General features: G+C 69.9%; 61 protein-coding genes (1 of these 61 running past the window's edge). 20 read left to right on the forward strand and 41 right to left on the reverse strand.

Annotated features, from left to right (window positions below):
- From R5H19_RS14765 to R5H19_RS14815, 11 genes are all read right to left on the reverse strand, one after another.
- Positions 1–11, reverse strand: partial view of a DUF4157 domain-containing protein gene (locus R5H19_RS14765; RefSeq protein WP_318159797.1) — the 5' portion only. 1,804 nt of this gene lie to the left of the window's left edge; the window shows 11 of its 1,815 coding nt (coding positions 1–11); its start codon is at positions 9–11; its stop codon lies off the left edge, out of view.
- Positions 4–828: a hypothetical protein gene (locus R5H19_RS14770; RefSeq protein WP_318159798.1), complete on the reverse strand. Its 825-nt coding sequence runs from the start codon at positions 826–828 to the stop codon at positions 4–6. The genes R5H19_RS14765 and R5H19_RS14770 overlap by 8 nt, the downstream gene beginning before the upstream one ends.
- Position 829: 1 nt before the next feature.
- On the reverse strand, positions 830–1,117 hold the full coding sequence (locus R5H19_RS14775) for a hypothetical protein (RefSeq protein WP_318159799.1): 288 nt from the start codon (positions 1,115–1,117) through the stop codon (positions 830–832).
- Positions 1,114–3,294 (reverse strand): AAA family ATPase, encoded by a 2,181-nt coding sequence (locus R5H19_RS14780; protein WP_318159800.1) that lies wholly within the window; start codon positions 3,292–3,294, stop codon positions 1,114–1,116. The genes R5H19_RS14775 and R5H19_RS14780 overlap by 4 nt, the downstream gene beginning before the upstream one ends.
- Positions 3,291–4,535, reverse strand: coding sequence for a DUF4255 domain-containing protein (locus R5H19_RS14785; protein WP_318159801.1), 1,245 nt, complete (start codon positions 4,533–4,535; stop codon positions 3,291–3,293). The genes R5H19_RS14780 and R5H19_RS14785 overlap by 4 nt, the downstream gene beginning before the upstream one ends.
- Complete coding sequence (locus R5H19_RS14790; RefSeq protein ID WP_318159802.1) at positions 4,532–5,287, reverse strand: hypothetical protein; 756 nt, start codon at positions 5,285–5,287, stop codon at positions 4,532–4,534. The genes R5H19_RS14785 and R5H19_RS14790 overlap by 4 nt, the downstream gene beginning before the upstream one ends.
- Positions 5,284–6,021 (reverse strand): hypothetical protein, encoded by a 738-nt coding sequence (locus tag R5H19_RS14795; RefSeq protein ID WP_318159803.1) that lies wholly within the window; start codon positions 6,019–6,021, stop codon positions 5,284–5,286. The genes R5H19_RS14790 and R5H19_RS14795 overlap by 4 nt, the downstream gene beginning before the upstream one ends.
- 5 nt (positions 6,022–6,026) lie before the next feature.
- On the reverse strand, positions 6,027–6,551 hold the full coding sequence (locus R5H19_RS14800; RefSeq protein ID WP_318159804.1) for a phage tail protein: 525 nt from the start codon (positions 6,549–6,551) through the stop codon (positions 6,027–6,029).
- A 10-nt stretch (positions 6,552–6,561) separates the two neighbouring features.
- A complete protein-coding gene (locus tag R5H19_RS14805) occupies positions 6,562–8,163 on the reverse strand; it encodes a phage tail sheath subtilisin-like domain-containing protein (RefSeq protein WP_318159805.1) in 1,602 nt (533 codons plus the stop codon).
- A 36-nt stretch (positions 8,164–8,199) separates the two neighbouring features.
- Complete coding sequence (locus R5H19_RS14810; RefSeq protein WP_318159806.1) at positions 8,200–8,478, reverse strand: hypothetical protein; 279 nt, start codon at positions 8,476–8,478, stop codon at positions 8,200–8,202.
- Positions 8,479–8,689: 211 nt separating this feature from the next.
- Positions 8,690–9,667: a sigma-54 dependent transcriptional regulator gene (locus tag R5H19_RS14815; protein ID WP_318159807.1), complete on the reverse strand. Its 978-nt coding sequence runs from the start codon at positions 9,665–9,667 to the stop codon at positions 8,690–8,692.
- Positions 9,668–10,175: 508 nt separating this feature from the next.
- Here R5H19_RS14815 and R5H19_RS14820 point away from each other — a divergent pair.
- Together R5H19_RS14820 and R5H19_RS14825 are read left to right on the forward strand one after the other, a co-directional pair.
- Positions 10,176–10,952 carry a ferredoxin--NADP reductase gene (locus R5H19_RS14820; protein ID WP_318160203.1) on the forward strand — a complete coding sequence of 259 codons (777 nt, stop codon included), beginning with the start codon at positions 10,176–10,178 and terminating at the stop codon, positions 10,950–10,952.
- A gap of 99 nt (positions 10,953–11,051) precedes the next feature.
- Entirely contained in the window at positions 11,052–11,537 is a 486-nt protein-coding gene (locus R5H19_RS14825) for a DUF456 domain-containing protein (RefSeq protein WP_318159808.1), read from the forward strand.
- Here the strand turns inward: R5H19_RS14825 and R5H19_RS14830 are convergent.
- On the reverse strand, positions 11,534–11,896 hold the full coding sequence (locus tag R5H19_RS14830; protein ID WP_318159809.1) for a TfoX/Sxy family protein: 363 nt from the start codon (positions 11,894–11,896) through the stop codon (positions 11,534–11,536). The genes R5H19_RS14825 and R5H19_RS14830 overlap by 4 nt on opposite strands.
- Entirely contained in the window at positions 11,893–12,558 is a 666-nt protein-coding gene (locus tag R5H19_RS14835; protein ID WP_318159810.1) for a hemolysin III family protein, read from the reverse strand. Before R5H19_RS14835 ends, R5H19_RS14830 begins: the two co-directional genes overlap by 4 nt.
- A gap of 226 nt (positions 12,559–12,784) precedes the next feature.
- On the opposite strand from R5H19_RS14835, the gene R5H19_RS14840 reads away from it, so the two are divergent.
- The 5 genes from R5H19_RS14840 (at position 12,785) to R5H19_RS14860 (ending at position 17,800) form a co-directional block, all read left to right on the forward strand.
- Entirely contained in the window at positions 12,785–13,450 is a 666-nt protein-coding gene (locus R5H19_RS14840; protein ID WP_318159811.1) for a TonB family protein, read from the forward strand.
- Between the two features lie 163 nt (positions 13,451–13,613).
- On the forward strand, positions 13,614–14,192 hold the full coding sequence (locus R5H19_RS14845; RefSeq protein ID WP_318159812.1) for a cysteine dioxygenase family protein: 579 nt from the start codon (positions 13,614–13,616) through the stop codon (positions 14,190–14,192).
- A 31-nt stretch (positions 14,193–14,223) separates the two neighbouring features.
- Entirely contained in the window at positions 14,224–15,591 is a 1,368-nt protein-coding gene (locus R5H19_RS14850; RefSeq protein WP_318159813.1) for an FAD/NAD(P)-binding protein, read from the forward strand.
- Between the two features lie 19 nt (positions 15,592–15,610).
- Positions 15,611–17,005, forward strand: a complete 1,395-nt coding sequence (gene cls, locus R5H19_RS14855) for a cardiolipin synthase (protein WP_318159814.1) — start codon at positions 15,611–15,613, stop codon at positions 17,003–17,005.
- 12 nt (positions 17,006–17,017) lie between these two features.
- Positions 17,018–17,800 carry a prolyl oligopeptidase family serine peptidase gene (locus tag R5H19_RS14860; RefSeq protein WP_318159816.1) on the forward strand — a complete coding sequence of 261 codons (783 nt, stop codon included), beginning with the start codon at positions 17,018–17,020 and terminating at the stop codon, positions 17,798–17,800.
- A gap of 4 nt (positions 17,801–17,804) precedes the next feature.
- Here R5H19_RS14860 and R5H19_RS14865 read toward each other — a convergent pair whose 3' ends face one another.
- Positions 17,805–18,239 carry a hypothetical protein gene (locus tag R5H19_RS14865; protein WP_318159817.1) on the reverse strand — a complete coding sequence of 145 codons (435 nt, stop codon included), beginning with the start codon at positions 18,237–18,239 and terminating at the stop codon, positions 17,805–17,807.
- Between the two features lie 57 nt (positions 18,240–18,296).
- Between R5H19_RS14865 and pncA the strand changes: the two genes are divergently transcribed.
- On the forward strand, positions 18,297–18,947 hold the full coding sequence (pncA, locus tag R5H19_RS14870) for a bifunctional nicotinamidase/pyrazinamidase (RefSeq protein WP_318159818.1): 651 nt from the start codon (positions 18,297–18,299) through the stop codon (positions 18,945–18,947).
- A 509-nt stretch (positions 18,948–19,456) separates the two neighbouring features.
- On the opposite strand, the gene R5H19_RS14875 is transcribed toward pncA, so the two are convergent.
- Together R5H19_RS14875 and R5H19_RS14880 are read right to left on the reverse strand one after the other, a co-directional pair.
- A complete protein-coding gene (locus R5H19_RS14875) occupies positions 19,457–19,645 on the reverse strand; it encodes a CPXCG motif-containing cysteine-rich protein (RefSeq protein ID WP_318159819.1) in 189 nt (62 codons plus the stop codon).
- A 64-nt stretch (positions 19,646–19,709) separates the two neighbouring features.
- Complete coding sequence (locus R5H19_RS14880) at positions 19,710–20,168, reverse strand: putative toxin-antitoxin system toxin component, PIN family (protein WP_318159820.1); 459 nt, start codon at positions 20,166–20,168, stop codon at positions 19,710–19,712.
- Positions 20,169–20,231: 63 nt separating this feature from the next.
- On the opposite strand from R5H19_RS14880, the gene R5H19_RS14885 reads away from it, so the two are divergent.
- Positions 20,232–20,507 carry a hypothetical protein gene (locus R5H19_RS14885; RefSeq protein ID WP_318159821.1) on the forward strand — a complete coding sequence of 92 codons (276 nt, stop codon included), beginning with the start codon at positions 20,232–20,234 and terminating at the stop codon, positions 20,505–20,507.
- Between the two features lie 350 nt (positions 20,508–20,857).
- Positions 20,858–22,144: an aminotransferase class I/II-fold pyridoxal phosphate-dependent enzyme gene (locus R5H19_RS14890; protein WP_318159822.1), complete on the forward strand. Its 1,287-nt coding sequence runs from the start codon at positions 20,858–20,860 to the stop codon at positions 22,142–22,144.
- Positions 22,145–22,233: 89 nt separating this feature from the next.
- Here the strand turns inward: R5H19_RS14890 and R5H19_RS14895 are convergent, their stop codons facing one another.
- From R5H19_RS14895 to R5H19_RS14905, 3 genes are read right to left on the reverse strand one after another with little or no spacing between them, the layout of a single operon-like run.
- Positions 22,234–22,950, reverse strand: coding sequence for an HAD family hydrolase (locus R5H19_RS14895; protein ID WP_318159823.1), 717 nt, complete (start codon positions 22,948–22,950; stop codon positions 22,234–22,236).
- A 28-nt stretch (positions 22,951–22,978) separates the two neighbouring features.
- Complete coding sequence (locus R5H19_RS14900) at positions 22,979–23,500, reverse strand: hypothetical protein (protein WP_318159824.1); 522 nt, start codon at positions 23,498–23,500, stop codon at positions 22,979–22,981.
- Positions 23,501–23,502: 2 nt separating this feature from the next.
- Positions 23,503–23,877, reverse strand: a complete 375-nt coding sequence (locus R5H19_RS14905; RefSeq protein WP_318159825.1) for a YciI family protein — start codon at positions 23,875–23,877, stop codon at positions 23,503–23,505.
- A 45-nt stretch (positions 23,878–23,922) separates the two neighbouring features.
- On the opposite strand from R5H19_RS14905, the gene tsaA reads away from it, so the two are divergent.
- Complete coding sequence (tsaA, locus tag R5H19_RS14910; RefSeq protein ID WP_318159826.1) at positions 23,923–24,486, forward strand: tRNA (N6-threonylcarbamoyladenosine(37)-N6)-methyltransferase TrmO; 564 nt, start codon at positions 23,923–23,925, stop codon at positions 24,484–24,486.
- On the opposite strand, the gene R5H19_RS14915 is transcribed toward tsaA, so the two are convergent.
- Both R5H19_RS14915 and R5H19_RS14920 read right to left on the reverse strand, forming a co-directional pair.
- Positions 24,481–24,726 (reverse strand): hypothetical protein, encoded by a 246-nt coding sequence (locus R5H19_RS14915; protein WP_318159827.1) that lies wholly within the window; start codon positions 24,724–24,726, stop codon positions 24,481–24,483. The two genes, tsaA and R5H19_RS14915, sit on opposite strands and share 6 nt — an antisense overlap.
- Positions 24,727–24,959: 233 nt before the next feature.
- On the reverse strand, positions 24,960–26,558 hold the full coding sequence (locus R5H19_RS14920) for a L,D-transpeptidase family protein (protein ID WP_318159828.1): 1,599 nt from the start codon (positions 26,556–26,558) through the stop codon (positions 24,960–24,962).
- A gap of 210 nt (positions 26,559–26,768) precedes the next feature.
- On the opposite strand from R5H19_RS14920, the gene R5H19_RS14925 reads away from it, so the two are divergent.
- Positions 26,769–27,470 (forward strand): murein L,D-transpeptidase catalytic domain family protein, encoded by a 702-nt coding sequence (locus tag R5H19_RS14925; RefSeq protein ID WP_318159829.1) that lies wholly within the window; start codon positions 26,769–26,771, stop codon positions 27,468–27,470.
- A gap of 67 nt (positions 27,471–27,537) precedes the next feature.
- Positions 27,538–28,356, forward strand: a complete 819-nt coding sequence (locus tag R5H19_RS14930; RefSeq protein WP_318159830.1) for an META and DUF4377 domain-containing protein — start codon at positions 27,538–27,540, stop codon at positions 28,354–28,356.
- Positions 28,357–28,362: 6 nt separating this feature from the next.
- On the opposite strand, the gene R5H19_RS14935 is transcribed toward R5H19_RS14930, so the two are convergent.
- Positions 28,363–28,665: a hypothetical protein gene (locus R5H19_RS14935; protein WP_318159831.1), complete on the reverse strand. Its 303-nt coding sequence runs from the start codon at positions 28,663–28,665 to the stop codon at positions 28,363–28,365.
- 224 nt (positions 28,666–28,889) lie between these two features.
- A complete protein-coding gene (locus R5H19_RS14940; protein ID WP_318159832.1) occupies positions 28,890–29,270 on the reverse strand; it encodes a hypothetical protein in 381 nt (126 codons plus the stop codon).
- Between the two features lie 266 nt (positions 29,271–29,536).
- On the opposite strand from R5H19_RS14940, the gene R5H19_RS17865 reads away from it, so the two are divergent.
- The 3 genes from R5H19_RS17865 (at position 29,537) to R5H19_RS14955 (ending at position 32,053) form a co-directional block, all read left to right on the forward strand.
- Complete coding sequence (locus tag R5H19_RS17865; RefSeq protein WP_343230729.1) at positions 29,537–30,130, forward strand: hypothetical protein; 594 nt, start codon at positions 29,537–29,539, stop codon at positions 30,128–30,130.
- Entirely contained in the window at positions 30,127–31,113 is a 987-nt protein-coding gene (locus R5H19_RS14950) for a transporter (protein ID WP_318159833.1), read from the forward strand. The genes R5H19_RS17865 and R5H19_RS14950 overlap by 4 nt, the downstream gene beginning before the upstream one ends.
- Before the next feature lie 88 nt (positions 31,114–31,201).
- Positions 31,202–32,053: an endonuclease/exonuclease/phosphatase family protein gene (locus tag R5H19_RS14955; protein WP_318159834.1), complete on the forward strand. Its 852-nt coding sequence runs from the start codon at positions 31,202–31,204 to the stop codon at positions 32,051–32,053.
- Between the two features lie 59 nt (positions 32,054–32,112).
- Here the strand turns inward: R5H19_RS14955 and R5H19_RS14960 are convergent, their stop codons facing one another.
- The 17 genes from R5H19_RS14960 to R5H19_RS15040 form a co-directional block, all read right to left on the reverse strand.
- The gene (locus R5H19_RS14960; protein ID WP_318159835.1) at positions 32,113–32,523 is read right to left on the reverse strand and encodes a YbaN family protein; all 411 of its coding nucleotides are present in this window, start codon (positions 32,521–32,523) and stop codon (positions 32,113–32,115) included.
- A 176-nt stretch (positions 32,524–32,699) separates the two neighbouring features.
- Positions 32,700–33,152, reverse strand: a complete 453-nt coding sequence (locus R5H19_RS14965; protein WP_318159836.1) for an RES family NAD+ phosphorylase — start codon at positions 33,150–33,152, stop codon at positions 32,700–32,702.
- A complete protein-coding gene (locus R5H19_RS14970; protein ID WP_318159837.1) occupies positions 33,149–33,769 on the reverse strand; it encodes an antitoxin Xre/MbcA/ParS toxin-binding domain-containing protein in 621 nt (206 codons plus the stop codon). Before R5H19_RS14970 ends, R5H19_RS14965 begins: the two co-directional genes overlap by 4 nt.
- 295 nt (positions 33,770–34,064) lie before the next feature.
- Positions 34,065–34,868 (reverse strand): lysozyme inhibitor LprI family protein, encoded by an 804-nt coding sequence (locus tag R5H19_RS14975; protein ID WP_318159838.1) that lies wholly within the window; start codon positions 34,866–34,868, stop codon positions 34,065–34,067.
- 13 nt (positions 34,869–34,881) lie between these two features.
- Complete coding sequence (locus R5H19_RS14980) at positions 34,882–35,931, reverse strand: hypothetical protein (RefSeq protein ID WP_318159839.1); 1,050 nt, start codon at positions 35,929–35,931, stop codon at positions 34,882–34,884.
- Positions 35,932–36,076: 145 nt separating this feature from the next.
- Positions 36,077–38,269 carry a M3 family metallopeptidase gene (locus R5H19_RS14985; protein WP_318159840.1) on the reverse strand — a complete coding sequence of 731 codons (2,193 nt, stop codon included), beginning with the start codon at positions 38,267–38,269 and terminating at the stop codon, positions 36,077–36,079.
- Positions 38,270–38,392: 123 nt separating this feature from the next.
- Positions 38,393–38,551: a hypothetical protein gene (locus R5H19_RS14990; protein WP_318159841.1), complete on the reverse strand. Its 159-nt coding sequence runs from the start codon at positions 38,549–38,551 to the stop codon at positions 38,393–38,395.
- A 182-nt stretch (positions 38,552–38,733) separates the two neighbouring features.
- On the reverse strand, positions 38,734–39,435 hold the full coding sequence (locus R5H19_RS14995; protein WP_318159842.1) for an alpha/beta fold hydrolase: 702 nt from the start codon (positions 39,433–39,435) through the stop codon (positions 38,734–38,736).
- A 100-nt stretch (positions 39,436–39,535) separates the two neighbouring features.
- Positions 39,536–39,757, reverse strand: a complete 222-nt coding sequence (locus R5H19_RS15000; protein WP_318159843.1) for a TonB-dependent receptor — start codon at positions 39,755–39,757, stop codon at positions 39,536–39,538.
- Positions 39,758–39,835: 78 nt separating this feature from the next.
- On the reverse strand, positions 39,836–40,228 hold the full coding sequence (locus R5H19_RS15005; protein ID WP_318159844.1) for a GNAT family N-acetyltransferase: 393 nt from the start codon (positions 40,226–40,228) through the stop codon (positions 39,836–39,838).
- Between the two features lie 162 nt (positions 40,229–40,390).
- The gene (locus R5H19_RS15010; protein ID WP_318159845.1) at positions 40,391–41,185 is read right to left on the reverse strand and encodes a TerC family protein; all 795 of its coding nucleotides are present in this window, start codon (positions 41,183–41,185) and stop codon (positions 40,391–40,393) included.
- Positions 41,186–41,607: 422 nt separating this feature from the next.
- Complete coding sequence (locus R5H19_RS15015) at positions 41,608–42,807, reverse strand: alpha/beta hydrolase-fold protein (RefSeq protein WP_318159846.1); 1,200 nt, start codon at positions 42,805–42,807, stop codon at positions 41,608–41,610.
- A 156-nt stretch (positions 42,808–42,963) separates the two neighbouring features.
- Complete coding sequence (locus tag R5H19_RS15020; RefSeq protein ID WP_318159847.1) at positions 42,964–43,884, reverse strand: M14 family metallocarboxypeptidase; 921 nt, start codon at positions 43,882–43,884, stop codon at positions 42,964–42,966.
- Positions 43,885–43,935: 51 nt separating this feature from the next.
- Entirely contained in the window at positions 43,936–45,507 is a 1,572-nt protein-coding gene (locus tag R5H19_RS15025) for a glycoside hydrolase family 30 beta sandwich domain-containing protein (protein WP_318159848.1), read from the reverse strand.
- A 341-nt stretch (positions 45,508–45,848) separates the two neighbouring features.
- On the reverse strand, positions 45,849–46,505 hold the full coding sequence (locus tag R5H19_RS15030; RefSeq protein ID WP_318159849.1) for a thiopurine S-methyltransferase: 657 nt from the start codon (positions 46,503–46,505) through the stop codon (positions 45,849–45,851).
- A gap of 97 nt (positions 46,506–46,602) precedes the next feature.
- Positions 46,603–47,118, reverse strand: a complete 516-nt coding sequence (locus R5H19_RS15035) for a DUF3016 domain-containing protein (protein ID WP_318159850.1) — start codon at positions 47,116–47,118, stop codon at positions 46,603–46,605.
- Positions 47,119–47,313: 195 nt separating this feature from the next.
- Positions 47,314–47,922, reverse strand: coding sequence for an OmpH family outer membrane protein (locus tag R5H19_RS15040; RefSeq protein WP_318159851.1), 609 nt, complete (start codon positions 47,920–47,922; stop codon positions 47,314–47,316).
- Between the two features lie 170 nt (positions 47,923–48,092).
- On the opposite strand from R5H19_RS15040, the gene R5H19_RS15045 reads away from it, so the two are divergent.
- Positions 48,093–49,286, forward strand: coding sequence for a serine hydrolase domain-containing protein (locus tag R5H19_RS15045; protein WP_318159852.1), 1,194 nt, complete (start codon positions 48,093–48,095; stop codon positions 49,284–49,286).
- A gap of 88 nt (positions 49,287–49,374) precedes the next feature.
- On the opposite strand, the gene R5H19_RS15050 is transcribed toward R5H19_RS15045, so the two are convergent.
- Entirely contained in the window at positions 49,375–51,189 is a 1,815-nt protein-coding gene (locus R5H19_RS15050) for a hypothetical protein (protein ID WP_318159853.1), read from the reverse strand.
- A gap of 392 nt (positions 51,190–51,581) precedes the next feature.
- On the opposite strand from R5H19_RS15050, the gene R5H19_RS15055 reads away from it, so the two are divergent.
- From R5H19_RS15055 to R5H19_RS15065, 3 genes are all read left to right on the forward strand, one after another.
- The gene (locus R5H19_RS15055; protein ID WP_318159854.1) at positions 51,582–52,367 is read left to right on the forward strand and encodes an RNA polymerase sigma factor; all 786 of its coding nucleotides are present in this window, start codon (positions 51,582–51,584) and stop codon (positions 52,365–52,367) included.
- Entirely contained in the window at positions 52,364–53,437 is a 1,074-nt protein-coding gene (locus R5H19_RS15060; protein WP_318159855.1) for a FecR domain-containing protein, read from the forward strand. Before R5H19_RS15055 ends, R5H19_RS15060 begins: the two co-directional genes overlap by 4 nt.
- Before the next feature lie 131 nt (positions 53,438–53,568).
- Complete coding sequence (locus R5H19_RS15065; RefSeq protein WP_318159856.1) at positions 53,569–54,030, forward strand: STN domain-containing protein; 462 nt, start codon at positions 53,569–53,571, stop codon at positions 54,028–54,030.
- Positions 54,031–54,058 lie beyond the last annotated feature (28 nt).

Raw genomic sequence — 54,058 nt, forward strand, 5'->3', positions numbered from 1 at the left:
CGCTCAGCCATGCCGGGCTCCGCTGCGCGCCGCCGGCTCCTTCGCCGCTTTCGACTTCTTCTTGCGCAAGGCGGCGAGGAAGGCGTCGAGCTTGCCCGCATCCAGCCCGCGCTTCTTCTTCGCGGTGTCGATCGCGTCGATGATCGCGTAGGCCTCGTCGCAGTACCTGGCGAGGAAGGCCCAGCTCATCTGCTGCTTGCGGCCCCAGGTGACGCAGACCGGGCCGCTCCGGGTATAGCCGGGCACGTAGACGTAGTGGCCGTTGCGCGGGTTCGGCTGGCCGGCCTTGCCGCCGACCACCGCCCACGGCTTGCCGGCGTAGAACTGGGTCAGCGCGGCGTCGGGCAGGGTGAAGCCGAGGCCCACGCCGATGTCCATGAACACCGCCCGCTTGAGCTCGCTGCGTTTGGCCTGGTCGATCTGCGCAAAGGCCTTGATCTTGTAGCGTCGCCTGGCCGCGAGCCAGCCCCGCTTGCGCCATTCCTTCAGCGAATCGAGCACGACCAGGCCGCTGTCGACGCCGCCGCTCTCGCCGAAGTATTCGTGCAGCACGTCGTTGTCGCTGATCGCGATCAGCTTGTTCTGCTCGGCCTTCTCGAAGCGCAGGGTCTGGTGCGCGCGGCCGGCGATCACGCAGTCGCCGTACTGGTCGTTGCCGAACATCGGGGTGGGGATGCCGTGGTGCACGACGTCGAAGTCGTACTCGGCCGGCAGCGCCGGCGGCGCCTTCAGCAAGGTGGCGAACATCAGGTTGCGATCGTCGCGTTTGGCCTTGCGTTTGCCGAAGCGCACGATGCCATCGGGGCGGGGTTTGGGGATCGCGGTCATGTCAACGCTCCTTGCCCGCGACGCGCGCGGCGGGAGGGACGCCCAGGACGTGCTGCACTGCCGTGGCGATGCGCGGGCCGAGGCGTTCGTGCGGGTGGCCGGCCGACGGCAGCGTCACCGGCGGCAGCGCGGCGGCCGCGCCAAGGCTGCGCAGCGCGGCGACCGCGCCGGGTTGCGCCAGCAGGCGAGCCAGCTCGGCTTCGAGCGCGGTGCGCACGCTGCCGGCGCGCTCGCCGCCGAGCGCGGCCTCGTCGATCACCAGCCGTTCGATGTGCAGCTCGATGCTCACGGCCGGCCTCCAGCGCTTTCCAGCCAGCGGAAATCGGCTTCGTTGACCGGCTTGTCCAGCTTGCGGTATTCGCCGCGCACGGCCTCGAGCAGCAGCGGCATGCCGATCTCGACGCCGGCCTTGGCGGCCATGAACGCGGCGTTCAGCGCGATGCCCTGGATGCTGCCGCCGGTGAGCGGCAGCCGCGCCAGCCGGTCGAAGTCCAGCGCGCCCACCGCGGCCTGGGCGGGGAACACCGAGGCCCAGATCGCGCGGCGCTCGGCCGCGCCGGGGAACGGGAAGTGGATGACGAAGCGCAGCCGGCGCAGGAACGCGCCATCCAGCGCGCCCTTCATGTTGGTGGCCAGGATCGCCAGGCCGCCGAACGACTCCAGCCGCTGCAGCAGGTAGTTCACCTCGATGTTGGCGTAGCGGTCGTGGCTGTCCTTCACCTCGCTGCGCTTGCCGAACAAGGCGTCGGCCTCGTCGAAGAACAGGATCGCGCCGCCGCCCTCGGCCGCATCGAACAGCTTGCGCAGGTTCTTCTCGGTCTCGCCGATGTACTTGCTGACCACCGCGGAAAGGTCGATACGGTATAGCGACAGGCCCAGCTCGCGCGCCAGCACTTCGGCGGCCATGGTCTTGCCGGTGCCGCTCTCGCCGGTGAACAGCGCGCTGATCGACAGCCCGCGGTTCATCCGCGCGCGAAAGCCCCAGTCGTCGTAGACGGTGCTGCGCCGGGCGACCTGGTCGGCGATCTGGCGCAGCAGGGCCTTCTCGCTGTCGGGCAGTTTCAGCTCGTCCCAGCCCGCCTTCGGCTCGATGCGCTGGGCCAGCTCGTCCAGCGCCGGCCGGGTATGCGCCAACGCGCCCTGCCACAGGGCCTGCGCCAGCGCGGCAGGCTTGCCCTCGGCCGCCGCCAGCGCGCCGTGCGCGATCTGCTCGATGCGGCCCAGGTTGAAGTCGAAATGGCTGGCCAGCTGCTGCGGCTGCGCCCCGGCGGCGTCGCCCAGCAGGCGCTGCCACAGCGCGCGCTGCTCGACCGCGCTGGGCTTGGCCACGTCGACGCTGAGCGCCTGCGCGGCCGTGCCTGCCCATGGCTCGCGCGCGTCGACGAAGACGAGCCCGCTGCTGCGCGCCAGGAAACGCCTGACCCAGGTGGCGGTGGCGTCGCCGCGCTCGACCTCGGCCGCGTCGAGGTACAGCGCCAGCGGCAACAGCTGACTCTCGCGCTGCCACAACCGCAGCAGGGTTTCCTGCTCGGCCACCGCAGCCGGCAGCAGCTCGGCCGCGAGCCGGTACGCCTGCGCGCCGAAGGCGGCGGCGACGGTCTGCGCGATCGCCTGCTTGCTCACGCTGTCGCTGCCGAGCAGTTGCACCGCCGGCAGCGGCTCGCCCGGCGGCACGTGGCGCAGCTGGTCCAGCAGCCGGTCGGCCACCGCCTGCTGCGATGGCGGCAGGCTGGCCGGCGGCAACGCGGCAAGCAGCGGGCTCAGGCGGTCGTCCAGGTAGTTCATGCCCTTGACGAAGTTCACCACGCGCTCGTCGGCAGCGAGCGCCGCGCCGATCAGCGGCTGCGCGCCGGGCTGGTGGATCTCCAGCAGGCGCCAGTAGCGCAGCGGCCGCTGCGGCGACAGCGCATCCCAGCTGGGCGCGTCGAGCACCGCGAAGGCCAGCGCGAAGGTGGGATACGGCCGCGCCGGATCGTGCTGGGCCTGCGCGCACAGCGCCGGGAAGCGCGTGTCCAGCTCCATGCCGATGCACAGCAGCAGCAGGTCGCGCTCGAACGCGGACAGGCCGAGCCGGTCGGCTAGCATGGCCAGCGCCGGCGTGTACTTGCCGTCGTCGGCGCCACCCGGCGGCGATGCGGCAGCGACTGCCGCCCCCGGGTCCGGCACCTCGACGACGACCGGCGCGATCGCCGGCGACGTGTCGATAGTGTCCACCTGCGCGCTCGCCAGCGATGCGCGTGCCGGCTGGGTGGCAAACACCCGCGCAAACCACGATTGCTTCGGCCCGTTCGGCGCACGCACCGCCGGCGCCGATTCCATCAGCGCGGTGGCCGCCGCGGCGGGCGCCGGCGGCGTGGCCGGTGCGTCGGGCGACTGCGCGGCGCGTTGCAGCCGCGCGCGCAGATCCGCCAGCGCCGCGGCAAGGTAGCGGTCGTTCGCCTGCAGCCAGGGCGCGTAGTCGTTCATGCCACCACCACCTGCTGGTCCCCGGCAAACGCCGGCACGCTGCCGCTGAAGTCGACCGGGATGCTGTCGGCGCCGTCCACGCGCAGGCGCACGGTGTAGGTGCCCGCGGCCACGCCGGTGAGCTGGAAGACCAGCGCGGTTGGCTGCTGCGGGTCGGCCGGGTTGTTCAGGCTGGCCGGGGTCAGCAGGCGGTCGCCGAACAGCAGGAACACACGCTGGCCGGCGCGGATACGCGGCGTGCAGGCGATGCTCAGGCTGAAATCGCCGGCGGCGGCGGCAAGCGCGCCGAGCGCGATGCGCGGCGCCAGCACCAGCGGCAGCTCGTTGCTGAGCAGCGCCGGCTGCCCCGGCGGCTGCACCCGCAGGGCCACGGTGTAGATGCCCGGCGCCCAGCGCGCGATGGCGTTCGCATCGTCGGCGGCGTCGGCCAGTCGCACGCGCAGACTGCCGGCGGCGTCGCCGGCCTGCGGCGCGATGTCGATCGGCGCATCGAGGCGCAGGCTGCTGAAACGCGCGACTGCGTGCTGCGTGCCGAGCTGGCGACCGTGCAGCACGAGGTCCTCGCCGAGGCGTACGGCCGTCTGGTGGTGCGGATAATCCAGCGCGTCCAGCACCGCGGCGGCGGATGCGCTGGCGAGCACGCCGCGATCCTGCGGGCCGCGCCGCAACACCGGCAGCGGCGCACGCATCGCCGCCTGGCTGTCGATCAGCACCACCGCCGCCTCGTAGACCGCCGAGGCGCGGTAGTTGGTCTGGAACGCGGTCCACAACCGCGACAACTCGTCCACGCTTTGCGCCAGCGGCGTCACGCGCACGCGCTCGACCTGCTCGGCGAGATCGTTGTCCGGCAGCGCGTTGCGGATGTCGTTGCCGTCGAGCACGCCGCGGTCGTGCAAGGTGCTCATCGCCGCGGCCAGCACGCGATGGCTGATCGCGTCGTTGTCGTCCTCGCCGCGGCCCCAGGCGGTGAGCACGTAGTGCAGGTTCAGCGCCAGCGGCGGCGGTGCGGTCTCGCCGGGACGCACTTGCCCCGGCAGGTCGAGGTTGCGCCAGGCGGCGTTGGCGACCACCTGGTACAGGAACACGTTGAGCTGCGCCTTGCTGATGCCCTTGCGCGCCACGTCCGGCGGCTGCAGGGTCACTTCCAGATCGGCCAGTTCCGCGTCCAGCGCGGGTACCTGTGCCAGCAGCAGGTTGCGCAGCGTGCGCGTGGTCGCGGCGATGGCCAGTACGTTGCTCATGGCGAGGCCTTGCCGCGCTGGCGCAGGTAGTCGTCGAGGCTGCTCGGCTGCGGACCATCGTGACGACGCGGTGGTGCAGCGGCGGCCGGCGCGGCGCGCACTTCGAGCCGGCCGATGCTGACGTGCACCACCGGTTCGCTGCCGGCCCGGTTCCCGTTCTCGGCCTGCGCGTTGCGCGTGCTGCGCATCGCGGCTGCGTGGCCAGGGCGCACCGGTGCGGGTGCGCCGCCCGTCGTGGCGAACACCGGTACCGGCGCAGGCAGCAAGGCACCGCCCGGTGTCGGCGTGCGCGCCGCCTCCTTCCGAGCGGGCGCGACACGCGACTGCCGCGGCGACACGGACGGCGAACTGGCCGCTGCGCGTTCGGGCGCGGAAGCCGCACGCGCAGGTTCGGCGCTCATCGCACGTACCGGCACCGCCGCGCGCGGCGGTGGTGGCATCGGCGCGCGCGGCGCATCCGCTGCGACGCGCTCCGGCATCGGCAAGGGCGCATGCTCTGCCGGCGTGTTGCGCGCGGTTCGTGGCGCGATCGACTCGTGCACGGACGCCAGCGCGCGCGGTGGCGGTGCGGCAGTCGGCGCGACCGGTAGCGCCGGGCTCGCATCGCGGGGACGCGCCGGCGCCTCGCGCTCGTCCAGTGACGGCATGATCGGCGCGCGCGGCAGCGGTTCGAACAGCGACGGCAGCCGCGGCGCCAGCGTGGCGTCGCTGCCGATCGCGCGTGCCGCCAGGCGGTCGAGGAAATCGCTCATGGCGCGCACAGCTCCAGGTAGGCCTGGCGGCGGCGTGGGCTCAGCGCGAGGATGTCGGCTTCGGCCCAATGGTAGGCCTGCGCCAGCGTGTCCACCTCGCGCAACAGGTGCAGCGCCCAGGCGTGCAGTTCCTGCCACAGGAAGCGCGCGATATCGAACAGCGGCTGCCATTCGTGATCGCATTCCGGGCAGCGGAACGCCAGCTGCAGGTCCGCTTGCGGATCGGCCTGCGCCATCGCCCCTGCGATCTCCGCCTGCAGCTCGGGCGGCAGGCTGCGCGGCGCCTGCGATTGGTCGCCGCCGCGGACGTCGAGCACGCAGCGTGCCAGCAGCAGGTCGCGTGCGGCCTCGGCATCGCCACAACCTTCCAGCGCCAGCAGGTCGCGGCTGTCGGGCAGGCGGAACTGCACATGGGTGCCGTGTGCGGCATGTTCCAGCGCGGAGGCGGCGGTGTCCGCCTCCGGCAGCCGCAGGTCGTCGCAACGGAACGTCGCCTCGACCGTGGCCGTGCACTGCGGGCAGGTCGCCACCGCCTCGATCGCACTGCCGAACAGGCGCTCGCGCAACTCCAGCAGCCGCGCGTCGCGCCGGCCCAGCGGCAGCGCGGCCAGTTCGTCGATGGCAGCCTCGTCGTCGCAGCTGCAGCCGAGCAGCAACAGGGCGCGCGCCGCGGCGGACGGGTCGCCCCCGCGTTCCCAGACCTGCAGCAGCTGCGCGGGCGTGGGTGTGTGCATGGCGCTCAGGCAGGCACGCTGAAGCTGGGCTCGGCCGGTTCGCTCACGCCGGTGTCGCGCTCCCAGCCCTCGTTCTCCAACTTCAGGTGCTGGATCGCCACCGCGTTCGCGTTGGCGTCCAGGTCGGGCAGCGCCTGGTATTCGGAGACCCAGCAGCGGTAGACCTTGTAGGCCAGCGCGAGCTGGCCGGCCTCGTTGTAGACCTCGATGATCAGGTCCTTGCGGAAGTCCTTCAGCGAAACCTCCGCGCCGAGCCCGGCGCCGAAGTTCCACACCTTGTTCGCCCACTTCTCGAACTCGGTGTCGTGGGTGACGCCGCGCTCGACGGTGATCGCCTCGTACTCGGTGCGGCCGGGCGACTTGCGCGTGCTGCTGGGGTCGCCGCCCTCGCGGTGCTTGACCACCTCGGTGGTGCGCTTCAGGCCCGACACCTTGCTGACGCCGGCCACGTAGCGGCCGTCCCACTTCACCCGGAACTTGAAGTTCTTGTACGGATCGAAGCGCTGCGCATTGACGCTGAACTGAGTCATGTTGGTTTCCTCATGCCTGGATCTGGCCGGCCATCTGCTGCAGCTGGATGACCACGAATTCGGCGGGCTTGAGCGGCGCGAAGCCGACCACGATGTTGACGATGCCGAGGTTGACGTCGTTCTGCGTGGTGGTTTCCTTGTCGCACTTGACGAAGTACGCGTCGGCCGGCGTCCTGCCCTGGAACGCGCCCTGGCGGAACAGGTTCTGCATGAACGCGCCCACGTTGAGCCGGATCTGCGCCCACAGCGGCTCGTCGTTCGGCTCGAACACCACCCACTGGGTGCCGCGGAACAGGCTTTCCTCGATGTACAGCGCGAGCCGGCGCACCGGCACGTACTTGTATTCGTCGGCGAGCAGGTCGGCGCCGCGCAGCGTGCGCGAACCCCATACCACCGGGCCGACCAGCGGGAAGCTGCGCAGGCAGTTCACGCCGAGCGGATTGAGCATGCCGTTCTCGGCGTCGTTGAGCGTGACGGCCAACCCCTGCACGCCGTTCAGTGCCGCGTCGATGCCGGCCGGCGCCTTCCACACGCCGCGCTGGGTGTCGGTGCGTGCCATCACGCCGGCGACGATGCCGCAGGGCACGAAGGTGTCGCTCTGGCCCTGGCGCTTGGGGTCCGACTCGATCACCCGCGGGAAGTACAGCGCGGCGTTGCGCGCGGCCGTGCCGGCGAGGCCGAGGGCCGCCAGCACCGCCGGGGTGACCGCGCCGGCGCTGCCCCACTCGGCCGGCGCATCGACCAGCAGCAGCGCGCGCCGCTCCACGCAAAGCGCCATCGCGTTCTGGTAGACCAGCTTGGAGGTGTTGCCGCCGCGCAGGTCCGGCGGAATGCACAGCAGATTGAACAGGTCGGCCTTCTTCAGCGCGTAGATGCCGGTCTTGGCGTCCGCGTTGCCCAGGTAGGCGTTGTCGTCCAGCGCGGCGCTGTCCACGGCCTGGTCGGCCGCGGCGACGCCGGTGGAAGACTTGTCCTGCTCCCACACGGTCTTGCCGGCGTCCGGGTCGAGGTGCGCGGCGGGCACGGCAGTGGCGGGCAAGGTCAGCGACGACGCCACGCGCAGCAGCGAAGAGCCCGCCTTCAGCACACGGTCGACCCGGCGCGGGCTCTCCTTCACGCTGAGGTTGAGGAAACTCTCCTGGGTGCCGCTGGCCATGTCGCGCACGGTCAGGTTGAACAGGTCGCCCACCACCAGCCCGAAGCCGGCGGCGACGTCGGCCGACACATTGCTGTCGATGCGCACGCGCAGCTGGTTGCCCCAGCTGCCGGCGGTGGCCGCCTCCAGCGGCAGGTTGGCGACCGCCACGGCCGCCTTCGCCGGCTTGCCGTCGGTGCCCTTGTACAGCCGCACGATCGCCGCCTGCGCGCCGCCGTTGAGGTAGAAGTCGCGCACGGCGTAGCCCATCGGGTAGAGCGGGTCGAGGCTGCCGAACTGGCGTTCGAAGTCGCCGTAGCTGTTGATGATCACCGGGGTTTCCGCGTCGGCGTCGAGCGGCCCGCGCGCGGCGCGGCCGACGAAGGCGGTGATCGAGGTGGCCACCCCGGTGATGGTGCGCACGCCGCTGGGAATTTCCTCGACGTAGACGCCCGGATAGGTAAGCGCAGATGGCATGGGTCGATCCTCCGAAAGTGAAAACCCGTGTCGTGGTCAGTTCGGCAGCGACGATCTGACGTGCCTGTTCAGCGCGTACAGCACCTCGCCGTCGGGCAGCTCGTCACGATGCAGCAGCCCCTCCGCGACCAGCCGCTCCAGCACGTGCTCGATACGCTGGCAGCTGATCTCGTAGCGCTGCCGCGGCAGCCACCAGTTGACGATGCCGCGCAGGGTGTCCGCCGCCTGCGGATGGGAATGCAGGTACGCGAGTACCGAGCGCTCGACCTCCATCTCCCCTCCGCCCGCCGTGCCGTGATCCGGATAGCTGGTCATGACGCCCTTCCGCATGCATGCGTGGGGGATCGACGCAACATGCGTGCCACCGGCGCGAGGCGGCCGGATGGGCTGCGCCAAGGCTTGGCGGCATGCCGGCCCGCGGCAACCGGGTCAGTGACGACCCGCTTTGCCGGCGCAGTGGGGCGGATTGCACCCGGGGGGCGACGCCCGGTGCGGACTGTGCCGGACCTCGAACGGAACGGGACCTTCAGGGCGAACGGAACTGCTTGGTCTCGATGCCGTGCTTCAGCAGCAGCTTGCCGAGCTGGCGGCGTTCGGTGCCGGACAGGCGGGCGGCGGCGCTGATGTTGCCGCAGGCCTGCTGCATCAGCTGCATGAGGTAATCGCGTTCGAACTGGCGGATGGCGTGCAGCTTGGCCGCGCTGAAGCCCAGCTCCGGTTCGTTGGCGCGGCGTCGCGGCAGCGTTTCGGTACCGGCGAACGCCGGCTCCGCAGTCACCAGCTCGGCGAAGCCGACGACGTCGCCGTCGGTGGCCATGTAGGCGCGCAGCACCACGTTCTCCAGTTCTCGCACGTTGCCCGGCCACGCATGGGCGCGCAGCGCCTGCAGGGCGTCCTCGCTCCACTGGCGGGGCGGCCCGTGCAGTCGCAGGGCGACGGCGTCGAGGAAATGCCGGGCGAGCAGGACCACGTCGTCGCTGCGCTCGCGCAGCGGCGGCAAGCGCAGGTACAGCGCATGCAGCCGATAGTGCAGGTCGCGGCGGAAGCGCCCGGCCGCCACCTGGCGCTCCAGGCGGGCGTTGGTGGCGGCGATGATGCGCGCATCCGACACCCGCGCCGCGCCGCCGCCGACCGGGCGGTACTCGTTGTCCTGCAGGAAGCGCAGCAAGGTCACCTGGCCCTTGTCCGACAGCGCGTCGACCTCGTCCAGGAACAGCGTGCCGCCGCGGGCATGGTCGACCAGGCCGGGTTGGGCCTCCCTGGCGTCGGTGAAGGCGCCGCGGCCGTGGCCGAACAGCTCGTTCTCGATCAGGCTGTCGGGAATGGCGCCGCAGTTGACCGGCACGAACGGATGGTCGCGGCGGGCGCTGGCGTAGTGGATCTCGCGCGCGGCCAGCTCCTTGCCGGTGCCGGTTTCGCCCTCGATCAGCACCTGCACGTCGCAGCCGGCGTAGCGCTGCAACTGCGCCCGCACCGCCTGGATTGCCTTGGATTGGCCGAGCATGACCGGCATCATCCGCCCCCGGAGTGACCAGCAAGAACCGCCGCACGCCAGTTGTCCGGCGTGCCGTGAACCCCCCTGGTACCCATCGCGAATCGGCCCTGGTGCATCGGACCGTCGGCGACGATGGAGTATGCGCAGTTTCGATGCTGCAGTCCAAGGATGTTCCTGCTGTCGTCTTCGACTGCTGTCCGTGTAGTACCTGTACGTCTGCCCGCGTAGTACGTCGCCCTCTGCCGCCGCGGGAACGGTTGCCGACCACCACCCTGCCAGTTCACTCGCCGGCAGGCCGCCGGCGGCGCGGCACGATGCCGCGGATCGACCCGCAAACGCCGCCGGGCAGGCGCGCTGCGGGCCGCTCGCGTATCCTAGGCAGCTGTCGCCGCGTCCATCCCGGCGCTCGCAAGGCACCGCGGCCACCGCCGCCCTCCCCGCGAGTCTCCATCTCCGGTCGGCCGGATGGCTTGGCGTGCGACTTCCCCGACAGCGCAACAAGGCGAGACGACCGACCATGGTGGCAATGGCAACCGAGCACGTGATCGACGTGCGGCACTGGAACGACAGTCTGTTCTCCTTCCGCACCACGCGCGACCCCGGCTTCCGCTTCGACAGCGGCCAGTTCGTGATGATCGGGCTGGAAACGGAAGGGCGCCCGCTGCTGCGCGCCTATTCGATCGCCAGCGCCAGCTGGGAGGAGCACCTGGAATTCTTCTCGATCAAGGTGCCGAACGGCCCGTTGACCTCGCGCCTGCAGCACCTGCAGCCCGGCGACCCGCTGATCGTCACGCGCAAGCCCACCGGCACCCTGGTGCTGACCGACCTCAAGCCCGGCAGGCACCTGTACCTGCTCGGCACCGGCACCGGGCTGGCACCGTTCATGAGCATCATCCGCGACCCGGATACCTACGAGCGCTACGAGAAGATCGTGCTGGCCCACGGCGTGCGCCGGGTCGAGGACCTCGCCTACGCCGACTACCTCGAACGCGAGCTGCCGCAGCACGACTACCTGGGCGAGCTGGTGCGCGAGAAGCTGATCTACTACCCCACCGTGACGCGCGAACCATTCAGGAACCGTGGCCGCATCACCGACGCCATCGCCAACGGCGTGATGAGCGCGGCCACCGGCCTGCCGCCGCTGAACCCGGCCACCGACCGCGTGATGCTGTGCGGCAGCCCGGCCATGCTGGACGACCTCAGCGCGCTGCTCGACGGCCGCGGCTTCCACGCCTCGCCGCGCACGCGCGAACCGGGCGACTACGTGATCGAACGGGCGTTCGTGGAGAAGTAAGAGCCCGCTCGCGGGCGATGCTCTTGCTCTAGTCTTGCCTCGTGGCAACAGCGCAAAAAAGCATCGCCCGCGAGCGGGCTCCTACTCAACGGAACGCACATGCTTGAGATCGCCCTGTACGTCCTCGCCGCGCTGCTGATTGCCGGCGGCCTGGCCGGCGCCGTGCTGCCGGCACTGCCCGGCATCCCGATGCTGTTCGGCGGCATCTGGCTGGCCGCTGCGGTGGACGGCTATCGGCACTTGGGCCTGTGGTGGCTTCTGCTCATCGGCGCGCTCGGCACGCTCGGGGTGGTCGTCGACTTCGTCGCCGGCACGCTCGGCGCGAAGCGCGTCGGTGCCAGCAGGCGCGCCCTGTGGGGGGCCGGACTGGGTACCGTGGTGGGCATGTTCTTCGGTATCCCCGGCCTGTTGTTCGGGCCGTTCCTCGGTGCGCTCGCCGGCGAACTGGCCTCCGGCACCAGCGTGCTGCGCTCGACCCACGTCGGTGTCGGCACCTGGCTGGGCCTGCTGTTCGGCACCCTGGTGAAACTGGTGCTCTCGTTCGTGATGCTCGGCCTGTTCGGCCTGGCCATGCTGTTCGGCTAAGGCGCGTTCCGGCGCGCGCTGCGTGCCGCCCCGGCCGCGCTTTTCGCCAACCAGCGGGCAAGCTGCACGGTGTCGCGGCCGAGCGCCGCAGGCAGCACGATGTAATGGCGACTCGGCGCCGCGCCGGGTTTCGCGACCAGCCGCGCGGTGCCTTCGAGCCGCAGCAGCGCCGTCTGGTCAGCGGGCGCCAGTTTCAGGGCCAGCCCGGCTGGCGTCAGCCACGCGCACGGCTTTTCGTCGAGATACGCCATCAGCCCGCCGAACATCGGCCGGAAGCGCAGCTCATGCGGCCGGCCCAGGTGGGTGGCCGCGTCCTCCAGTTCACGGCGCAGCAGCGCAAGGCCCGACGGCAGGTTCATGCCGGGTCGGGGATCACGTACAGCAGCACGGCGAGGAAGTGCAGCACGCTGCCGGCCAGCACGAACACGTGCCACAGCGCGTGGTGGTACGGCAATCGCCGCCACAGGTAGAACGGCACGCCCAGCGTGTAGGCCAGCCCACCGGCCAGCAGCAGCACGGTGCCGCCGGTCCGCAGGTGTTCGCTGAGCGGCTCGAACGCCACGATGCCGACCCAGCCCATGCCCACGTACAGCAGCACCGCCAGCTTGCGGTGGCGGCCGAGCAGGCCCAGCTCCAGTGCGCTGCCGGCCAGCGCCAGCGCCCACACCGCCACGAACAGGCTCCAGCCCCACGCGCCGGGCAGCGCGACCAGAGTGAACGGGGTGTAGGTACCGGCGATCAGCACGTAGATCGCGATATGGTCGAGCGCGCGCAGCGTCGGCTTGGCCGCCGCCAGCGGGATCGAGTGGTACAGCGTGGAGGCGGTGTACAGCAGCACCAGCGAGGTGCCGAACACCGCGCAGGCCACTACCGTCAGCGCATTGCCATGCAGCGCAGCGAACGCCACCAGCGTCGCCAGTCCGGCAATGCTGAGCACGATGCCGAGGCCGTGCACGATGCTGCTGGCCAGCTCGTCGCCGAAGCTGTAGCGGGGAATCGCCGCAACGGAGGCAGCGGGCATGGCCATGGTCCCGGGTGTGTGGTCGGCCTACCTTAGCGGGTGCACCGGCGCTTGCCTACCGTGGCGCATGGCCGCGCCGGGCCGCTGCCGCACTCGCGCATTTGGCCATCCAGCCGTCCACTTGCGCAAGTTTGTACGACGGGCATACGCTGACATCGCGACAGCACGATCCCCCTGCCCGCGCAGCGTGGCTGCCGCAACATCCCACCGAAGTCAGGAGGTCGCCATGTCGTCCGCAAGCCTGGCCGTTACCCATCGCCCCCACCCCGACCGCGCACGCATCGCCGCCATCAGCACGGCGATCGCACTCAACCTGGCCGTGATCGTGATCGCCTCGCGACCGAGCGCGCCGGCGTTCTTCCACGCGATCGAACGGACCGACCCGGTCCCCGCGATTCGTTTCCTCGTGCCGAAACCGCCGCTGCCGCCGGCACCGCCGGTCGAGATGAAACCCCTGCCGCACCCGCCGGCCGCCCCGGTCGTGCAGCCGCGGCCGTTGCCGGCCAGTCCGCCGGTCGTCGCGCCCAGCGCCGAAAGCCACGTTGCCGCACCGCCGGTCGCCGCCCCGACCCTGCTGCCGGGCGCCGCCACGCCCGACCCGGTGGCGGCCGCGCCGGTCGAGGCCAGCCTTGCCTACCGCTCGGCTCCACTGCACTTCCCCACCCGCGCCCTGCAGCAGCGCATGCAGGGCACGGTGTTGCTGCGCGTGCTGGTGGACGAAACCGGCAAGCCGGTGCAGGTAACGGTGGAGCGCGGCAGCGGCTACCTGCTGCTCGATCGCAGCGCCGTCGAACAGGTGCTGGCCGGGTGGCGGTTCCAGCCGGCGATGGTGAACGGCGAGGCGGTGCGCGCCTGGGCGCGGGTGCCGGTGACGTTCGACCTGCGGCAATAGCGCACGATGGAAGGCCGGCCGGCGGCCACGCCGGCCGGGCCTTCCTCCACACCGGTGCCGCCCCCGCAGGCTCGTGCGGGGCCCGCGGGAAGGCGGCCGGCTTACGCGTCTTTAACGATACGCATGCTCCACTGGCGTCCATTCACCCTGCCAGGTTCCACGCATGGGCAAGCATCGGCATCCCCTGAAAACCCTGCGCGAGATTGCGCTCGAGCACGCCGCGACCGAACATCCCGACCTCGCCACGATGGCGCGCGAACTGGGCCGCGTGGTGCATCAGGATGCCTCGGCGCTGGCCACCCGGCTGGCCGGCCTGCGCCAGCGCCAGCGCGGCCTCGAACGCTGGCTGCTGGCCGAGCGCGGCAAGCCGCCGGTCAGCGTGCTGGTGCTGGCCTGGCCGCCGAACCACGCCACGCCGGTACACGATCACGCCGGCCTGTGGGGCCTGGAGATGACCCTGGTGGGCGCGCTGGAAGTGCAGTCGTACCGCCGCGGCACCGACTCCGGCGAGCTGAACCTGCACGGCCGCAACTGGCTCGGCCCGGGCGACGGCATCTGGTTCGAGAGCGACCGCGGGCATGCGCACCGCTGCCGCAACCTGTCGCGGCACGACACGGCATTCTCGCTGCACGTCTACGGCGGCGAACTGGCCGAATACTTCGCCTACGAGCAGGCCGAGCCCGCCGGACACTGGGTTGCGCAGCCGCAGCGCAGCGCCATCGCCGGCCGCCTGCCCGGCTGATCCGCCCGCCACCACACGCACGGGGAGTTCCATGTTTCGACGGGTCGCCATCATCGGCGGCGGTGCCGCGGCAGCTACGCTGCTCAGCGAATTGCTGGAGCGCGAGACGCCGCAGCCGCTGCAGCTGGACTGGTTCACCGGCGGTGGCGCATCGGCGCGTGGCGTGGCCTACGGCACCGCTTCGGAGCGCCACCTGCTGAACGTGCGGGCGGCCTCGATGAGCATGTTCGCCGGCAAGCCGCGCGGCTTCCTGGACTTCGTGCAGCGCGACGACCCCGCCATCGCCGGCACCGATTTCCTGCCGCGCCGCCGCTACGGCGACTACCTCGAGGCGGAAGTGGCGCGCGCGCTGCAACGGGGCAAGGCGCATGGGCACCACGTCAACATCATCCCGTTCGCGGTCGACGCACTGGTGCCCGAGCGCGACGGCGTCACCGTGATCCATGGCGAGGAAAGCCACCCGGCCGACGCCGCCGTGCTGGCGCTGGGCGCGCTGCCGCCGCAGCCGCTGGCCGTGGTCGGCGCCGCCGCCCTCGCCAGTGGCCGCTACGTGGTCGACCCCTGGCGCCTGCTGGCCCACGTTGCCGAACTGCAGCCGCCGCCGCGCAAGGTGGTGTTGATCGGGCTGGGGCTGACCGCGGTCGACGTACTGCTGGAATTGTCCGCGCAATGGCCGCAGGCCGAATTCGTCGCGATCTCCCGCCACGGCCGTTTCCCCGAGGCGCACCTGCACGCCGCTGCCGCACCTGCCGACGACGGCGTCGCGCTGGTCGAGGCGATGCGCGATGCGCCGGAGATCCGCCGCTGGATGCACTTGCTGCGCGAGGCGATTGCCCAGGAAGGCACCGAATGGCGCGCCGTCGTCGACAGCCTGCGCCCGCACCTGCCCGGCCTGTGGGCCGAGCTGTCGCCGGAACAGCGCGCGCGCTTCATGCGCCACGCGCGCTGGGCGTGGGAACGCGTGCGCCACCGCATGCCGCCGCAGGTGCACGAGGCGATCACCGCGCTGGAACGCGACGGCCGGCTGCACCGCCAGCGCGGGCGCGTGCAGGCGGTGGACGTCGCCGGCACCGCGCTGCAACTGACCGTGGGCCGCGCCGGCGCCACCCGCCGGCTGGACGCCGACCTGGTGATCCAGACCATAGGCCTGGAGACCGACGTGCGCCGCAGCAGCCACCGGCTGGTCAGCCAGCTGCTCACCAACGCGCACATCGTCCCCGACCCGCTCGGCCTCGGCGTGCAGGCCGACAGCGACGGCCACCTGCGGCACGGCGAGCAGTACTGGCCGAACCTGTTCGCCATCGGCAGCCTGCTGCGCGGCACGTTGTGGGAATCCACCGCGATGCCGGAAATCCGCCAGCAGGCGCGCCACCTGGCCGACCAGCTGCTGGGCGACTGAACAACCCGCCGCGCCCGCGATGACCGCCAGCGCACTCACCACCGGCATCGTCCTGCTGCACCTGCTGGGCACGTTCGCGGCGATGCACGCGGTGATGCACGCGCGCACGCCGCAGGGCGCCATCGGCTGGGCGCTCGGCCTGCTGTTGCTGCCGTACCTGACCCTGTTGCCGTACCTGTACCTGGGCTCCAGCCGCTTCCTCGGCTATCGCGCCGGGCACCGTGCGCCACTGGTACGCACGCCGCCCGCCGCAATCGGCGTCGCTGCGCCAATCGATCCGGGCTGCGCCCGCTACGCCGCGATCAGCGCGTTGCAGGGCCGGCCGTTCCGCGGCGGCCACCGCCTGCGCCTGCTGATCGACGGCGCAGCCGCCTTCGACGCCATGCTCGGCGCGATGGCCTCGGCCGAACACAGCCTGCTGGTGCAGTTCTTCATCATCCACGACGACGGACTCGGCCGGCGCCTGCAGCAGGTGCTGCTGGAGCGCGCCGCCGCCGGCGTGCGCGTGTACGTGCTGTTCGACGGCATCGGCAGCCATGCGCTGCCGCAGCGCTACGTCGACGAGCTGCGTGCCGGCGGCGTGGCGATCCACCGCTTCGCCACCCATCGCTGGCGCAACCGCTTCCAGCTGAATTTCCGCAACCACCGCAAGATCGTCGTGGTGGACGGCGCGCGCGGCTTCGTCGGCGGACTCAACGCGGGCGACGAATACCTGGGCCTGAAACCGCCGCTGGCGCCCTGGCGCGACACCCAGCTGGAACTCGCCGGGCCGGCGGTGGCCGACCTGCAACAACTGTTCGCCGAGGACTGGCAATGGATCACCGGCGCGCTGCCGCCGCTGCCGGCCGCCTCGCCCGCCGCCGGCGAGGCCAGCGCGCTGGTGGTGGCCAGCGGCCCGGCCGATCCGCAGGAAACCGGCTCGCTGTTCTTCGCCGCCGCGATCAACGCGGCGCGCCAGCGCGTGTGGCTGAGCACGCCGTACTTCGTGCCCGACCACGCGGTGCGCGCCGCACTGCAGCTGGCGGTGCTGCGCGGAGTGGACGTGCGCGTGCTGATCCCGGCGCGGCCGGACCACCGCACCGTATTCCTCGCCTCCACCCTGCACGCCTACGCCGCCGTGCGCACCGGCATCCGCGTGTTCCGCTACCAGCCCGGCTTTCTGCACCAGAAGGCGCTGCTGATCGACCGCGACACCGCCGCGATCGGCAGCCTGAATCTGGACAGCCGCTCGTTCCGGCTCAACTTCGAGGTCGCCGCACTGGCCGTCGACCACGCCTTCGCCGCCGAGGTGGCGGCCATGCTCAACGCGGACTTCGCCCGCGCGCAGGCCGTCGACGAACGCGAGTACCGCGACGCGCCCTATCTGCGCCGGGTGGCGATGCATGTGGCACGCTTGTTCGACCCGCTGTTGTAGGAACATGCCGCCATGCGCCGACTCACCCTGCTGCTTTGCCTGGTGCTCGCGAGCCTGGCCGGCCACGCCGGCGAACCGGCGCGCTTCACCGAGCGCTCGCTGACACTGCACGGCACCACGTACCGTTACCGGGTGTTCGTGCCGGACGGCTGGACGGCCAAACGTGCGTGGCCGGTGGCGCTGTTCCTGCACGGCAGCGGCGAGCGCGGCAGCGACAACCGCACCCAGCTCGGCCAGGGCCTGCCGCCGTGGCTGGCCGAACACGGCGGGGATTTCCCGGCCGTGGTGGTGATCCCGCAGGCGCCGGCCGGCAGCCGCTGGAACGGCGAGGCCGAGCAGATGGCGCTCGCGGCGCTCGACGACAGCATCCGCGAATGGCACGGCGACCGCCGCCGGCTCTACCTCACCGGCCTGTCGATGGGCGGCTACGGCGCATGGCAGATCGCGCTGGACCATCCCGGCATGTTCGCCGCCGCCGCGATCGTCTGCGGCGGCATCCGCCACCCGAACGACAACGCCGACCTGCGCGTGCAGGGCATTCCGGGCGACGCTACCGATCCCTACGCGTGGGTTGCCGCGCACATGGGCACGCTGCCGGTATGGCTCTTCCACGGCGCGCTCGACGACGTGGTGCCGCCGGAGGAATCGCGCCGCATGCACGCCGCGCTGCAGGCACGCGGCACGGAAGTGCGCTACACCGAATTCCCCGGCGTCAACCACGGCTCCTGGCAGGCCGCCTACGCCACCAAAGAACTGTGGCCGTGGCTGCTCGCGCACCGGCTGCCGGCGCGCTGAGAAACTACCGGCGCCCGCCGAAGCGCCGGCGCCAGTCGCCGCTGGCGAGCGACCAGCCGACGTAGATGCCCAGCGCCACGCCGAGCAGTTCGCACAGCGCACGCAGGCCGATGTGGTCCGGGTCGTGCACTTCGGCCAGCTTCACTTTCAGCAGCTGCAGCGATTGCAGCTGGCCGTAGTTGAAATAGAACAGGTTCCACAGGTCGCCGCTGGCGCTCAGCGCGGTCGCCAGCAGGAACGACCAGCCGATCCGCGGACCCCAGCCCCAGCCGTTGCGCCGGCCCAGCCAATGGAACACGCCGAACAGCAGCAGCCCTGCCGCCGCCGAGATCAGGCCGGCCTGGAGCCCGCCGACGATCCCGTAACCCATCCACGACTGGTCGTACTGCATCGCCTGCCCCTGGTTCGCGTTGCCGCTGCATCGCGCATTATGGGTCATGGCGGCGCATCGCCGCCCGCACGCTAGACTTGACCGCCTTTCCCGCATCCCCACGCCATGAACCCAGCGCTCTCACCCCATGCCGCACTGATCGTGGTCGACGTGCAACCGGACTTCATGCCCGGCGGCGCACTGGCCTGCCACGAGGGCGACGCGATCGTGCCCGGCCTCGACGCGCTGCTGCGCGCGCGCCGCTTCCGCCACGTGGTGGCCACCCAGGACTGGCATCCGCACGGACACGTCTCGTTCGTCGACGCGCATCCCGGTCGCGCGCCGTTCGAGCAGATCACGCTGTACGGCCAGCCGCAGACGCTGTGGCCGGCGCACTGCGTGCAGGGCACGCCCGGCGCCGCGCTGCACCCGGACATCGATTGGTCGGCGCTGGACGCGGTGATCCGCAAGGGCAGCGACAGCGCGGTGGATTCCTACAGCGGCTTCCGCGAGAACCATGGCCCGCACGGCGTGCGCCCGAGCACCGGGCTGGCCGGCTGGCTGCGCGAGCGTGGCGTGGACGAGGTGTTCGTGTGCGGCCTGGCGCGCGACGTGTGCGTGCTGTGGACCGCACAGGACGCCGCCGACCTCGGCTTCCGCGCCAACGTGCTGTGGGACCTGAGCCGCCCGGTCACCCCGGCCGGCGATGCGGCCACCCGCGCCACGCTGCAGGCGCAGGGCATCGGCATCGTCGACTCGACGGTGTTCGCCGGGTAGCGGCGGGCGGGGGAGGAGCCCGCAAAGCAAGCCATCGCACGCCCTGCTCCCTCCCTGCATCACGCCCTGCTCCCTCCCCTGCATCGCAGGGGAGGGCTGGGGGTGGGGTGCTCTTGGCCTTTCTCGCCACCCGGGGGCTACCCCCTCCCGGCCCCCCCCTGCACGCAGGGGGAGGAGCGATGCACGGCAGGCCATCGTCCGTACGCCCTGCCCCCTCCCCCGCATCACGCCCTGCTCCCTCCCCTGCATCGCAGGGGAGGGCTGGGGGTGGGATGCTCTTGGCCTTTCTCGCCACCCGGGGGCTACCCCCTCCCAGCCTCCCCCTGCACGCAGGGGGAGGAGCGATGCACGGCGGGCCATCGTCCGTACGCCCTGCCCCCTCCCCCGCATCACGCCCTGCTCCCTCCCCTGCATCGCAGGGGAGGGCTGGGGGTGGGGTGCTCTTGATCTTTCTCGCCACCCGGAGCAACCCCCTCCCGACCTCCCCTGCAGGCAGGCAGAAGTTCACTTCAGGCGTCGTTCTCGCCGGATGCACGTACCTGCGGTTCGCCGTCTGTGTCGATCGCCACGTCGAGCGTGATCGGCCGGCAGCAGACCTGGCAGTCCTCGATGTACTGCTGGCTGGGGATCGAGGCATCGACCAGGATCTCGATCGGTTCGCCGCAGTACGGGCAGTCGATGGTGCATGGCGTGAGCATGGGTGCTTCTCGACAGGCGGGCGTCCAAGTACACCACGGCGGCGTAGCGGCAACGGTGCGACGCTCACCCCTTGCGCAGCGACCACGCCTGCGGCAGGCCGATCCAGAACAGCGCGTCGCGCGCACAGCGTGGGGCCAGTTTCAGCAGTTCGTTGTCCTTGCTGACCAGCCAGCGCGCACCCGCTGCCTGCGCCAGCTCCAGAAACTTCTGGTCGTCCGGGTCGGCGCAGCGCGGCAACGGTGCAGCGGCCGGCGCCGTGGCCAGCTCGTCCGGCAGACAGCGCACCAGCGCATCGAACGCGGCCTCGATCGCCGGGCGGGCAGCAGCGGTGACCGGTAGTTGCGGGTAGTGCAGCACGCGCAGCCACTCGGCGCGGCAATCGGCGCGCGTCACTGCCTCGATCGTGCCGTCCTGCATCGCCACGTGCAGCGCCGCGGACTGCGGTTCATGGAACACGAACAGATCCAGGCACACGTTGGTGTCCAGCACGATGCGCGGCACAGGCGGCTCGGCGAGAGTCATCGCGCCATGATGACGCAAGCGGGCCGCGCGATACACTGCACGCTTTCCGATCGGGATGCGACCATGGCCGAGCGCGAGTTCGACGACTACCTTGCCCGCTCCGGCGCCACCCTGGAAGGCTCGCGCTATTCCGCCTGGCTGGCGGTCACCCCGCGCCGCCGCGGCTTTCCGGTGTACTACGCGATCTGCGAGAACCGCAGCTTCCGCGACCAGGCCACTGCCGAGGCCGCCGCGGCGAAGGCGCTGGCCGACATGACCGGGCTGGAAGCGGACGGCACCCCGATCTTCCCCGAAGGCTACACCGGCTTCGACGACGACGCGCCGCCCGCCGCACCGTAACGCACCCTCGCGGCGGCATCGTCTTCGCCGCCTCGACATCACGCCGCCACACCCCTGCTCGCCGCCCCTCCCGGCGCCGAAGGGGTGGCCGGCGCTGCCCGCCCCCAGGCCATCCGCGGCACTGCATCGCCCGCACGAGCCGCCACCGGCTTCGTCGCCAGGGGGCTGCGCGGCCCGCCAATGGCCGTCCGCCGTCCCCAGCGACGTCCGATTGATCGTATTTGGACGTCTTTACGTCTTTACTTCCATACAAACAATTGCACTACACTGCGCAACGTCCCTTGCCGGGGACGCCACGCCAGCTCGCCTCATTCACCTCTGCACCGACAACCGTGCCCCAGGAGCACTTGATGAAGATAGAGACACTCGCCGTCCATGCCGGGTACTCGCCCGACCCCACCACCCGCTCCTCGGCGGTACCGGTCTACCAGACCGTCGCCTATGCGTTCGACAACGCCCAGCACGGTGCCGACCTGTTCGATCTCAAGGTGCCCGGCAACATCTACACCCGCATCATGAATCCGACCCAGGACGTGCTGGAGCAGCGCGTCGCCGCGCTGGAAGGCGGGATCGCGGCACTGGCGCTCGCCTCCGGCATGGCGGCGGTGACGTATGCGATCCAGACCATCGCCGAAGCCGGCGACAACATCGTCTCGGCCGCCACCGTCTACGGCGGCACCTACAACCTGTTCGCCCACACGTTTCCGCAGCAGGGACTGGAGGTGCGCTTTGCCGACGTGCGCAAGCCGGAGTCCTTCGTCCCGCTGATCGATGCACGCACCAAGGCGATCTTCTGCGAGTCGATCGGCAACCCGCTGGGCAACGTCAGCGACATCGCGGCACTGGCCGACATCGCGCACGCGCACGGCATCCCGCTGATCGTCGACAACACCGTGCCCAGCCCGTACCTGTGCCGCCCGATCGAGCATGGCGCGGACATCGTGGTGCAGGCGCTGACCAAGTACCTCGGCGGGCACGGCAACAGCATCGGCGGCGCCATCATCGACAGCGGCAAGTTCCCCTGGGCTGAACACAAGCAGCGTTTCCGCCGCCTCAACGAACCGGACGTGTCCTATCACGGCGTGGTCTATACCGAGGCGCTGGGGGCCGCCGCCTACATCGGGCGGGCCAGGGTGGTGCCATTGCGCAATACCGGTGCAGCGATCTCGCCGATGAATGCGTTCCTGATCCTGCAGGGCATCAGCACGCTGGGACTGCGGATGGAGCGCATCTGCGACAACGCGCTGGCGATCGCACAGCATCTGCAGCGCCATGCCAAGGTGTCCTGGGTGAAATATGCCGGCCTGGCCGACCACCCGGATCATGCGCTGGCCCGGAAGTACATGGGCGGCAGGGCGTCGGGCATCCTGTCGTTCGGCGTCAAGGGCCGCGCCGGCGAGAATCCGCGCGTGGCGGGCGCGCGGGTACTGGATGCACTGAAGCTATTCACGCGACTGGTGAATATCGGCGACGCCAAGTCGCTGGCCACCCATCCGGCCTCGACCACGCATCGGCAGCTGGACGCCGGCGAACTGGCCAAGGCCGGCGTCAGCGAGGACATGCTGCGCCTGTCGATCGGCATCGAGCACATCGACGACCTGCTCGCCGATCTGGACCAGGCGCTGGCCGCTGCCTGACGCGACAACACCCACAACGCAAAGGGCCGGCTGGCGCCGGCCCTTTGCGTCACCCGCCGGCACCGCCATCGCGCAACCGCATGCCCGGGTCACTCTGCCGCCAGTCGGGCCAATCGCGCCACCGCCGCGGGAATCGCCGCCGGCGCGTCCACCGTGAGCACGCGCGGCTCGTCGGCGCCCAGGCCGTTCTCCAGCTCGTGCGCCCAGGTCACGTGGTAGGGCAGGTGCACGCCCCAGCCGCCCAGTCGCACCACCGGCTCGATGTCCGAGCGCAGCGAGTTGCCGACCATGGCGAACTGCGCCGGCTGCAGCGCGAACTCGCCCAGCACGCGGCGGTAGGTGGCGGCGTCCTTCTCCGACACGATCTCGATGCGGCGGAACAGCTCGGCCAGCCCCGACTCGGCCACCTTCTTTTCCTGGTGGAACAGGTCGCCCTTGGTGATCAGCACCACCTCGTACTGCTCCGCCACCGCCTCGACCGCTTCGCGGATGCCCGGCAGCAGCTCCACCGGATGCTGCAGCACGGTCTTGCCCAGCTCGACCAGGCGATGGATGTCGGCGGCGCTGATGCGCGCGTCGGTCACCGCGATGGCGGTTTCCACCATCGACAACGCCATGCCCTTGGCACCATAGCCGAACAGCCGGAGGTTGCGCCGCTCGGTGGCCAGCATGCTGTCGTGCACGCCCTGGTCGCCGAGGTCCACGTAGCGCCCCACGATGGCGGCGAACGCGTCGCCCGCCGCGCGGTAGTAGCCCTCGCTGTGCCACAGCGTGTCGTCGCCGTCGAAACCGATCAATTGCAGCATGGCCGTTCCGTTCCCGTGGGCTCCGCCGTCAGCCGGCGTCGCTGCCGAGGCGCAGGTTGATGTGCAGCGCCGTGGCCAGTTCGCGCATCGGTTCGTTGTCGCGGCTCAGGGTGATCCAACCGGCATGCGAATCATCGTCGGTCTCGCGGACCCACAGCGTGTAGCCGGATTCGGCGAGGCGGTCGTAGGCGATGCCGAGCAGGGTGCCGGCATCGGCGGCGTCGAAGAAGTCGTCGTCGTCCGGATCGCCGTCCCAGTCGATCGACAGGTTCCAGCGTGCGGCCAGTTCGTCGATCGCCTGCACCAGCGCGCGCAGGTCGTCCTCGGCGACCATGAAGCCGGCGCGCCAGTCGATCACCCGGCCGACCACCTCGACCGGCTCGTCGTCGTCGCCGTCGGCCACCGCCTCGCGATACGTGTTGAACTGCAGCAACGCGGCCTCCTCGTCGCCGGGATTGATCAGCAGCAGCCACTGCCACACCTTCGCCTCGACCGAGTCGTCTTCGTCGTCGAAGTCGCGCTCGTCCTCGAAGTCGTCGTCGTCGCGCATGTTCAGGCCCCGACCCGCCGCCGCACCGCGTCCATGTCGCGGATCGGGCGGATCTCGATCGCGCCGGTGCGCGACCACGGGAAGGCCGAGGCGATGCGCACCGCCTCATCCATGTCGGCGGCCTCGATCAGGTTGAAGCCGCCCAGGTATTCCTTGGTCTCGGCATACGGGCCGTCGACCACACTGGTGCGGCCGTTGCGCACGCGCACGGTGCGCGCCGTCGAGGGCGCTTCCAGTTGCTGCGAGTCGTGCAGTTGCCCGTTCGCGCGCAAGGCGTCGGCCTTGACGAAGCAGCCGTGCATCAGGGTGTCGAACTCGCCCTCCGGCAGCGCGTCCAGCAAGGCGTCGTCACAGTAGATCATCACGAGATATTTCATGGCGTCCTCGGCAGGGAAGCGGAGCGAAGGAGCGATAATGCCGCAATGAGCACCGCGCCCGATAGTTTGCACGCCCTGTCCTGCCACCCGATCGCGTTCGTGCGCTCGCCGTACGCGCAGCGCATCGACGCGCCGCACCAGCCCACCGTGGTGGCCGGCACCGAGACGGGGGCGGCGGCCGAAGCGGTGATCGAGTTCGTGGCCGGCTTCCCCGCGGCGGCGTTCCGCGACCTGGCCGGCTTCGAGCGGGTCTGGCTGCTGTTCGCGTTCCACCGCAGCGAGGGCTGGAAGGCCGAGGTGCGCCCGCCGCGCGGCGGCGGCAAGCGCAGCGTGCTGGCCACGCGCTCGCCGCACCGGCCGAACGCGCTCGGGCTGTCGGCGGTGGAGCTGCTGGCGGTGGAGGAAAATGCGCTGCGCGTGCGCGGGGTGGACCTGCTCGACGGCACGCCGATCCTCGACATCAAGCCGTACGTGCCGTACGCCGATGCGTTCCCGCAGGCGCGCGCGGGCTGGATCGACGCGATCGACGCGACGCAGGGCCGGCACTCCGCGCCGGGGCCGCGCAAGCCGCGCACGCGGCCGCGCGGCGAGGGTGTCAGCGGTTCATGAGCAGCTGCCGCAGCAGGTGCTGCCGCCGCTGACGTGGATCTGCCGCGGCTCGGACACGCGCACGGCCTCGTAGCCCGCCTCGTGCAGGGCGGTGACGACCTGGCCCGAAGTCATCTGCGCCGACACGTCGATCTGCCCGGCGACGGCATCGCCAACGACTTTCGCGGTGGCGTCATGGGCACGCAGGATGGCGGCGATGGCGCCGGTGTCGCCGGCGAAATCCTTCACTTGAAACAGCATCGGCATGGTCTCCAGGGTTTGACGGCGGCACATCCGCCGGCGGCGAATGATGGCGGCCGGCGCGGCCGGGCGCCCTGACCGGGATCAGGGCGGTCCCAGTCCGTGAGACCCGCGCCAGGCACACTGCCCGGGCTGGTGCGGATGGCTTCGTTGCCGGCACCCGATGCATTGGCAGTGGATCGGTTCAAACCTTGGCCGCGCCCGGCTCCCCGCCGGCGCGGCTTTTTTTCGCTTCAGGGAGCCGCGGCGGCCGCCGGCAGCCACGGCGACACGCGCGGGCGCGCCAGCGCGGCAAGCAGCGGCGGGTCGCGCCGGTACACGTCGGGGCGGAAACCGACCCGGCCGTCCTCGCGCAGGTCCACCGTCCAGTACGCCAGCAGCAGCGGCACCGGTTTGCGCAGCATCACGGTCTGCGTCTTCAGCGTGTCGATCGCGCGGTCGATGTCCGCTCGATTCCACTGCACCGGATCGTCCAGCAGCAGCTCGGCCAGCTCGCGCGGGCGCTCCACCCGGATGCAGCCGGAGCTGTACGTGCGCTGCTGGTTGGCGAACAGCTCCTGGTGCGGCGTGTCGTGCATGTACACCGCGTAGTCGTTGGGGAAGCGGATCACCAGCCGGCCCAGCGAATTGCCCGGGCCGGCGTCCTGGCGCAGCACGATGCCGCGCGGGTTGGCCCAGTCCACGCTGGAGGGCGACAGCTCGCGGCCCTGGCCGTCCAGCACGCGCAGGCGGTTGGCGGCCAGGTAGCCGCGGTCCTTGCGCAGCTTCGGCAGGATGTCGTTCTTCAGGATGGTCGGCGGCACCGTCCAGGTCGGGTTGAGCGTGAGGTAGGTGATCTTCGACTTGAACACCGGCGTGCTGCGGTACGGCTTGCCCACCTGCACGCGCGAACGCCACACCGGCTTGCCGTCCTTGTAGTAGATGACCTGGTAGCCGGCGATGTCGACCACCACGAACTTGCCCTGCAGCTGGTGCAGCAGCCAGCGCGCGCGCTCCAGGTTCGCGCGCAGCTGCTCGATGCGCGAGGCGACCGGCACGTTCAGCGCGGCCAGCGTGGCCTTGCCCAGGTGGCCGTCCGCGGCCAGGTACTGTTCGCGCTGGAACTGCTTCAGCGCGGCTTCCAGCGCCGGGTCGTAAAGGTCGTCCGCGCCATCGCCCACCGCATGGCCGACCAGTTGCAGCCGCTGGCGCAGCACCGGCACGCGCGGATCGTGGCTGCCCGGCTTCAGCGTGGGGCCATCGGCGATCGCGGGCCAGCCGCCCTGCGCCGCCACCTCGCGCAGCTTCGCCAGCGCCGTGCGCAGCTGGCCGTAGTACGGATGCTGCGGCCGCGCCCGCGCAAACAGCGCGTCCAGCGACCCCTGGGCCAGCGCCTCGCGCACCGCCTTGAGACCCTGCGTCTGGTCGAGCTGGCGCGGGTCGAAGTTCCAGTGCGTGTCCAGCGTGGCCGGATCGACCTTGCCACGGTACAGGTGCAGCAGCGCGGCGAGGCAGGCGTCGGTGGCCAGCAGGTCGGACTGCGCACGCTGCGCCGGGGCGGCCTGCGCATCGGCCAGCACCGCACGCCGGCGTTGCAGTTCGGCCAGCCCGTAATCCTGCGGATCGAGGCCGTCGTCGGCCACGCCGCGCAGTGCGGCCAGCAACTGGTCGAAGGTGTCCGGCGTCCACGCCGGCGCGAAGCGGTTCTGCTCGTAGAACATCGCCACCGCCTCGCCGGGTGTCCTGGCGGCATCGGCGTCGGCGTGCGCAGCGCGCCATTGCTCGACCCGTTCGCGGATCTGTTCGGCCACCGGCCCCAACGGCTGCTCGGCGGCGGGTTGCTGTGCATGCACGGCGGTTCCCAGCAACAAGCCCAGCATGGCAACGGCACGGAGGGCACGGGGAAATTTCGACGGCACGAGGCGATCCTGCGCAAGGGACTCGGCCTGTCATAGCACAGCCGCCCGTCGGCGCAAGCGCCGGCCGCCCCCGACGGGTTCTTAACGGGGGGCTGTTAGGATCGGCGACCGCATGCCTGATCCAGTCCCCGCCACGCCGTTCCGATGAACCGACTCCTGCGCCACGCCACCGCCCTGACGCTTTTCCTCGCCGGCTGTTTCGCCGTGACGCATGCCGCGGAACCGTCGCTGCAGGACGCGCTCAGCAAGCTCGCGCCGCAGGCGAACCCCAAGGTGATCGGCCTGGCGCTCGCTGCCACCGAATGCGCCGCCGAGCAAGGCCAGCCGCCGTCCGACCGGCTGGCGGTGATCGACTACTCGAAGCCTTCCACCGAGCCGCGGCTGTGGGTGTTCGACCTGGCCAAGCGCAAGCTGCTGTACCACGAACTGGTGGCGCACGGGCGCAACACCGGCGAGAACCTGGCCACCCGGTTCTCCAACACGCCGGAGAGCCTGCAATCCAGCCTGGGCCTGTTCCGCACGCTGAATACCTACGCCGGTCGCAACGGCTACTCGCTGCGCATGGAAGGGCTGGAACCCGGCATCAACGATCACGCACTGGAGCGCGCGCTGGTGATCCACGGCGCCTCCTACGTCGACCCCGCGCTGGCCCGCCGGCAGGGCCGCATCGGCCGCAGCTACGGTTGCCCGGCCGTGCGCAACGCGATCGCGCGGCCGCTGATCGACACGCTCAAGGGCGGCCAGTACGTGTTCTCCTACTACCCCGATGCGCGCTGGCTCGACACTTCGCCCTACCTCAAGTGCGGCAGCGGGCGCGCCGTGACCGCAAGCCTCAACGCCCCCTGAACCGGCACCACCACGACTGGCCACGGCTGCGTTACCCTGCCGGCGTGCGCCCTGCCGGAGGCATTGCATGAAAACCTCGCTGTGGCTGCTCTCGCTCGCGCTGGCCGCCTGCGCGACGGCGCCGGACTCGACCACGCAGGCGCCCGCCACGGCCAGCAGCATGCCGACCTCGACCATCACCCTCGCGCGCTACCACTGGCAACTGCGCGACGCCGTCGACGCCGACAACCAGCGCCTCGACGCGCTGTTCGGCAAGACCGGCAGGCCGCCGCTGCAGCTCGACTTCAGCAACGGCCAACTGAGCGTGCGCCATGCCTGCAACGCGATCGGCGGCGGCTACCGGATCGTCGACGACCACCTGGTCACCACGGCGTTGCTGCAGACCATGATGGCCTGCAGCGACGCCACCCTGATGCAGCGCGAAAGCGCCATCAAGGCCATGCTGCAGGGCCGGCCCACGCTGATCCTGTCGCTGGCCGGCGATACGCCGCTGCTCACCCTGGCGGCGGCCGGCGGCCGCACCTTCACCTTCGTCGGCCAGCCCACCGCCGAGGCGCACTACGACGGCCCCGGCGCAACGATGTTCATGGAAGTGGCGCCGCAGACGGTGCCCTGCCCGCACCCGCCGCTGCCGGACCGGACCTGCCTGCAGGTGCGCGAACGCCACTACGACGCGAACGGCCTGCGCGCGGGCGAGCCCGGCCCGTGGCATCCGTTGCCGCAGGACATCGAGGGCTACGCGCACCAGTCCGGCGTACGCAACGTGCTGCGCGTGAAGCGTTACACGCTGAAACGGCCGCCGGCCGGCGCGCCGTCCAGCGCGTACGTGCTGGACATGGTGGTCGAGAGCGAGACGGTCAAAACGCCGGACGCGAAGCAGCGCTGACCGGCATCAGGGGCACTGCCCGCCGTTGAGCGCGTTGTCGCTGTCGCAGCGCAGGCTGTTGCCGAGCGGCGCCAGCTGGCCCTGGAGCGGGCCGGCACAACGAATCTCCGATTCCCTGCCGTCCGCGGTGGTGACGTGCACACCGGCACTGCGCCGGCCGTTCTCGGTGTAATCGAACACGGCGTAGTCGGCATCCACATGGCTGAAGGTGACCTCGCTGCGCTCGACCTGGTAGCGGGAGTAATGCGCATAGCCGAGCTGCCGGGCGCCCGTCGCCGGATCATCGGGAAACTGCAGCTCCACCTGCACGCCCTTGCCGTAGCGGTACTGCAGGCTCGACGGCAGGCTGCCGCACAGGCTGACCGTCGTATGGCGGGTCGTCCGGCAACTGAAATAGGTGGTCTCCGGCGCGTGGCACAGCGAGCCGGTGGCCGGCTGGGCGGACCAGGCACAGGAAGAAACGAGCCACAGGAGCAGGAAACCGGCGGCTCTCCTGGCTTGGCCGCCACCGGATGAGGCTGTCGCCGGCCGCTTCAGCGCGTCGCCCCCAGCAGCCCCACGTGATAGCCGGCCGCGCGCAGCCTGGCGGTCGCCCTCGCGTTCAGCACCAGCAGCACGATCAGGCTGACCAGCGGCACGAACATCAGCACGATCAGGATCACCCGCACCAGCATCGAATAGCCCAGCCCCGAGCACAGGCGGAACGTGCCGACCAGCCCCATCAGCACCGCGCCCAGCACCAGCAGCAGGCCGATCGGGCCGAGGAAAGTCCGCAACGCGGCGCCGGCGAAATAAGCGAGGATGGAAAAGATGATCAGCTTCTGCGCGCGGGCCACCTGCTCGATGCCGGCGTCGCTCGCCACCGGCGCGGCCATGGCGGCCTTCGGCGCCTCGTATGGATTGTAGGCGTTCATGCGGTTTCCCCTGTTGGTTGACTGAAAACCCCGGCGGTAACCGGCCGATGTCGCCACGCATGGGCAGCCGCCATCCCGGCCCGCCGGCCGGGGCGGAAAACTTCCGCCGCCGCGATGCGTGTCCCTTGCTCCCTCCGCCGACGATTATGCCCGAGGCCGCTACGTCCGCTTACGGCGCAGCGGCGCGCTCGCGCAGCAGCGCCTGCAGCTTCAGGTACACGCCGTTGCTCCAGCCGGACGGCTTGCCGCTGACGAAGTCGTCGTCCATGTACATGCCCTGGTCGGGGCGCCACAGGTACTTGTCGATCGCCGCGCGCCGCGCCGCGGCGACCTCGGCCCAGCGCGCGGACGGCGAAGTCGTGCAGGTCGCGTTCGTAGCGGTACAGCAAACTGTTCAGATCCACCGGCGCGTAGTGGTGGGTGGAACCGCCGAACGGGCCCATGCGGAAGCTGGTGTCGAAGCCCGGCTCGCGCATCGCGCGGTCGCCGAGGTAGTAGTCGGCGCTCAGGCGATAGCCTTGCGACCAGGCGCCGGCGCAGACTTTCGAGGCGGCGATGTCGCAACTGGTTTTCCTCAGCCGCGCGATCTTCGCCGCATCCGGGTGCTCGGCCGCCTGCACCAGATAGCCCGGATCGTCGGCCGGGACCGCCATGCCGCGCGCGTCGCAGCCGGCCAACGCGAGGCATGGCAAGAAACGGGGTGTCCTGTCCCGTTCGACGGGTGCATGCTGTGCGCGCTTCCGGCAGGCACCGCGATGCACGGCACGTGCGCGGGACGAGACTGCCCGGGTCAACGACGATCATCTGCAGGGGAGAACGACGCGTGCGTGTTGGAAAAAGCGCTACGGGACCGATCATGAAAACCCGGCCGAGCGGCCGCCGGGTTCTGCTGTTGTGCAGCGTGCTGGGCATCGCGCTGCCGTTGCAGGCGGCGTACCCGCAGAGCGTCGGCGACGCCACGGCGGCGCCGCGCCAGTCGCTGGACGACGCGTGGTGGACCGGCCCGATGCTGGCCAACTCGGCGGCGACGCTGCCGCGCGGCCACGTGCTGATCGAGCCCTATCTGTATGACGTGCGCTCGGCCCACGCGAACGGCTACGGCTCGCTCACCTACATGCTGTACGGACTCACCGACCGGCTCACCGTCGGGCTGGTGCCGGTGCTGGGCTACAACCGGGTGGACGGCGGCCGCGACAGCTCCGGCGTCGGCTTCGGTGACGTCAGCGTGCAGGCGCAGTACCGGTTGACCCAGTTCCACGAAGGCAGCTGGCTACCCACGATCTCGCTGCAGCTGCAGGAAACCCTGCCGACCGGCAAGCACGACCGCCTCGGCAACCGCCCCGCCGACGGCCTCGGCAGCGGCGCCCGCACCACCACGCTGCAGGTCAACACGCAGACGTACTTCTGGCTGGCGAATGGCCGCATCCTGCGCATGCGCTTCAACGTGGCGCAGTCATTCTCCGGCACGGCGAACGTCGCGGACGTCAGCGTCTACGGCACGCCGGAAGGCTTCCGCGGCACGGCCCGGCCCGGCCGCTCCTTCCTCGTCAACGCGGCGTGGGAATACAGCCTGAGCCAGCGCTGGGTGCTCGCGTTCGACCTCACCTACCGGCACAGCCACAGCACCCGCGTGCGCGGCGGCGTCGCGCTGCCCGGCGATGCGCCGGGCTCCTCGCCCTGGCGCCGCGATTCCGGCACCAGCACAGAGTTCGGTTTCGCGCCGGCGATCGAATACAACTGGAGCGCCCGCGTCGGCATGCTGGTCGGCGTGCGCGTGATCACCGGCGGCCACGCCAGCGCCACCACGGTCACCCCGGCGGTGGCGCTCAACTACGTGCACTGAGTTCGCCGCTTGCGCCGGCAGCCACAGCCGACGGCGCAAGCGTGCTACGGTCGATCATCCCGTTTCGACATGCCCGGGGGATTCACCCATGCGTCTCGTCCATCTGCTGCTTGCCGTGGCCGTGCTGTTCCTTCCGTTCCCGCCGGCCGCCGCGCAGACCCTGCGCGTGATGAGCTTCAACGTGCGCCTGCCCAGCCCCGACGACGGCGCCAACCGCTGGGAGCTGCGCCGCGACCTGATGGTGCGCGCCATCCGCGAACAGCAGCCCGACCTGATCGGCACGCAGGAGCTGTACAAGCTGCAGGGCGACTACCTCGTCGGCAAGCTCGCGCACTACGCCTGGTTCGGCCGCGGCCGCCGCGGCGGCGACGGCGACGAGCACATGGGTGTGTTCTACCGCACCGACCGGCTCAAGGTGGTCGAGTCCGGCGACTACTGGCTGTCCGACACGCCGGACGTGCCCGGCAGCATCAGCTGGGGCCATCCGTTCCCGCGCATGGTGACCTGGGCGCTGTTCGAGCTGAAGGCCGGCGGCCAGCGCTTCTACTACGCCAACACGCACTTCCCCTACCGCGACCAGGACGAACCGGCGCGCACCCGCGCGGCGCAGGAAATCCTCGGCCGCCTCGAAGCCGTGCCGGCGAACCTGCCGATCGTGCTGACCGGCGACTTCAACACCACGCCGGCCAGCCCCGCCCACGCGCTGCTCACCGGAGTGCTGCACGACGCCTGGCTGGACGCCGCCAGCCACAGCGGTCCCGAAGCCACCTTCCACAACTTCACCGGCACGCCGGACCGGCGCATCGACTGGATCCTCTACCGCGGCCTGCACGCCGGCGCGGTGCGCATCGTCACCACGCAGCAGGACGGCCGCTATCCGTCCGACCACTTCCCGGTGGTGGCCGAACTGCGCTGGCCGAAGCACGACAAAGTGCACTGAACCGCTGCTTCAACCGACCGCCGTCACCGCAGCGCGCGTCCACGCCGGACGCGCCGCGCTCACGCGCCGTCGCGCGTTTCGCGCAGGCGCAGGATGAACGCAAGCACCGGCACCGCCACACCCGCCAGCGCCCACGGCAACCAGGCGTGCTCGCGCAGCAACCAGATCGACGTACCCATCGACAGCACGACCAGCGCGACCGCACTGAACTTGGCCCGCCGCGGAATCGTGCGCTCGCGCTCCCAGCGCGCGATCGCCGGCCCCAGCCGCGGCCGCGACAACAACCAGCGATGCCAGCGCGGCGACGCCCGCGACCAGCAGGCCGCCGTCAACAACAGGAACGGCACGGTCGGCAGCACCGGCAACACCATGCCGAGCACACCCAGTGCCAGCGACAGCGCACCAACCGCGAACAGCAGCCAACGCACGAGGCGGGCGCGGCGTGGTTCGGGGGCAGTGGGATCGGGCATGGCAGGAAGCGGATTCGCTAACAGGTGCCGACCGACTCTAGCGCATGCCGGCAGGGTTGTTTTTCGGGCTTCGCGAGGTATGAGCAGCACGCTGCCACACCACTTATTCGAGGTCGACGGCTGCTGCAGGCTCGGAGCGGACCATCAAAAGCCGCCGCTGATTCTCATTTTTAGGGTTACTTATCGACTCCGAGCAGCCGTTCGTCGAAGGTAAACGGCTCGTCGATACTGAGGACTACTCTCGCCATGTCGGAGTGTGCGGGATTTATGAGCACGTTGTCCGTGTGAGAAATGATCGCGCTAGGCACGCGGCAAAGAAGACTGCCGCAGCTGTGCAGCCACGCATCACCCAAGGCCCGCGATCTGTCCAAGTTAGACAGCCTGTCAGCAATAGCCTCGTGGCGAGCATCACTCATCGTGTCATCAGGCACGTCGATGCCAAGCAGGCGGTATCCATCCGGCATCTCCCCTAGCTCAACATCTAGATGGACGAGCACCTCGACGAGTGCGCCCGACGGCGAGGTGGCGGTGTACAGGACTGGTCGTCCTTGGTTGTGCCATCGACCGGCCGCAAATAAGCCACCGCGACCATCCAGGCTGACATGACGGCTCAGTCGCCAGAGCCTCAAGCGAAGATCCCATGTTCTATCTGCAACAAGCGTTCCGTCACCACCTGGGTGCCACCATCCGTGTCAAGTAGGGATAACGGGGATTCACCGCGCGGTAACTTGGATGACGGCCTTTCCATCCAGTGCCTCGCCTTCTCCGCGTTGCCGAAGACCGCCTCGGCTTTGGCGATGATTCTGCTCAATCGGGCCAGGCGGTCACTCTCCTGCAAATCTAGGCGAATGCTTCCGCTGAGCTTGCGCTCGATAGTGCTGCGCGGGCCGATAAGCCTCACGAGCTCGGCACGCGCATACCCTCGTTCAATCAGGGTATTGAGTTCCTGAGGCAGGAGACCGGAGCGCACCGCCTCAAGAGCCTCGACGTGACGCAACGGCTTAAGGATGCGCCTGGTTGCCGTCTTCACAACCATTTTTTTTGTACCCGAACTCTTACCCTTCGCTCTGCCTTTCATCTTGCGAGCCTGCAAGCGCATTTCCTGCAACTCGCTTCCGTGCACCGGATTCTTGCCGACTTGGCGTGCCTTCAAGACGGACGTGGAGACGCGCTTGATTTTCTTGCCGGCCTTCTTTGCAGAGAGACCGCCTTCAAGCGGGCCGATAACTTTCTTTGGATCACCCATGACGCGCCTCCGCATTTCCAACATGGGCACATTATATGCCCATTTGGTCAATCAAGCTGAACATGCCGCCAAGCAGGTTCTTCATATCCAAGGCCAAAGTCCGGGTCAGAGTAAACCTTCGAACGACCACTTTTGGCCGGTAACAGCCCTCGCCACAGACGCAACGGATCTTTCGACCAGCCATTCCAAACCGGCGGCTGAGATCGATCCGCCCCGCTTCGTGACGAGTCTGCTCCCAGCGATCACGCTCCAGCGCACACCGATACACCGGAACACGCTGCTCACTGGCCGCAGTCTACTGCTGCATCAACTGCTCGACGCGCTCGCGCATGGCCTGCCCCAGGCACTCGGCGTTCGCGCCGCAGGCGTCGCGGCTCCTGAGCCATTCGAGTTGCGCCTGTTTCACCGCGCCGGCGTCGTCGCCGGCCAGGTCCAGCGCGCGGCGATAGGCGGCGGCGACGCTGCGGTCGTAGCCGGCCAGCGTGGGCGAGGCGCATATCGTCTGTTCGACGGCGGAGTGCGCCTTGTCGCAGGCGAACGAGGCGTGGATCGCCGCTCCCGGTTCGCGCCGCTGCAGCAGCAGCGCGTAGCCGCCGTTGTCGTAGTTGGTCAGCAGCCGCCCCGCGGGCAGCGGCACCAGCCAGGCGCCGTTCCACGGCGAGTCGTCGGGCGTGCAGTGGACCTGCACGGGCGCGGCCGGCGCATCCGGCAGGTCGAGGCCGAAGTCGCGCAGGGTCGGCGCGGTCGGCGTGTCGAAGCGGGCGGGACGCGGCAAATGCTGGCTGATGAAATCCTGCAGCTTGCCCGGCGCAAGGTCCGACAGCGCCGGCTGCGTGCAGGCGCGCGAATCGTCGTCGAGCGCGATGCCTGCCGCACCGATCTCCAGAATACGGCCGAGCAGCCGCGGGTCGTCGGGAAAATAAGCCCAGTGCGGCTGGTCCTGCCGGTCCACCGCCACCTGCACCACCTCCCACGTGCCCCGCAGCTGCGATGGCGAAACCGCGCCCGTGGCGCAGCCGGCCACGCACCACACGCCCAGCAACAGCCAGCGCGTGGAGCGCAACGCACGCCAGGGACGAAGCGACGGGATCAGTGGCATCGTGTGTTTCCGGTCAGGGTTTGGCGGCGAGCAGGATGATTTCGAACTGGCGAGCGATCGCAGCGATGTCCGCTGCATGGTCGCTGCCGTTGACCATGGCGCGCGCCTTGACGTAGTCGGTCTTCGCGCCGTTGAAGTAGTTGCTGAACTTCCTGCCGTTGGCGAAGCCTTCGCCGGTGCGCATGCCGTGCGCCATCAGCTGGTAGGCGATCGCCGGCTGCAGCACCTGCGCCGGATCCAGCAGCAGTTGCAGGCCCAGGCCCAGCTGGGCGCTGGCCCTGGCGTAGTTCGACCACCAGGTCAGCTGCACGTAGCCGCGGCCGAAATAGCTCAGCTCGGTACCGTCGTCATCGGCGTAGGTCTTCACTGCTTTCTGCGTGGCCGCCGCGCCCATCCTGGCGCCCTTGCTGATCGCCGTCTGCAGGCCCTTGGCGGATACGGTGAACTGGTCGCCGTCCTGTTCGGTGACGCGGGCCTCGCCGCCGGGCAGCGCCTTGACCTTGACCGGCAGGAAATAATTGCGCCCAGCGCCGTGGCCGACCTCCTCCACCGGCGCCATGGTGATCGCCCAGCGCTGGCGCGAGTGCACCAGCGGCTGGCCCTTCTTGTCGCGCAGCGGCTGGCCTTTCTTGTCCAGTGTTGGCACCGTTTCCTTCTTCAGCGAAGTGGTCTCCCAGTACGCGGTCGCCAGCATATAGGCCATCCAGCGGATGTCGGCGATGCTGCTGTCGGCTTCCATGAAACCCACCAACTGTTCCAGCGGCGGGATCGCTGTGCTGTCGAAGCGCTGGCTGTTGCCGAACTGCGTCAGGAAACCCTCGCGCAGCTTGATCCGGTCGAACGCGGTCGGTCGCGCGTAGGTGGCCAGCGCGGCGATGTCCGCCGCGCTGGGCGGCACCACGGCGGGAGCGGCGCGGTGCCGCCCCTTGGCCTTGCGCCCGGCCACCGCGGTGACCGGTGCGCGTCCGTGCTGCGGACGCGCCGGCGCAGGCCGATGCCCCGGCGCCGACTGCTGGACGAGCGAACGGGTGTGTCCCGGATGCGCGGTGCGGAAGTGGGCCATGGCAACGTCTCGATGGGCGGAAGGCGGCACGACAACCGGGCCGAGTCTAGCGCACTCCCCGGCCTGCTCCGCGCTGCCCGCATCACGCACAAAAAAGCCGCCCGGATCACTCCGGGCGGCTTCGTTTCCTGCGGACGGTTACGGATCAGTCGACCGCGCCGTCCAGCCCGCGCCGCTTCAGCAGCGGCTCGATCTTCGGTTCCTGGCCGGTGAAGTCGCGGAACAGCTGCAGCGCGTCCTTGCTGCCGCCCTGCGACAGCAGGGTGGCGCGGAAGCGGTCGCCGTTGGCGCGGGTGAGGCCGCCGTTGGCCTTGATCCACTCCACCGTGTTCGCGTCCAGCACTTCCGACCAGATGTAGGCGTAGTAGCCGGCTGCGTAGCCGCCCATGATGTGGCTGAAGTACGGCGTGCGGTAGCGCGGCGGCACCGGCGCGTAGTCGGTGCGGTTGGCCTTCAGCGCGGCGGCCTCGAACGCTGTCACGCCGGCGGCGGCGGGGATTTTGTCCGCACCGGCCTGGTGCAGGCTCTGGTCGAGCATCGCCGAACCGAGGTACTCGGTGGTGGCGAAGCCCTGGTTGAACTTCGAGGCGGCCAGCACCTTGTCCAGCAGCGCCTTCGGCATCGGCGCGCCGGTCTGGTAGTGCTTGGCGTAGTTCGCCAGCACGCTCGGCCAGTCGGCCCACATCTCGTTGACCTGCGAGGGGAACTCGACGAAGTCGCGCGGCACGCTGGTGCCGCTGAAGTACGGGTACTTCACGTTCGAGAACATGCCGTGCAGCGCGTGGCCGAACTCGTGGAACGTCGTGGTCACCTCGTCCCAGGTCAGCAGGGTCGGACCGCTGGCCGGCTTGGTGATGTTGAGGTGGTTGGCCACCACCGGCAGGTTGCCGGTCAGCGCGGACTGCTGCACGTAGGAGTTCATCCACGCGCCGCCGCGCTTGGACGGGCGCGCGTACATGTCGGCGAGGAAGATCGCCAGCTGGCTGCCGTCGGCGTTGTACACGTCGTACACCAGCACGTCCGGATCGTAGACCGGCAGGTCGGTGCGCTGCTTGAAGCTGAGCCCGTAGAGTTGGCCGGCGGCGTAGAACACGCCGTTCTCCAGCACGTTCTTCATCTCCAGGTAGGGCTTCAACTGGCTCTCGTCGAAGTCGTACTTCTCGGCGCGCACCTTCTCGGTGTAGTACGCCCAGTCCCACGGCTGCAGCGCGAACGTGGGCTCGCCCTTCGCCGCCTGTTCCTTGTCGATCATCGCCTGGATCGCCGCGCCCTCGCGCTTCGCATTCGCCACCGCCGGCGGCGCCAGCTTGGTCAGCATGGCGTTGACCGCTTCGGGCGTCTTCGCCGTTTCGTCGGCCAGCACGTAGGCGGCGTAGGTGGGATAGCCGAGCATGGTCGCCTTCTCGGCGCGCAGCTTCAGCACCTGCGCGACGATCGCGGTGTTGTCGTAGGCGTTGCCGCGGCTGCCGCGGGCGATCGACGCCTCATGCAGGCGCTGGCGCAGCGCGCGGTTGTGCAACTGGGCTTCCGGCGGTTGCCCGGTGGTGTTGAGCAGGGCGATCACGTACTTGCCGTCCAGGCCCTTTGCCTTCGCGGCGGCGGCGGCGGCGCCGATCTGCTCGTCGGTGAGGCCGGCGAGTTCTTCCTTCGTGTCGACCACCACGGCGGAATCGTTCACCTCGGCCAGCACGTTCTGGCTGAACTGCGTGCCCAGCTTCGCCAGCTCGCCGTTGATCGCCTTCAGCTGCGCCTTGTCGGCGTCGGACAGCTTGGCGCCGGCGCGCACGAAGCCGGTGTGGTAGCGCTCGATCAGGCGCACGCCCTCGGCGTCCAGGCCCAGGCTGTCGCGCGTGTCGTACAGCTGCTGGATGCGCGCGAACAACGCCGGGTCCAGCGAGATCGCGTCGCGATGCGCGGCCAGCTTCGGCGCGTACTCGGCCTGCAGCGCCTTGCGCGCGTCGTTGGTGTCCACGCCGACCAGGCTGAAGAACACGGTCGAGGTGCGGCTGAGGATCTGCCCGGATCGCTCCAGCGCGAGGATGGTGTTGTCGAACGTGGGCGCCTCGGCGTTGCCGGCAATCGCCTGCACTTCCTTGAGCTGCTCGGCCATGCCGCGGTCGAAAGCCGGGGCGAAATCGCTGTCCTTGATCTTGTCGAACTGCGGGTAGTGCAGCGGCAGCGGGCTTTCGCTGAAGAACGGATTGCCGGCGTCGGCCACGACCGCGTCGGTCTGCGCCTGCGACGTGGCGGACTCGCTCTTGCCGCTGCCGGCATCGGTGCAGGCGGCCATGGAGCCGGACAGGGCAATGGCCAGGGCCAGCGCGATGGGGTGCTTCATCAGTAAGGATCTCGTCGTGGGGTAAACCCCGATCCTACCCAATGCACTCCGCTTCCATGCATGACTAAAGCCATGGTTCGCGGCGATTCGCCGCGGCCATCCAGGTACGTGGAACGACCGCGGTCAGCCCGCCCGTGCGGCCGGAACGACCACCGCGGTCTTGTGCGCGCCGGCCAGTTGCACCGCGTCCGGCGTGGCCGTCAGCATGGCGCCCATGACCAACGCGCAAACGGCGAAGCAGACGGCGAACAGGCTGGCCAGGATCAAGGATTCGAATTTCATGACGTGTCTCCGCTGGTGGATGGGTTTCCCTGTGTTGCAGAGAGAGCAACCACCGTGCCAACCCGTCGCGAAGCCCGCAAAGCCTTGTCCCGCCTGCATCGGGCGGATGCGTGCGCGGTGCCGGCGGGCTGTCCGCGGACAGCCGGCGCGACTCGCCGGACAGCCGGACAGATCGCGCGTACCTATGCCGCCAGCCAGTCGCGCAGCGCCCGGGTGACCGCCGCGGGCTGTTCCATCGGGCTCATGTGGCCGCTGTCTTCGACGACCACCAGCCGCGCCTGCGGCATCAGCGCCGCCATCGCCTGGTGCAGCGCCGGCGGGGTGAGCACGTCCAGCCGGCCGCACAACACCAGCGCCGGGCAGACCAGGCTGCGCAACACCGCTTCGCCGTCCTCGCGCCGCATCGCGTTCTGCCGGATGAACACCTCGCGGCCCTGGCGCAGCGTCATCGCGTTGATCCGCTGCACCAGCGCGGCGTCGCGCAGGCGCTCCGCCGCGATGAAACTCGGCAGCAGCTGTTCGGTCATGCCGCGGAACTCGCCGGGCAGGCTGACCGACTTGTTGGCCGCCCGCCGCTGCGCGATGCGTTCGGGCGTATCGGCGTGGAACGAGGTGTCGAGCAGCGCCAGCCGCTCGATGCGCTGCGGCGCCTGCCGCGCGATTTCCTGGGCGACGTAGCCGCCGAACGAAAAGCCGGCCAGCGCGAAGCGCGGCGGCGCCGTCGCCAGTAGTTGCCGGGCCAGTGTGGCGATGCTGTCGCCATGGTTCAGGTCAGCCACCCGGCAATCAGCGACGTCGGCAAGGCCGGCCGTCTGGTCGCGCCACAGGTCTTCGTCGCACAGGAATCCGGGAAGCAGCAACAGCGACGGCCGAAGATCAGTCACGGGCATGCCAGGCAATCAAAAGGGACATTATCGGCGAGCGCGCCGGTCGCGGCACGACGACATCGCCGTTCGGCCAACCTCGCGCCTGGCGCCGGACGGATCAGGTCGCGTCAGTCCACGTCGCCTCGATGTCGGCCTTCACCAGGTCATCCAGCGCCGCCGGCGCCGTATCCTGCATGCCGAACATGCGGCCGTGCCGCACGCCGGCGTAATCGCCATTGCGGCGGAACGTCGCCGTCCACACGATGCGGCCGCCGCTCGCCTGCTGGTAATCGCCTTCGTAGGTAAAGCCGTTCTTCGTCTTGCCGGAGACCGTGGTCATGGCGGGAGCCTCCTGGCGTGACCGTCCCGCCAGCATAGCCCTTTGCCGTGGCGCATGGCGGCGAACTCCGCCCGGGCGTCAACCGGCGTCGAGGGCGGCCAGCGGCGTATCGCCCGCAGCGACATCGAGCGCCTGCAGCGAGACGGTCTTCCTGCCGCCGTGCAGCGACTGCCGGCCGACCTCGCGAAAACCCAGCCCGGCGTGAAAACGCTCGGACGCGGGATTGGGCGGCTCGATGTCGAACTCGCAGGTGATCCATGGCACCGTGTCGCGCACCGCCAGCGCGTGGAGCTCGCGATACAGCCGACGACCGGCGCCGCGCGCCTGCGTACCGGCGGCCACCACGATGCGATCCACGTACAGGAAACGCGGATAGCGCTGCGCAAACCAGCGGTAGTTCGGACTGTCGTAGTCCGCCCCCTCGCGCAGCGCGAGCAGGAACGCCTCGACCCGCCCGTCCCGCTCGATCACCCGATGCAGCGCCGCCTGCGCATGCAGCCGCGCCAGCCGCGCATCGTCGATGCGGACTCAGCACCGCCACGAATGCCTCGTTGAGGGCGAGGATGGCGGGAAAGTCGGCCGGGGTAGCGTCGCGCGACGTCGTCATGCAGGGGTTCCGCACCGCAGGGGAGTTCATGGTATTCGGGCCGCGGACGGGCGCACCTGTTCGGTACCCTCCTGCACGTACTTCTCGTGCAGCGCCACCGGCGCGACCTGCCGGCTCGCGCGCCGGTGGATCCACAGGTTGATCAGCTCCACGAACACCGAGAAGGCCATCGCGGCATAGATGTAGCCCTTGGGAATGTGCTGGCCGAAGCCGTCGGCCACCAGCACCAGGCCGATCATGATCAGGAAGCTCAGCGCGAGCACCTTGACCGTGGGATGGCGCTCGACGAACTCGCCGATCGGCCGGGCGAACGCCAGCATGAAACCGATCGAGGCGAGGATGGCCGCGACCATGATCCAGCGCTCGTCGACCATGCCGACCGCGGTGATGATGGAATCGAGCGAGAACACGATGTCCAGCAGCATGATCTGCATGACCACGCCGCCGAACGTCGCCGCCGCCGCGCCCACCGTGACCTGCTCGCTGGCGCCTTCCAGCTTCTGGTGGATCTCGTGCGTGGCCTTGCCGATCAGGAACAGGCCGCCGCCGATCAGGATCAGGTCGCGCCACGAGAACGCATGGCCGAACAGCGTGAACAGCGGCGCGGTCAGCCCCACGATCCAGGCGATCGCCAGCAGCAGGCCCAGGCGGGTGACGGCGGCCAGCACGATGCCGATGCGGCGTGCCGCGTTGCGCTGCGCCGGCGGCAGTTTGCCGGCCAGGATCGAGATGAAGATGATGTTGTCGATGCCGAGCACCAGCTCGAGTGCCGTCAGCGTGGCAAGGGCGATCCAGGTTTCGGGATGGGTCAGCAGTTCCATGGAAGGTCTCTTCGTGGGGCGGGTGCATGGCGCCGGCAGCGCGGCGCGGGCGGCCGGGAAAGCCCGGTCACCGGAAACGACGGAGGTCGTCGTGCTTTACGTTCGTGGATGGACGTCCAATCGCATGCGGATGCTCCGGCAAGGCTCAAGGGCCACGGCCGCAAGGGCATCTGCAATGGACGCGCCTTCGCCGTGGATCGGCGAAGGTCTTGCTCGCAAACCAGCGGCTGGCTTGCTGCTGCACCGGAGCCAGGGCTCGTCATGACGGCGACAGCGATCGGGAGCTACTCCCCTTCGACGGCGATGCTAGCACACGCCAGCGCCGGGTCACGCGGCCCGCGCAAACCGGCCGCACGGCGACGGCGAGTCGGCCCGGCACGGCCACGATCGCCCCGCCGCAGGCAGGCAAGGCAGGCGGCCGGTCATTGGCTGGCGTCGGCTTTCGCGCCGGCGACACCGGTCACGCGATCGCCCCGCTGCCCGTCCGCCGCAGCGCCCGCCAGCGTGCGCGCGAAGAACGGCACCGCGTCGTCCGCGAAGCGCGTCCGGCCCATGTGGCCCAGGTGGTCGACGTGGAACTCGTGCGGCACGCCATGCGCCAGCAGCGCCCGGTGGAATGCCGGCAGGCTGATCACGATGTGCCGCAGGCTGTCCTGGTCGCCATACTGGATGCGCAGGCCGTGCAGCGTCTTCAGGCCCGCCGCCTCGCGGTCCAGCCGCGCCGGCGGCAGCTGCGCGGCCCAGCGCGCATGGGCCGGTTCGTCGGGCACCACGCGGTCGCCCTGCATGTGGTAGGGCAGGTCGCCATAGAACGGTGGCCGCGCGGCGTCCGGGGCGAACGCCGCAGCGAGCGCCATGCCCTCCAGGGCGCGCGGGTCGCCCTGGCGGAAGGCGGCGTCGGCCTGTTCCAGGCTCAGCTGCCCGAGCGCCGGCCAGGCCGGCGTGGGTCCCAGCTCGGCGACCAGTGCCAGGCAGCAGGGCGATTGCGCAAACACCGTGCCGAACAGCCGCGGACGATGCATGGCGATCGAGATCGCCCCGTAACCGCCCATCGAGCCGCCATACAGGCCGCGGCTGTCGCGTCGGGCGATGGTGCGGAACGCGGCGTCGATCGCGGCCACCACGTCGCGGGTGACGAAGTCCTCCCAGCGCCCGGTGCTGGCCGAGTTCACCCAGAAGCTGCCGCCCAGCCGGTTGTGCCCCTCGACCTGCACCACGATGACCTCGCCCAGGCGGCCGTGCACGATGGCCTGGTCGGTGGCGGCGATGATCATCTGCAGCGGACCGAAGTCGGCCTGCCCGGCGACAGCCGGCAGCGGCGCGTAGCCGCCCAGCGAGTAGATCACCGGATAGCGCCGTGTAGCGGCACGGTCGTAGCTCGGCGGCAGATAGACGGTGACCCGACGCTCCGGCGAATCGCCGAGCCGGTTGCCTTCCAGCGCCGCGCCGTGCACGGCGAACTCGATCACCCGGCCGGCAAGCGGGGGCGCCGGTGCCGCGGCGGCAGAGGCTGCGGCGGCAGGAGCGGCGGCCTGGCCGGAGGCCACGGCAGCGCGTGCGTCGACCCGGCTGATGCAGCCGGCGAAACAAAATATTCCGGTCAGCAGGATGCGGCAGAACATCGTCCACCTCGCACGTCGTCGATCACCCCGGTGCGGCAGCGTAGGCCCTTGCGCCGGCCATGGCAATGCGAAGTCGCGACCGGCGGCGCGCTGCCGGCGCGGCAGGCAAGCCCCCGCCCTGGGGCCCGCCCGCACCCGCCGCGCCGATCGAAGCCTTCAGCCGTGCGCCAGCGCGTAGTCGATCGCCGCGCACACCGCCGCCGCCTGCGCGGCATTGCACTGCTCGGGCGTGGCGCGCGGGCTGTCGGGGTAGACCTCGGTGGTGGTCTTGTACGCTGCGTCGGTGATGCCGGCGCACAGGCCCAGCTTGCGGTAGTCGTACTCGATCACGCCGCGCGCCACCACTGGCGAGCCGATGATGGTGCCGTCCGGGTCGGCCGGCGCGATGTGGGTGACCTTCTCCACCGCCGCGATCACCGCCTGCTGGAACGCCGGCTGCGGACGTGCGCTGTCGGCGCACAGGTAGAAGCCGTCGGGGATGGTGCCCGGCTCGAACGGCTTGCCGTCGCGCGCGGCCAGCGCAGGGCGGAACTCGCTCTCGTCGCTGTCGGTGGTCTCGTGCAGGTCGATGTGCACCAGCACGCGCTCGCGCAGCGGCGCGACCAGGCCCATCAACGCCGCCGATTCCTGCGCCGGGCTGTGCTCGCGGAACGAGCGGTTCGGGTCGAGCGCGTCGGGATTCCAGCGATGGATGCGCTCGTAGCCCCACGGGCTCACGCACGGCGCCACCAGCAGGTTGACCTGCCCCGCGTAGGCGGCCGCGTGTTGTTCGACGAACTGCAGCGCGCCGTGCACGCCGCTGGTTTCGTAGCCGTGCACGCCGCCGGTCACCAGCGCGACGGGCAGCTCGTCGCGCCAGCCGCGGCTGCTGATCGCGAACAGCGGATAGCCGCCGGAGGGATAGTCGAGGCGGCCGTATTCCGATACGTCGAAGCGCGCGCGCAAGGCCTCGATCACGCTCGCCACCTGCTTCGCGTAGCTGCGCTGCACGCGTTGCCGCGAGCGCCAGGCCGCCACCTCCGCGTCGCCCCAGGGACGTCCGGGTGTGCCGATGGGGTAGAAGGCCTGGCTGGTCATCGTGCTGCTCGCTTCGCTGTGGCAAGGGAACGCAGCACTGTAGCACCGGGCTCAGCCGCCGGCGTCGCGCGCGGCCGTGGCGGCCGTGGCGGCAGTGGTCGGCGACGGCGGCGCCGCCACAGGCGGACGCGCGCCGGCCAGCCGCCATTCGAAGGTGGCCACGCTTTGCGCCGGCAGGGTGTAAGCGAAGCGGGTCTGGCCCTGCGCCACGGTGACGCGGCGCGGCTGCGCGTCGCCGTTGACCATCACCAGCACCACCGAGCCGCCGGCGGCATTCTGGAACGCCACGTTGGCAACGCCCTTGCTGGTGTCGGTGGAGCGCACCCGCACGGCACCGGGCAGTACGAAACGGCTGAAGTGCGCGAACGCGTAGTACTCGTCGTTGCGGCTCACCTCGCCGGTGCGCGAGTCGATCGTGACCACGCCCTTGCACAGGTCGCAGCCGCCGAAATGCGGGCCATGCTGCTCGTCCAGCGCCACGTTCCAGTACACGATGCCGCGCGCCCACTGGCGCAGACCGACCAGCATCAGGTCGCGGGTGAACCACAGCAGCTCGCCGTTCCTGGCCGACTCCCAGTCGCCGCCGGAACACTCGGTGATATAGGCGTCCTTGTCCGGAAACGCGCGGTGCACCTGGCCCTGCGCATACGGGCTGCCGCTGTAGCAGTGCCAGGCGACGCCGTCGACGTAGCGCGCCACGTCGGGATCGGCCAGCACGCCCAGCGGCTGGTCCGGCTGGTCCCAGTTGTGGTCCCAGCCGAGGATGAGCGTCTTCGGGCTGCGTTGCGCCAGCGCCGGGCCGAGGTACTGCGCGATGATGCGCGAGCGCGCGGCCGCGGACAGCTCCATGCCCGGGTAGGTCAGCGGCACGAAGGCCGGTTCGTTCTGCACGGTCAGCGCGAAGATCGGGATGCCGTAGCCGCGGTAGGCGTCGACGTACTTGGCCAGGTAGTCCGCGTAGGTGCTTTCGAATGACTCCAGCAGGCTGCCGCCGATCAGGTTCGCGCTGGTCTTCATCCACGCCGGCGCGCTCCACGGCGAGGCGATGATGCGCAGCTGCGGGTTGATCGCCAGCACCTCGCGCACGGTGGGTATCAGCTCCGGCAGGTTCGCGGCGACATTGAAATGCAGCAGCTGCGGATCGGTGTCGCCGGCGGGCAGGTCGTCCAGCGTGTACGGCTGCAGCGAGAAATCCGAGGCGCCGATGGTCAGCCGCGTCATGCTGAAGTTGAGCCCGGGCGGCGGGCCGAACAGCTCGCGCAGCAACGCGGCGCGCTGCGGCGCGCCCAGCCGGTGCTGCAGCAGCCACGCCGACGAGTCGGTCAGCGCCGCGCCGAAGCCGACGATGGACTGGTACTTGCGCTCGACGTCGATGACCACGTCGGCGGGCGACGGATCGCCGGCGCCCGCCTCGATATCGGGCTGCCGCGCCAGGCGCAGCCGGCGATCGGCGGTGCTCAGCCACAGCCTGACCGCGGCCTGCGGCGGCGGCGGCGCCAGCACGACGCCGCCCTCCACCGCAAAGTGCACGCGCGGCGGCGCCAGCGCCCACAGGGCCAGCACGGTAATCGACACGAAGGACGCGATCGCCAGCCAGCCGGGAACCCCATTGCGCTCATCCATGGCGCACGCCGATCCCATCGTCCGCATTGCAGTTCACTGGCGACAACCTCACGATCACGAAGCCCCCTGGCTTGCGCATGGCGGGCCCGCGAAGAGTGCAGCGAAACCGGGGGCCGCGTCGACTCGCGCAAACGCGGCCGTCCCGTCTGCCCGCTGCGTCTCCCGCGGGCGCAAGCCGGCGTGTCCGGCAAGGCCGGACCGGCAAGCATCCTGACACCGTTTCGGCCTGCCCGCCGCTGGGCGCAGGCCCGTGCTGCCGGAAAAAGGAACCCGATCGCACTTTCGCGCGGCGGAACCGCCGCCGGCATGGCGTCGCCCCGGACGCGCGGAGCACGCCGGGCTTATCGCTTCGCAAGCCGGTACGCCACTGTCTCCAGCGCGCTCACCCCTTCGGCAGCGAAGCCCGGCTGCTGCGCGAGGATGTCGGCGCGCTCCAGCGTCGTCACCGTCCAGTCGCGGTCATACAGCTCGCGCACCTCGGCTTCCGGCACCGCGAACGGCGGGCCCTGCTTCTCGTGCGGCGGATATTCCAGCGTGACCAGCAGGCCGCGGCAGCCGGCCGGCAGCCGCGCGTAGAGTTCGCGCACGTAGCGACCGCGCAGGTCCGCCGGCAAGGCGATCAGCGCGGCGCGGTCGTACACCGCCGCGCAATCGGCCAGAGCCGCCGCATCCAGCTCGAACACGTCGCCGCAGACCAGCTCGATCTCGCCGGCCACGTGGTGGATGCCGTAGCGCGAGGCGTGCACCTGCGGCGTCAGGCCGTGTTCGTCGAAGAACTGCGCCACCGCCAGCGGCGACAGCTCCACCCCCAGCACGCGATGCCCCTGCCCGGCCAGCCACAGCAGGTCCAGCGACTTGCCGGCCAGCGGCACGAACACCCGGCTGCCCGGCGCCAGCGCCAGCGCCGGCCAGTGCCGAAGCAGCAGCGGCGTCGGCGCCGCCTGGTGGAAACCGGTGCGGCCTTCGCGCCAGCGCTGCAACCAGAACTCGGGATCCATGGGGTCTCCTGTCGACACGTGGGGGATCACGCTGGCATGGCGCAGGTGCCAGCGACGTAGCGGAAATCCGGAACTCGCGGTCCGCGAAGGCGATCGTCTAGAGATTGTCCACGCCGCGGCGCAGCCACCGATCGATCAGGGATTTCTCGTAGCGCAGCGAGTCCTGGTCGACCGGCGAGCTGCTGCTGAGGAAGGCCGCGTTGCGCAGCTTGCGCTGGCCCTGGCGCAACACCTTGCCGTCGGTGCCGTACAGGGTGAAGTCGAGGTCGATGCGCGGCGGATAGATGTCCTTGACGATGCGCACGTCGTTGAAGTCGGGGCCGCGCCAGGGTTCGTAGGCGCCGGCGCGGACCACGTCGGTCACCTCGATCTCCAGCCGCTGGCCCGGCGCCAGGATGCGCGCGGCGCGCTGCACGATGTACGCCTTGAGCGGCGCCAGGTACGCGTCGGGGTTGACCAGGTGCACGCCGCGGCTGCGCGTGGCTTCGGTGAAATGCTGCGGGTCCTTGTAGCGCACGCTGACGGCGTCCGGCGTGGTCGCGGCCTGCACGACGGCGGCGGCGAACGCAAGGCAGGCCAGGCACAGCAGGCGCAGCAACGGGGAAGTTTTCATGGCGGCTCTCCCGCGACGGTTCGTGCGGCCGGAGCGGGCGGCTGTCGCGGCCGTGGCACAGCGGGCACCAGTATACGTCCGGACAAACACGGGGCGGCCAACGCCGCCGCAACGATGCCTACCCGGTTTTCCTGCGACGGCCGCGGGCCGGCGTCGCCCGGAAAGCGACCGGCCAGCGGGTGCCCTGTCTGCGGCTTACTTGCCGGTATTTGCCGGCGCCGGCTCGAGGTTGAAGTTGAGCGTGGTGATCTTGCCGTCCAGGCCGCGCACCACCTCGCCGGTGAGGTCGTTGCTGGTGTTGCCGCCGAGCACCGCGTCGCGGTTCAGCAGCAGGCCGCAGTGATGGCTGGCGTAGGAGCTGGCGATGACCGGCTGCGCCTGCTCGCCGATCTGCGCCATGACCTTGCCGCGGGTGAGCTGGATGCGCTCACCGACCTGGTTCACCTGCGCCTGGTAGGCCTGCATGCGCTGCTGCAGGGCCTGGCCCTGCTGCTGGCGCTGCGCTTCGGTGAGCGACGCGGCTTTCTGCTGGAAAGCCTGGATCTCGGCATCCAGCGGCTTGCGCTGGTTCTCCAGCACCGACTGCTGCTGCGTCGCCAACTGCTTCAGCCGCTCGCTCGCCGCCTGCCCTACCTTGGACTGCGCGAACACCGCCTCGCGCGAAAGCATGCACACGCCCGGCACCGGATTGCCCTCGAGCGCATGGCTGGCGGGTGCGGCGGCGGTCTGCGCCGGCGTCACGGGGGCGAAAGAAAGGCCGGCGGCGGCCAGCGCGGCGACAAACAGGGAACGATGCAGGTTCATGGGAGGCATCCGATGGCAAGGCTTTGGAAGTTCCGCGGGCCCGGCGGCCCACGGCGAAGCCGCCAGCATACTCGCAGCCGACCGGCCGCTGGATGGCCGCCGGGTTCCCATCGCCGCCCCGGTATGCCTTAATCCCCCTTCATTTCCTGTTGCCGCGAACGGAGCGGGCCATGCCCCTGCGCTGGATCGTCTGCCTGTTGCTGCTGCTGAGCGCCGACGCGTGGGCCGGCGAGCCCGTCGCCACGGTGCGCGTCGCCTTCGACCGCGACGGCGTCACCGCCATCCGCGCGCACGGCCATGCCGACCAGGCCACCGGCCGCGAGGTCAGCGCCGACGACCCGGTGCGCATCGCCTCGATCTCCAAGCTGGTCACCGCGCTGGGCGTGATGCGATTGGCGGAAGCGGGCAAGCTCGACCTGGATGCGGACGCATCCACCCTGCTCGGCTGGCGGCTGCGCAACCCGGCCTTCCCGCAGGTGCCGATCACCCTGCGCCTGCTGCTGTCGCATCGCTCCAGCCTCACCGACGCCGCCGGCTACTGGCAGACGCCGCTGGGCGGCGAGCTGCGCGAGATCCTCGAGGACCCGCGCGCCTGGGACGCGAAGCACGCGCCGGGCAGCTACTTCCGCTACGCCAACCTCAACTTCCCGCTGGTGGCGCAGATCATGGAGCGTGCCACCGGCGAGCGCTTCGACCGGTTGATGGCGCGCCTGGTGCTGCGCCCGCTGGGCCTCGACGCCTGCTTCAACTGGGCGCTGTGCAGCGACGCGGCCGCCGCCCGCGCGGTGGTGCTGTACGACGCCGACGGCAAGCCGGTGAAGGACGACAACCACGGCCGCAAGCCCGCCTGCCCGGTGACCCCGGCCAGCGACGGCAGCTGCGAACTGTCGCACTGGCGCGCCGGCGAGAACGGCGCGCTGTTCTCGCCGCAGGGCGGCCTGCGCATTTCCGCCAGGGGCCTGGCGCGCATCGGCCAGCTGCTGCTCGGCGACGGCAGCCTCGACGGCCAGCGCCTGCTCGAACCCGGCTCCATCCAGGCGATGGTCGGCCCCGAGTGGCAATACCGCCCTGGCAACGGCCTGACCTGGGAGGAAGACACCGGCGGCGACGACGCCGGTTTCTTCTGCCGCTACGGCCTCGCCGTGCAGACGCTGGCCACGCCGGTCAAAGGCTGCCGCGACGACCCGTTCGGCGACGGCGTGGCGCGCGTAGGCCACTCCGGCTCCGCGTATGGATTGCAGGCGGGGCTGTGGGTGGATCGCAAGCGTGGCACCGGCGTGGTCTGGTTCGCCACCGGCATGCCGGACGAGCGGTCGGGCGGGAAGTCGGCGTTCAGCGCGGTGGAAGAGGCGCTGGCGCGTTAAGCCATATATCCCCGGTCATGAGCGGCACGGGCCTTATGAGAAGTCCGCAGCAAATTGTCCCCTGGCACCTTTTGCTTCGCCCCCGAGCTCACAATCGCAGCGCGATGCCCGTGCTTTCCTTTTGATACCTGGGGCGAACAGTGTCCTGATGGCGCCGCGCCTCGGCCATCTCTGCCTCGGTGCCCACGTGGCAGACCGGCGAGCCCAACCCCGCATCGCCGTATCTCGCACGCAGGTCGGCGACGAAGTTGTTCTCCACGGCGCCCTGGGGAAAAGGGCCCTCCACTTCGAAGCGGGTGACCCGGGAGAAATAGATCGTGGCCGTGGTCTCGTCTTCGTGCTTCCGGGTCGGGCCTATGTACATGCACAGCGCATGCGGGGTCCAGGTGTTGCTGGCCGGCCTGGCTACCGCGGACGGCGCTCCAGGCTGCCCGGCCACCACGATGGCAGCGCCCGCTGACGCTGCGGGGGTGTCGTTCTTCACGGCGGACTCGCCGCTGGCGGCCCGCCCGTCCGCAACAGGTCGGCCGGTCTCGCTCGCCGGCTGCGGCGCCGTCGCGGCGTCGCGCCCTGCGCCCGCCTGCTCCAGCCGTTGTTCCTGGCGCATCTCGGCAATGACCTGTGCGCGAACCGCCGTCTCGTCGAGGAAAGCCTGCTGCGCCTCCCGGGCCTGCGCGTGGCTGTCCATTCCTTGCGACATGCCCTGCACCAGGCCGCTGAAGGCCGCGGCAACACGCGCGTCGTGCAGTTGCTGCTCACGCCGCTGGTTCTCGGCGGCAATGCGGTCGTTGTGGGCCTTCATGCGGGCGGCCACCGCCGCCTCCACCGCAGCTTCCTCGGTATAGGGCTTGTAGAGGGTCTTTTCATTAGTGGTCCCGCCCATGCTGCTGAGGGTGAGACGCAGGCCATTCTTGAACTCATTGTTGAAAGTGGCCATCAAGCCGTCGGGCGTCGCCTGGAACAGATAGGTGTAGCGCCAGCCATGGAACCAATCTTCCTGGGAGTCGACAAACAGCGAGCCATCGGCATTGCGCTGCGCGTGCATGCGGGCATTGCCGAAGGGACTTTCGGCGAGGACCAGGGCCCCGGGCTTGTTCGGCGAACGGCGCACGACATATCGACGCCACGGATTGCCGCTCGCACCGTAGAACTGGATGGCAAGCGCATCGTCCCCCAGCCACTGGATCTCGAGCTGCATGGTTCGGCCGACCAGGCGCTGGCCCGCATAGCGGACCAGATCGCCGAAGGTCGCCTGCAGGGTATCGGGCGAGGCCGCCACGACGGCTGCGGAGGTATGGACGAGAGGGCCGGCGGTCAGTGTCGTGGCGGAATCCGGCGACGTACCTTCGACCGGGGTGGCAGCCACCCGGGCCGGGGATTCGGCGCCCACGTTGCGGTACTGCCGCGTATAGCGGTCACGCACGGTGACCTGGCCGTCTTTCACCTTCACCCACTGGTGTTCCATCAGGCCGTCGGCGTTGATCAACACCCGGAACGCGGTCTTCATGATGCCCTGATGCTCGAACAATACCGAGCCATCCGGTTGCACGGCGCCGACATACCGGAATTTCAACCCCGTCGAGCTGTCCGCGTAATACAACTCGCCCGGCTTGCTGCCGCGCTCGATCCGCTTGGGCGCCAGCGACGACCCGACCATGGTCTCGACCATCTCCTGCCCGGGCCTGGACCACTGGAACAGGATCGTGCCGCCGTCCACGGCGCTCCAGCGTTGGTCGAGCAGTCGCGCATAAACGCCCCACACCGCCGGATCCGCCCGGCTTTGCGCCGGGGCGTGCATAGCCTCGTCCGTGCCCGTTGCCCATGCCATCGGCACGGCGAAGGCAAGGCTCAACACTCCCCACGCCAGCATTCGCGACATGGTCGCCGACAAGCCATTCCCCATGAGCCCCTCCCCCTGTTGATTCGACTCGCCGCCGGGACTGGATGGCGGCCGAGGTTTCCTCGCGGACTTCCCTCATCCTGTCGACGGCTGCGCGCCGACGGGGGAAGCAGCGTGTGCATGATGTGGCCATCCTCCACCGGTCACGAAGCCGGAGGAGACCACGCCATGCGCGCCTCCAAGGTACCGCAAAAGCGCCCGGGCCATGCGCCGCGGCCGATGCACCTGCCGCACACGCCACGTGATGCCGCGTGAATCCCTACCCTGGCGTCGCATGACGCACACCTGGACGGCATCCGCGATGACCGATGAGCGTCTGGACAGCAGCAAGGCCGCGACTGCGGGGGAAGCTCAGTCGCCGTGTCACGGTATGCGCCGCACGACCGAGTGCCTGCATGGCCGAACCGACGCCGGACGGCGGCGGATCGTGCGAAATCGACACGGCAAAACCCCATAGAGACGGGTGGCCGGAGCATTTCCGCCACTCCTGCAGCGCATTCGCAAAAACAGGCGCTTGCAGGTGCGTTTTTGCTTTACACCGGGGCGCCGGCACGGTTCCATGGCGCGACAGCTGTCTGTCAGCCGCCGCTCTCGCCATGTCGACCGATCGCCACGAATGGTTCCTCAACCAGGTGTTCAGCCACCGGCAGATGCTGCAGCGGTATCTGCGCAAGTACCTGAACTCCGACGAAGACATCGAGGACGTCATCCAGGATACGTATCTGCGCATCTACGGCATCCAGGATTACACCACGGTCGAATCGCCCAAGGCGCTGCTGATCACCATCGCCCACAACCTGGCGGTGGAGCTGGGGCGCCGCCGGGTCAGCCGCGCCACCGATGCAGTGGCGGATTTCGACGCGCTCGGCGTCTCTTCAAGCAACCCCCAACTCGAACAGCAGTTGGATGCGCGCCGCCGGTTCGAGGCGTTCTGCTCGGCAGTAGACAGCCTGCCGCCGATCTGCCGCCGCGTATTCGTGCTGCGGAAGGTCTACAAATTGTCGCAAGCGGAGATCAGCGCGGTGCTTGGCATCTCACAGAGCACCATCGAGAAACATGTCGCCAAGGGCTTGGTGCGGTGCCGGGACCACCTGCGCGACCACGATCAGTCGGGCGAAGCCGTATCGGTGGATGAGGGACGCAACGTGCGCGAACTCACGGATGAAGGGGGCAACCGATGAGCGACGTACTGAAATTTCGCAGCCTGGCCGAACTGGAAGAGGAGGCCGCCGCCTGGGTGTGGCGGCTGGATGACGAGGACGTCGCTTCCCAGGTACGCAGCGAGTTCGAGCAATGGCTGCGGCGCGACCCGCGCCATCGTCGCGCGTTCGAGGAGCTGGGCGGCGTGTGGCGATCGCTGGACGAACTGGCCGAGGCCAAGCGCGACGAGAAGGTTGCCACCTTCGTGGCCGAGGAACGGCGACTGCACGCCAAGGCTGCAAAGCCGGTGCGTGGCCGCTTGCGTCGGTGGGCGCCGCTGGCGATGGCCGCGTCGCTGGCGCTCATCGCCGGCAGCTTCTTCTGGTACCAGCGCGGCAACGAATCGCAGACCCTGGCCACCGCGGTGGGCCAGCAGCGCAGCATGACGCTGGCCGACGGCTCGGTGGTGCAGCTCAACACCAACACCATCCTGGAGACGCGTTTCACCAGGGGGCAGCGCGCGGTCTACCTGAAAAAGGGCGAGGCCTCGTTCAACGTGGCGAAGAACCCCGAGCGCCCGTTCCTGGTGCATGCCGGGGACATCGTGGTGCGTGCAGTAGGCACCGAATTCAACGTGCGCATGCGCGACGCGCGCGATGTGGAAGTCATCGTCACCGAAGGAAAGGTGGAGGTGACGCCGCAGTCCGGAATGCCGGTAAATGTCGTTGCCGGTGCATCACCGATGGTCATCGCGCCCGCGCGTAGCGAGCTGGTGGCCGGCCAGCGCTTCGAAGCGGCGGCTGCGTCGCCGGTGGCCAGGATCCCGCCGACGGCCGTATCCAACACCCTGGCATGGCACGAGGGCGCCATCGTCTTCGACGGCGAACCATTGGTGCAGGCCATCGCGGAATTGAACCGCTACACCGACACGCGGCTGGTCGTGGCCGACGCCAGCATCTACAACCTGCGCGTGGGCGGGCGTTTCCGTACGGGCGATGTCGATGGGTTCCTGCAGGCACTTACCCATGCATTCCCGGTCACGGTGCGCCGCACGTCGGACCATCTGGTCTACATCCACGCACGTGCGCCTGCACCATCGACGCACCAGTAGTCGCCCCTTCGACTGCGGAACAGGGTTGAGACAAGGGCAAGTGTTTCGGCATGGGAATAGCGGAAACCAGGCCCAGACCCGTCTATCAGTGACAAGGCGCAACTGCGTCGTCACCTCGATAAGCAGATCGAATGGGAAACACCATTGGATTTTCGCACGGGCTCCTGTTGCCGGCACTCGTGCTCTGCCTGCTCAACATGTCTGGGTGCGTCGCAGCCGACGCCAAGGGGAAGAAGCCCTTCGACATCCCGGCTCAGCCGGCGGCCTCCGCACTGAACGAGTTCGCGAAGCAGGCCGACGTCACGCTGATCTTTTCCTATGACCTGGTGGACGGGGAACGTACCCGCCCCTTGAAAGGCAGCTTCAGCGTGGGTGACGGACTCACCCGGTTGCTGCACGGCACCGCGCTGGGATATCGGCAGGCGGTGGATGGGACGTATCTGATCTGCCCACTGGCGTCTTGCAGGCTTGCGTCGCCCACCGTACCGAACGGGCCTGGACCAGAAGGCCGGCAGGGCGACTCGCGCCGGTGTAGCGGAAATCCGGCGCAGGCCCGTCTTCAGGACAAGCCGGTGGCAACGCCGGGAATCTGAGTCCATCTCCGGGGAGAGAATGCAACCA

The organism is Rhodanobacter sp. KK11, assembly GCF_033345435.1.
GTDB lineage: Bacteria > Pseudomonadota > Gammaproteobacteria > Xanthomonadales > Rhodanobacteraceae > Rhodanobacter.

Excerpts from the sequence above, each read along its gene's own strand:
- R5H19_RS14955 (WP_318159834.1), top strand. The coding sequence starts at position 31,202 with ATGCGTCTCGTCCATCTGCTGCTTGCCGTGGCCGTGCTGTTCCTTCCG.
- R5H19_RS14770 (WP_318159798.1), bottom strand. The coding sequence starts at position 828 with ATGACCGCGATCCCCAAACCCCGCCCCGATGGCATCGTGCGCTTCGGC.
- R5H19_RS14780 (WP_318159800.1), bottom strand. The coding sequence starts at position 3,294 with ATGAACGACTACGCGCCCTGGCTGCAGGCGAACGACCGCTACCTTGCC.
- R5H19_RS14930 (WP_318159830.1), top strand. The coding sequence starts at position 27,538 with ATGAAAACCTCGCTGTGGCTGCTCTCGCTCGCGCTGGCCGCCTGCGCG.
- R5H19_RS14940 (WP_318159832.1), bottom strand. The coding sequence starts at position 29,270 with ATGAACGCCTACAATCCATACGAGGCGCCGAAGGCCGCCATGGCCGCG.
- R5H19_RS14960 (WP_318159835.1), bottom strand. The coding sequence starts at position 32,523 with ATGCCCGATCCCACTGCCCCCGAACCACGCCGCGCCCGCCTCGTGCGT.
- R5H19_RS14875 (WP_318159819.1), bottom strand. The coding sequence starts at position 19,645 with ATGCTCACGCCATGCACCATCGACTGCCCGTACTGCGGCGAACCGATC.
- R5H19_RS15010 (WP_318159845.1), bottom strand. The coding sequence starts at position 41,185 with ATGGAACTGCTGACCCATCCCGAAACCTGGATCGCCCTTGCCACGCTG.
- R5H19_RS14905 (WP_318159825.1), bottom strand. The coding sequence starts at position 23,877 with ATGAAATATCTCGTGATGATCTACTGTGACGACGCCTTGCTGGACGCG.
- R5H19_RS15000 (WP_318159843.1), bottom strand. The coding sequence starts at position 39,757 with ATGACCACGGTCTCCGGCAAGACGAAGAACGGCTTTACCTACGAAGGC.
- R5H19_RS14795 (WP_318159803.1), bottom strand. The coding sequence starts at position 6,021 with ATGCACACACCCACGCCCGCGCAGCTGCTGCAGGTCTGGGAACGCGGG.
- R5H19_RS14885 (WP_318159821.1), top strand. The coding sequence starts at position 20,232 with ATGGCCGAGCGCGAGTTCGACGACTACCTTGCCCGCTCCGGCGCCACC.
- R5H19_RS14825 (WP_318159808.1), top strand. The coding sequence starts at position 11,052 with ATGCTTGAGATCGCCCTGTACGTCCTCGCCGCGCTGCTGATTGCCGGC.
- R5H19_RS14830 (WP_318159809.1), bottom strand. The coding sequence starts at position 11,896 with ATGAACCTGCCGTCGGGCCTTGCGCTGCTGCGCCGTGAACTGGAGGAC.
- R5H19_RS14925 (WP_318159829.1), top strand. The coding sequence starts at position 26,769 with ATGAACCGACTCCTGCGCCACGCCACCGCCCTGACGCTTTTCCTCGCC.
- R5H19_RS15015 (WP_318159846.1), bottom strand. The coding sequence starts at position 42,807 with ATGTTCTGCCGCATCCTGCTGACCGGAATATTTTGTTTCGCCGGCTGC.
- R5H19_RS14810 (WP_318159806.1), bottom strand. The coding sequence starts at position 8,478 with ATGACCAGCTATCCGGATCACGGCACGGCGGGCGGAGGGGAGATGGAG.
- R5H19_RS14800 (WP_318159804.1), bottom strand. The coding sequence starts at position 6,551 with ATGACTCAGTTCAGCGTCAATGCGCAGCGCTTCGATCCGTACAAGAAC.
- R5H19_RS14835 (WP_318159810.1), bottom strand. The coding sequence starts at position 12,558 with ATGCCCGCTGCCTCCGTTGCGGCGATTCCCCGCTACAGCTTCGGCGAC.
- R5H19_RS14865 (WP_318159817.1), bottom strand. The coding sequence starts at position 18,239 with ATGACCCATAATGCGCGATGCAGCGGCAACGCGAACCAGGGGCAGGCG.
- R5H19_RS14970 (WP_318159837.1), bottom strand. The coding sequence starts at position 33,769 with ATGGGTGATCCAAAGAAAGTTATCGGCCCGCTTGAAGGCGGTCTCTCT.
- R5H19_RS15050 (WP_318159853.1), bottom strand. The coding sequence starts at position 51,189 with ATGGGGAATGGCTTGTCGGCGACCATGTCGCGAATGCTGGCGTGGGGA.
- R5H19_RS15025 (WP_318159848.1), bottom strand. The coding sequence starts at position 45,507 with ATGGATGAGCGCAATGGGGTTCCCGGCTGGCTGGCGATCGCGTCCTTC.
- R5H19_RS15065 (WP_318159856.1), top strand. The coding sequence starts at position 53,569 with ATGGGAAACACCATTGGATTTTCGCACGGGCTCCTGTTGCCGGCACTC.
- R5H19_RS14785 (WP_318159801.1), bottom strand. The coding sequence starts at position 4,535 with ATGAGCAACGTACTGGCCATCGCCGCGACCACGCGCACGCTGCGCAAC.
- R5H19_RS14845 (WP_318159812.1), top strand. The coding sequence starts at position 13,614 with ATGGGCAAGCATCGGCATCCCCTGAAAACCCTGCGCGAGATTGCGCTC.
- cls (WP_318159814.1), top strand. The coding sequence starts at position 15,611 with ATGACCGCCAGCGCACTCACCACCGGCATCGTCCTGCTGCACCTGCTG.
- pncA (WP_318159818.1), top strand. The coding sequence starts at position 18,297 with ATGAACCCAGCGCTCTCACCCCATGCCGCACTGATCGTGGTCGACGTG.
- R5H19_RS14880 (WP_318159820.1), bottom strand. The coding sequence starts at position 20,168 with ATGACTCTCGCCGAGCCGCCTGTGCCGCGCATCGTGCTGGACACCAAC.
- R5H19_RS14985 (WP_318159840.1), bottom strand. The coding sequence starts at position 38,269 with ATGAAGCACCCCATCGCGCTGGCCCTGGCCATTGCCCTGTCCGGCTCC.
- R5H19_RS15045 (WP_318159852.1), top strand. The coding sequence starts at position 48,093 with ATGCCCCTGCGCTGGATCGTCTGCCTGTTGCTGCTGCTGAGCGCCGAC.
- R5H19_RS15030 (WP_318159849.1), bottom strand. The coding sequence starts at position 46,505 with ATGGATCCCGAGTTCTGGTTGCAGCGCTGGCGCGAAGGCCGCACCGGT.
- R5H19_RS14915 (WP_318159827.1), bottom strand. The coding sequence starts at position 24,726 with ATGCTGTTTCAAGTGAAGGATTTCGCCGGCGACACCGGCGCCATCGCC.
- R5H19_RS15060 (WP_318159855.1), top strand. The coding sequence starts at position 52,364 with ATGAGCGACGTACTGAAATTTCGCAGCCTGGCCGAACTGGAAGAGGAG.
- R5H19_RS14890 (WP_318159822.1), top strand. The coding sequence starts at position 20,858 with ATGAAGATAGAGACACTCGCCGTCCATGCCGGGTACTCGCCCGACCCC.
- R5H19_RS14975 (WP_318159838.1), bottom strand. The coding sequence starts at position 34,868 with ATGCCACTGATCCCGTCGCTTCGTCCCTGGCGTGCGTTGCGCTCCACG.
- R5H19_RS14860 (WP_318159816.1), top strand. The coding sequence starts at position 17,018 with ATGCGCCGACTCACCCTGCTGCTTTGCCTGGTGCTCGCGAGCCTGGCC.
- R5H19_RS15055 (WP_318159854.1), top strand. The coding sequence starts at position 51,582 with ATGGCCGAACCGACGCCGGACGGCGGCGGATCGTGCGAAATCGACACG.
- tsaA (WP_318159826.1), top strand. The coding sequence starts at position 23,923 with ATGAGCACCGCGCCCGATAGTTTGCACGCCCTGTCCTGCCACCCGATC.
- R5H19_RS15040 (WP_318159851.1), bottom strand. The coding sequence starts at position 47,922 with ATGAACCTGCATCGTTCCCTGTTTGTCGCCGCGCTGGCCGCCGCCGGC.
- R5H19_RS14805 (WP_318159805.1), bottom strand. The coding sequence starts at position 8,163 with ATGCCATCTGCGCTTACCTATCCGGGCGTCTACGTCGAGGAAATTCCC.
- R5H19_RS15035 (WP_318159850.1), bottom strand. The coding sequence starts at position 47,118 with ATGAAAACTTCCCCGTTGCTGCGCCTGCTGTGCCTGGCCTGCCTTGCG.
- R5H19_RS14815 (WP_318159807.1), bottom strand. The coding sequence starts at position 9,667 with ATGCTCGGCCAATCCAAGGCAATCCAGGCGGTGCGGGCGCAGTTGCAG.
- R5H19_RS14950 (WP_318159833.1), top strand. The coding sequence starts at position 30,127 with ATGAAAACCCGGCCGAGCGGCCGCCGGGTTCTGCTGTTGTGCAGCGTG.
- R5H19_RS14990 (WP_318159841.1), bottom strand. The coding sequence starts at position 38,551 with ATGAAATTCGAATCCTTGATCCTGGCCAGCCTGTTCGCCGTCTGCTTC.
- R5H19_RS14900 (WP_318159824.1), bottom strand. The coding sequence starts at position 23,500 with ATGCGCGACGACGACGACTTCGAGGACGAGCGCGACTTCGACGACGAA.
- R5H19_RS14850 (WP_318159813.1), top strand. The coding sequence starts at position 14,224 with ATGTTTCGACGGGTCGCCATCATCGGCGGCGGTGCCGCGGCAGCTACG.
- R5H19_RS14895 (WP_318159823.1), bottom strand. The coding sequence starts at position 22,950 with ATGCTGCAATTGATCGGTTTCGACGGCGACGACACGCTGTGGCACAGC.
- R5H19_RS17865 (WP_343230729.1), top strand. The coding sequence starts at position 29,537 with ATGTACATGCCCTGGTCGGGGCGCCACAGGTACTTGTCGATCGCCGCG.
- R5H19_RS14820 (WP_318160203.1), top strand. The coding sequence starts at position 10,176 with ATGGTGGCAATGGCAACCGAGCACGTGATCGACGTGCGGCACTGGAAC.
- R5H19_RS14980 (WP_318159839.1), bottom strand. The coding sequence starts at position 35,931 with ATGGCCCACTTCCGCACCGCGCATCCGGGACACACCCGTTCGCTCGTC.
- R5H19_RS15020 (WP_318159847.1), bottom strand. The coding sequence starts at position 43,884 with ATGACCAGCCAGGCCTTCTACCCCATCGGCACACCCGGACGTCCCTGG.
- R5H19_RS14840 (WP_318159811.1), top strand. The coding sequence starts at position 12,785 with ATGTCGTCCGCAAGCCTGGCCGTTACCCATCGCCCCCACCCCGACCGC.
- R5H19_RS14790 (WP_318159802.1), bottom strand. The coding sequence starts at position 5,287 with ATGAGCGATTTCCTCGACCGCCTGGCGGCACGCGCGATCGGCAGCGAC.